Source organism: Streptomyces eurocidicus (genome assembly GCF_002891295.1).
Classification (GTDB): domain Bacteria; phylum Actinomycetota; class Actinomycetes; order Streptomycetales; family Streptomycetaceae; genus Streptomyces; species Streptomyces eurocidicus.
Window position 1 is genome coordinate 1,021,962 of the sequence record NZ_LGUI01000001.1, and the last position, 57,671, is coordinate 1,079,632.

Sequence of the window (57,671 nt, forward strand, 5' to 3'; positions counted from 1 at the left end):
GGCGGGCGTCGGCCAGCCGGCCGGTCCAGCCGGGCTTGCCCTTGGTGGCCGACTGGTGTGAGGACTGCACCCAGTGATCACCCACGCTGTGCCCGACGAACAGGGCGACGAACACGGCGGCGAACATAGCGGCGTCCATCAGGACTCCTCCGCAGGTCAGAGAGACAGAGGAAGACGGGGCTGGGAGGGGTCAGCGGGTGCGGACACGACCGCTGAGGCTGTGGGCGCTGACCCGCAGGCCATCGCTCCCGCTCAGCCGGATGTCGCCGGAGACGGAGGTGGCGCGGAAGGGGCCGGAGGCCCGGCCAGTGGCGCGGGCCACCACGTCGCCGGAGGTGGTCTTCGCCGTGGCGCCGGAGCCGCTGTAGGACTCGACGCGGATGTCACCGGAGACCGACCGGGCGGACATGCCCTCGGCCAGGTGCCCGATGAGGATGTCGCCGGACGTGGTCACCGCGCTCAGGCTGCGGGCGCCGTCGAGATCCAGGTCGGCGGAGACGGAACGGAACTCCGCTCGCTCCAGCGTGCCGGCAACGGTGGTGTGGGCGGAGGTGGTGACCACAGCGAGGGAAGAGCCGGCCGGGAGCACCACCCGGACTTCGATCGGGCTGACGGTCTCCAGCGTGCCGGTCCCGCCACCATGGATGATCCGGCCGTTGACGATCGTCATGCCCGTGACGGACCCGGTCACGGTGCCCACGCTCTGGATGACCCGGCCGCCGTGAATGCTCTGCGTCATCACGTTGCCGGGGATCTCGGGGATCTCCACCGACAAGGCCTGGCCGATCTGGTTCATGCGGGCCCGGTCCACCGCGTCGGCGGCCGGGCCGGAGGGGTCGTCCGTCCGCACGACCACATGGGCGGTCGCGACGCCGGCCAGGACCTGGACGTGGATGCTGCCCACCGGCAGATCCAGCCCCAGGACGACCGGACCGGAGGACTTCGAGATGAACGCGCGCTCAGTCATCGGATCTCCTGATCCATGAAGGGACGCGCAGAGCGGCGAGACATCCTGTCCCATCTGGGAGTACCCCGCCGCCCCTGCGCTAAGAGCCCCACCGCGACGCGGTGGGCGAGCGCCCCGGCCGGGAGTCGAACCCGGCCTACGACCATCGAGGCGATAACGCCTTGCGGGTCAGCTCGCGCGCTTGCTCTCGCGGCCCCGGCCGTGAACGGCGTCCAGCTCCGCAACGACGTCCTTGCACTTGCCGGCCACGATGCGGTCGTAGACCCTCTGGCCCCGGTCAACCGCCTCGGGCGTGGTCAGGTCCTCGGTCTCACGCTGCGACTTCTTGCCGAACATGCGAACTCCAGACGTAGGTGGAAGGTGCGGAACCCGGCGAATAGCTCCGGCTCCCCTCGACCCCGCCCGTACAGCGCCAAAGGCGCCGGACGGGCGGGGGAGGCAACCGGCGCAGCGCTAGCGGCGCTGCGGTGGCAAGCACTGGCTTCGCTGGGCTGCCGTTGCCACGGCGGACCAGTCCCGAGCCAGGGAATCGGGCGCGTCATCGTCACTGCTCTGACGCCAGCAGGACAGCGCATATCAGGTGGCAGCCAAGGGGTTGCCCTCCAGCAATGAAGGGATGATCCCCAGGGCTGTTCCCCAGAGCTGATACGCGGGCAGGACACGTTCGCCTGCCACAAAGTGGCTGCCGGCGGCCATCACCCGGGCCGCTGCGGGGACGGGGACTCTCACCCCGTCGACTCGACACACTGTTCAGTTCTCAAGCAACGGCTGTGCGGTGGAACAGGTCGAACGGTGCGAAGCGAAGCGACCTAGGTCGCTTGCCGTTGACGAGAAAGCTACCTAGGTCGCTTGCGAGTCGTCAAGTGCCCGTGCGCCCTAATTTCGAGCGACCTAGGTCAAGTACGCTTCCGGGGTGGACTCACAGCAGACGAGGAAGCCCAACGCCCGCGAAATCGCCGCCAGGATCAGAGACGAGATCGCCGCAGGGACGTTCGGCCCTGGGGACCGCCTCCCCGGCGGTCGGGCCTACGCCAAGAAGCTTGGCGTCTCCCTGATGACCGTGCAGAACGCATACACGCAGCTCCGGGAAGAGGGGCTGGTGGAAGGCGTCTCGGGGAGCGGCACCTACGTTCGCGACACCGCTCCTGGCGAGCCGACGCCCCGCGAGGCGGCCCAGCGTCTGACCGACCTGCAGGCCGAGGTCGCGCGCATCTCGACCGTACTGGCCGGCCTCGCCGATCGCGTCCAACAGCTTGAGGCGGCTGCCGGCCCCACCGAGGGGAAGACCGACACCTAGTGCCTCTCGCGGTGCGCTTGTCGTCATGCAGCTAGCGTGACCCGGCCGGCGCGCCATGAGTACGCACTCCCGCCGCCGCCGCACCGAACTAATCCGAACTTTGGCGCGTGATGGAGTGTTGGCGCGACCTGACCGGCTGCAAGACTGACCGCATGGCCGAACTCAACGGAAATCCCGTCACCCTCAAGGACCTTGAGAGCCTCGCCCTCACGAACTACGGGCACTTCACATCAATGCGGCTGGAGGACGGCACTGTCCGGGGCCTGTCGCTCCATCTGGACCGGTTGGCGCGCGACTGCCGCGCCGTCTTCGGTGTCGAGTTGGACCGAGAGCGGACGCTGAACTACATCCGGAAGGCAGCCGACGGCCTCATTGGGGTCGCCGGACTCCGCGTTACCGTCTTCGACCCCGCGATCGACATGGGGCGCCCTAGCGGCGCCAAGGATCCCCACATCCTGGTCAACCTGCGGCCCGGGAGCGCCATGCCGCCGCCGCCCCTCACGGCCAAGACCTTCACCTTCACCCGCGACAACGCTCAGGTAAAGCACATCGGTCTTTACCCCCAGCTCCGGATCCGCCGTGAGGCCCAGCTCGCCGGGTTCGACGACGCGGCATTTATCGAACCGGACGGCCGAGTCTCCGAGGGGGGCACGTGGAACCTCGGGTTCGTCGATCGAGACGGGACAGTCATTTGGCCTGACGCACCCGTACTACCCGGGACGACAATGTTGCTGCTCCAGAGCCTCAATACTCCAAAGCAGATCACTACCCCGGTGCAGCTCGCCGACATCCCGAATATGGCGGCCGCATTCGCAACGAACGTGACAATCGGCGTGCGGTCCGTCAGCAAGATCGATGAGGTGCAGTTCCCCCAGGATCACCCCGTCCTCGCCGCGCTGCGTGACGCCTACGCCGGCATCCCTGGCGAGCGTCTGTAGACGCGTGCCGCCGCCCTTCACCGGGGCGGCGACTCACGACAGAGGTAGGCCCATGCCACTCGTTACGAAATGGACCGGACGTGAGGTCAAGGCCCTGCGCGAAGCCGTGCGCATGAGCCTTATGGAGTTTGCCGAGAAACTCGGGGTGTCCGACCGCATCGTCTCCCGGTGGGAGGCCGACGGCGAACGAGCCGCCCTCCGCATGGTGAACCAAGCCGCCTTAGACACCCTGCTTGCCAAGTCCGACAAAGACGCCCAAGGTCGATTCGTCGGCATCTTAGCGATGGATGACGCGCCTGCTCACACCATCATCGAGCCTGATCACGATCAGGTGAGCAGCGGCGACTATGTGAAGCATCCCGGCGACGGAAAGCTTATGGCGCACGTCCCGGAAGGGATATTCCTTTCGGGCGCGAACGATGACCCCGTGTGGGTGGACGATTTCCACATCGACACGTTTCCGACGACCAACGCCGACTACGCGCGGTTTTGCGCGGCCACCCGACACCCGGTGCCCAAGCACTGGGAGAACGGCCGGTGTCCCCGCGACCTGTACGACCACCCCGTCGTGGAGGTGACTTGGCAAGATGCGCACGCGTACGCGACATGGGCGGGAAAGTCCTTGCCGACAGCCGAGCAATGGGAGAAAGCGGCGCGCGGCGTCTCCGGGCGTACTTTCCCTTGGGGGAACCAGAAGACCGCTGCCAAGTGCAATGTGAGGGAGACCGGCGTGGAGCGTACGACGTCCGTCTCTCGATACCACAGCGGCGTCTCGCCGTACGGGGTCTACGACATGGTGGGCAACGTGTGGGAGTGGCTCGCAACAGCGACCAAGCCCGGTCGTTACGAACTTCGTGGCAGTGCCTTCACGAGCCCTCTGTTCAAGGGAATGCCAGCCGTCTCCAACGATGCCGACGACACGATGCAGGACGATGACACCGGGTTCCGCTGCGCGGCGACACCGGAGCAGATGGAGCCCGGCCAGCCCTGACAAGGAGCGTCGGCGCCGTCCCGGCGCCCTCTGGGGCATGGCGCCATGCCCCAGAGGGCGAGGCAACGCGCGTCTCAGTTTCCGTCTCATTCATCGCCGTACGCAGCCGTCCGGAGCCGTTCACTCTGACCGACCGGACACGGCGTCCGTACGGGATTGAACGCCCCTGAACGCGCACGAATCGCGCCCTGACCAGCACGGACAAACCTGCAAAGCGAGTTACGCCGGTTCGATTCCGGTCACGGCCTCCGGCACCTTGATCAGGAAGAACCCGCGAAAAGAGGCTCTGGCTTGTAGACAGAGCCTCTTGTGCGTCCGCCGATATCGCGTACACGGGATCGCCGTGCGGGTTACCCAGTCGGCCCGGAGGATGGTGGGCGACTAAGTGCGGCTACATATCTGCCGCCAAGTCAGGACTGCCCCCGGATATATCGCAGGATCGCGAAAATCAAGCCGGGCAGCGCGATCGCCGCCACAGCCCCGGTGCTGAGAGCTCCGTAGTACGAAGCGTGATCCATCGTCCGTCGGACGACGCCCGCGAAGCCTCCACCGATGATCCCCATCAGGATGATGATCACGGCTTCGAACTTCCGGATCTTCTTGTCCTCGTTGCCACCGTTGCCGCTGCCCGGACCGAACCCCGGGGCCTCCGGGCCGTTCTGTGTATCCGCCATGCTCGCTCTGCCTTCGTCAGCCGCCTATGAAGGGTGACCTGTCGGGTTCGGACCTGCGAAGTTGTCCGGCCGCTGCTGCGGCTTCACCCCAAGGGCCGCTCGACCCGGCCAGGACCTGGCCGTTCCGGCGACCCGTCGCGCCTGGGCCCTCCACTCCTGCCGCTCCATGGACACGACGGTGTCGTCCGGACGCCGGCAGGACTCGGCTTACGACCGGACGGCCCCACCACCTGTGACGGGGACTTGTCGTGGAATGGATAGTGGCCTAAGCCCCACGGAAGTCCCAATTCAAAAGCGCGTTTGTGGCGTTAGTCACGACATCGAATGCAGGCCCAACAACTGTACTAATAACCGTGAATCGAACGAGATTTGACGGCTAGTCAAACACTTGGGTTGAGAGCCCCAGGTGGATGCGCGTAGAAACATCCGACAAGGGCATTCGTGGCAGCCCTCAGGGACAACCCCTTCGCACAAGTCCACCTGCGCGGGATTCGGGCGGCTCCCGGGGCACCCGGCTCTCAAGGCTCTCGGTCCGGCCCGGGCAACGCCCTGGGCACCACGAAGCTCACCCCACACGTACGCACGCGCTCACGACGGCCGTCACCTGCCCGCCCCGCATGAGCCACAGCCTGCGACGCGGATGCCCGGCGCCCCGGTGGGTACGTCGCCCGTCCCGGACAGCAGGCCGCTAGCCCGCCGAACAGAGGCCGTCGTCCGGGCAGAACATCGCCCACGTGTAGTTGTAACCGCTGTGTACGGTCACGGGATTCGGCGCGGGGTAGAAGTTGACGTAGGACCCCGCGTCGGGTGTGGCGGTGAAGGTGACCGTCGTGCCGATCGTGAAGCTCGCGGTACAGGTGCCCTGCGGGTTCACCAGCGGGTCCCCGGGACCGTAGGGGTCGAACGCCGTCGTGTGGCAGTTGATCCCGGCGGGCTGACTGGTGACGGTTCCGCCACCCCAGCCGTCGGTGATCCAGGCGGACAGCTCGGCGGTGGTCCGGGCCTGGACCGGGGCGGCGGGCTGGGCCTGGACCGGGGCGACGGAGGCGATGGCGGCGGCCGTGACGAGTGCGGTGACGGCTCCCGTCGCGCGCCAGGCGCGGTTTCTGTACTTCCTCATGGGAGGCTCCTCGGATCGAGCCGTTTTCGACCCCCGAGACCAGCCTATGAGCCCCATGGGGGATCTGCTACGGGAGCGCGGGCCGCGCGGCGGCGCGCGAGCACGACGGGCACGGCGACGGCGACAGCGACGACCAACAGGAGGGCGCCTCCGGCGCCGAGGGCGAGCCAGGTGGCGGGGGTGCCGTCGCTTTTCCCGGAGGCGGACTGTTTCTTGGGCAGGTCACTCGCTGCGGCCTTGGAGTCGTCGGTACCGGACGACTCCGGGGAAGACGAAGCGGCCGGGCCGGGCAGCGGGTTCACGTCGGCGGGGCCGGGGTCGCCGGGGTCCTTGAGGGCGATGCGCGGACGCACGGCGCCGTAGCCGACGTAGTCGTCGCGCTTCCCCTCGCTGGACGTGCCGCCGGCCGTGTTGATGAGGACCCGCGTGACCTGGTTGGCGGTCCAGTCCGGGTGGACGGACCAGATGAGCGCGGCGGAGGCGGCGGCGAGAGCGGAGGCGCCGCTGGTGCCGTTGCCCCGGCAGACCCCGGTGCCACCGGGGCAGGCCGAGACCATGTCCGCTCCTGGTGCCGAGAGGTCGACCTGAGGCCCGTACTGGGACCATTTGGCGGCCGCACCGTCTTGGTCGAGACCAGCCACACCGATGACTCCCGGGTACGCGGCGGGGTATTCGACCGCGTTCCGCTTGTCACCCGAGTTGCCTGCCGACGCGAAGACCATTTTTCCCTTGCTCAGGGCGTAGGCGACGGCCCGCTCCTCGAGTTCGCTGTACCCCGGGCTGCCGAGCGAGATGTTGATGACCTTCGCGTCGGAATCCGCCGCGAAGCGGAGGGCGGCGGCCGTCCGTGTCGCACCGTCGTCGAAATTCTTCCCTCCCACGCGAAGAGGGAGGATCTTCACCCCAGGGGCGAGGCCGTAGGACCCGGTGTCACTACCCCGCTTTCCCGTTCCGGCGATGAGGGCGGCCATGCTGCTGCCGTGGCCGTCGGTGTCGGTCTGCGCACTGCCCGGGTACTCCGAGAAATTCCTGCCGTCGAGCACTTGCCCCCGCAGATCGGGCAGGCTCTCGTCCACACCGGAGTCGATGACCGCCACCGTGACCCCGGCGCCGGTGCTCTTCTCCCACATCTCCTCCGCGTGCATGGCGTCCAGGTGCCACTGCCGGGAGCGGATGGTGTCGGCGTGCGCGGGCGTGGCCGAGGCCACGACCAGCGAGGCGAGAACGGCGACGGTCGTTCCCGCCCATGTCCCGCGTACGGCACGGGCACTGCGCATATGGAAGTCCTCTACTCGATGACCGGAGGCACGACGGGCTTGCTCTGCGCCCAGGTCTCCCCCTACGGCAAGGGCCTGCGGCGCCGGGCGATCAGGATCGGAGCGGCTACGGCGACACCGACCGCTGCCACCGCTCCGGCGCCGATGGCGATCCGCTTGGAGGGATTACCGGAATCGCCACCCGAGTCCGTGGCCTCCGTGCCCGACGGCTTGGGCGTCCTCCCGGCAACGGAATCCGAGTCCGATGCCGGGGAAGGCTTCGGGCCCGGCAGGGGGTTCACATCGGCCGGGCCCGGGTCGCCGGGGTCCTTGAGGGCGATGCGCGGACGCACGGCGCCGTAGCCGACGTAGTCGTCGCGTTTGGCGCTGCTCGTGGTGCCACCGGCCGTGTTGACGAGAACGCGGGCGACCTGGTTGGCGGTCCAGGTCGGGTGGACGGACCAGATGAGCGCGGCGGAGGCCGAGGCGAGGGCGGAGGCGTCGCTGGTGCCGTTGCTTCGGCACACGCCGGTACGCCCTGTGCAGGCGGCAACGACGCCCACGCCCGGCGCGGCGAGATCGACCTGCGGGCCGTACTGCGACCACTTCGCGGAGCTGCCCTCCTCGTCGTATGCGGCCACGCCGATGACGCCGGGATAGGCCGCCGGATACTCCACCATGTTGCTCTTGTCACCGGAGTTACCGACGGACGCGAAGACCATCTTGCCCTTGCCCAGGGCGTAGGCGACGGCCTTCTCCTCTTCCTCGTTACGCCCCGGGCTGCCTCGGGAAATGTTGATGATCTTTGCGTCCGAGTCTGCCGCGTAGCGAATCGCCTCGGCCGTGATCCGGGCGCCTTGCTGGAAGTTCTTGCCTCCCACACGGAGAGGGAGGATCTTCGCTCCTGGAGCGAGGCCGAAGGCGCCGGTGTCACTTCCCGCCTTACCCGTCCCCGCGATCAAGGCCGCCATGCCCGTGCCGTGACCGTCGGCGTCCGTGCGGGCGTCACCCGGCTCGTCCGTGAAGTTCTTGCCGTCGAGTACCTGGCCCCGCAGGTCGGGCAGGTCCGCGTCCACCCCGGAGTCGATCACGGCCACCGTGACCCCGGCCCCGGTGCTGGTCTCCCACATCTCCTCGGCGTGCATCGCGTCCAGTTGCCACTGTCGGGAGCGGACCGTCCCGGCGTGGGCCGACGGAGCCGAGATCGCGAGGAGCGCGGCGAGAACGACGGTCGTCGTCCCCGCCCACGCCCCCCGCGCGGCACGGGCACTGCGCATGTGGATGTCCTCTACTCGATGACCGGGGGCACGACGGGCTTGCTCTGCGCCCAGGTCTCCTCGTCCTCGACCAGATAGTCGGGGCGACGACCGCCGCCGCCCCGCCGCTCCGGTGAGGCGCCGCCCAGACCCGCGCCCGGCATCATTCCGGCCGGCATCCCGTTCCTGGCCGCGGTGCCGGTGCCTTCGCCCGCGCCACGGACCAGGCCCGTGCCGCCCGGGGTGAAGGGCGTACCCCCACCACCGGGGCGCTGGCCCGGGCGGCCTCCGACGACCCCGCCGGGGTCGGTGGCCATGTGCCGGCCCGCGCCGGTGCCCGGACGCCCGCCCGAGGGGCCGGACACGCCGGGGAATCCCCCGCCCGCGCCGACGGGCCCCATGGGTGCCCGGGACTGTCCCTGCCGCTGTGCCGGTTCCGCGCCGAAGACGTTGCTCCGGCCGGGGTTCTGCGTGGGCCCGGGCGTGCCGCCACGGGGCGCGGGCTGCCCGCCGACGATCCCGTCGGACGGCGGGTTCGACAGCCGGGAGCCCGGCCGGGGCACGGGGCCGGTATTGGGGCCGGGCAGGCGGGTGTCCGGGCGCTGAACGGAGCCGGGGCCCGGGAGGCCGGGACCCGGGATCCTCGGCGCCGGGCGCCGCCCCTGGTCGGGGAGCCTGTCTCCCGGCCGCGGGACCGGATCGTGACGGCGGTTGGGACCAGGCCAGTTGGGCAGGGGCGCGGGCGGCCCGGGTACGTGCGGCCTGCTCGCGTCCGGAGGGGTGACCGGGGGCAGGTCCGGCCTCGGGGTCCGTGGCCGAGGAGGCGTGTCAACCACACCGGAGAGATCCAGATCCGGTCGGCTGTGCGGACGGTCATGGGATCCGGACGGCCCGGAGATCCCGGGGCCACCGCCGGACGAGGCTCCCGGGCCGTAGCCCGACGGGCCGGCTCCTGCCCCGCCTCCGGAGGACGGCCCACCGCTGCCACCCGATACGTCGACGTCTTCCAGCCCACCTCGCCGCGCGCCTTCCTCCGGCATGAGGGCATCCGGCATGGGCGGGAAGTTCGGTCGTTTCGCCGCGTACATCTGAAGACTCGACGACTGATACGACTCCGCCAGCTTCTTCATGCGCGACGCGGCGTCGTGGTGGTCGTCCGCGATCCTCTTCTGCGCGTCGTAGGCGTCCTTCTGGTTCGTCCCGCCCTGGTTGAGCACCTTGTCCACGAGTTTGATCATGGGGTTGGGTACCCCGCCGAAGACATAGGGGTGCTCCTTGACCCAGGAGTCGACGAGAGCCTTGTCGGCCGCCGAGGGCTTGGGCATGTTGGTGGCGTGGTTCAGGTCCGTGGCCGCGTGGGCCATCCACGTGCCGGCCGTACTCGCGTACTCGCCGAGGCGCTTCGTCTCCAGGGCCAGCTTCTGGCCCCAGATGCGGAAGGATTCACCGGCCTGGCCCGACCACTTGACCTCGTCCATATGACCCTGCAGGTCTTCGCCGAGCTGCTTGATGGCCTTGGCGGCCCCATGAAGCTTGCTGGAGACCGCGTTGACCTTGCTGACGTCGGCGTGCTCGATCATCGTATGGAGCTTCTCGTGCGGGATCACGTAGAAGTCCTGAGTGATGAAGGCGAAGTTGAACATACGACGAGGATCCGCGGCGCTCTTGTCCGGGGTCTGGTCGGCCATGAGTACTGTGCGTCCTTCCCTCGCCTAGGAGCGGGTTTTCCCGCGCGAACCGCCGTCCGCCTGCGAACCGTTGTTTCCTTGCGCTCCGCCGGCACCGCCCAGGTCGGTGCGCGGACCCGTCCGCGATGTGTGCGGCGGCGGGCGCTCGGGATCCAGCCGCGCGTCGTACTCGTGCTGCATCCGCTTGTGGATGGCCCACAGCCGATCGCGCTCCGCGGCGTCCGTGTCGGCGTAACCGCCATGGGCGTCCAGTACCGCCGATCCCATTGCGGCGACCTGGTCGTTGATGAGCTTCGCGAGCGTCGCCAGATCGCTCTGGACGTCGTGGTAGACGTCGTAGATCGACTTGGCCGCCTGGAACCCCTGGCCCAGATGCGCTTGGGTCAGCTTGGTCTCGGCGACCTTCGTCGGCGCCCCGTCGGACTCGTCGAGGGTCGTCAGGAGGTCATTGACCCGCCCTTGGAACTTCTTGAGCGAATCCAGCTCCAGCTCGAGGGCGGACTTCTTTCCCCCCGGGCCCCCCGCGGGAGTTGCTTGGTCGGTCACGTACGCCTCTTCACTGCTTTCCCCCATTCACCCGCCGTCGCAGGTGACTTCACGCTACACACTAATGCCGGGCAGTGACACGCACATAAGCACGGCTACTCAGCCGGCCGTCACCACGGCGGCCTGCGGGCGGATCGGGAGGCGGTTGACCGGGCGGCCCGTTGCCGCGCGTACGGCCGAGGCCACCGCCGCCGGGGACGTGACGACCGGGACCGCGCTGATGGCCTTCGCGCCGAAGGGGGCCACCACGTCGCGTTCCTCGACCAGCCTGACGATGCGGATGTCGGGGGTGTCCAGCGCCGTCGGCAGGGCGTAGCCGGTGAGGTCCGGGCGGCGGACCTGGCCGGCGGAGGTGCGGAGGTTCTCGGTGAGGGCCGCGCCGACGCCTTGGGTGATGCCCGCCTCGATGCGGGCCCGCGCCTGCGCCGGGTTGAGGACCCGGCCCACGTCCTGGGCGACGGCCATCTCCACCACGCGCACCGAGCCCAGCTCCACGTCGACGTCGACGACCGCGCGGACGGCGCAGAACGCGAGGCCGACGAAGGCGTCGCCCTGGCCGGTCTCGTCCAGGGGCTCGGTCGGGTGCGGGCGGCACTGGGCCGTGGCCCAGAGTTCCTTGCCGTCCAGGGCCTCGCCCACCGTCGTGCTCAGCACCCCGTCGTACGAGGTGATCTTGCCGTCCGCGATGGTCAGCAGTTCCGTGGACATGCCGAACTGGGCCGCCAGGGGCTGGAGCAGCTGGGTGCGCACCATGCGGGCCGCCCGCTCCACCGCGCCGCCGGAGACCCAGGTGTGCCGGCTGCGCGCGCCGGGGCCGGACGGGGGCTGGTCGGTGTCGACCGGGGCGACGTGGACCTCTTCGAGGCCGAGGACGTCCTGGACGATCTGCCGGGCGAGGGTGGTGAAGCCCTGGCCCGTCTCGACGGCCGCGCAGATGACCGTGGCGACCGAGCCCGTGACCTTGACCGTGGCCGTGGACACCTCGTCCGCGCCCTCCGCGCCCAGCATGTGGATCATGCCGAGGCCGTAGCCGACGCCGCGCCGCACCGCGCCCGGCTCGCCGGCGCCGTCCGGGCCGCCGGGCAGCAGCCAGTCCTGGTCCGGGTCGTCCTGCGGCAGCGCGGGCAGCGGCTCGTCCCGTACGGCGCGGAGGAGTTCGGCCACCGGGGCCGGGCAGGTCACCGTCTGGCCGGTGGGCAGCAGGTCGCCCGTCGCCATGACGTTGCGCAGCCGCAGCTCGGCGGGGTCCATCCCGAGCCGGGCGGCGAGCTTGTCCATCTGACCCTCGTAGGCGGCGCACACCTGCATGGCGCCCTCGCCGCGGACATGGCCGGAGGGCGGGTTGTTCGTACGGACCGCCCAGCCCTCGACGAACGCGTGCGGGACCACGTACGGGCCGCAGGCGAAGGAGACGGCGGCGGCCAGGGCCTCGGCCGACGAGTCGGCGTAGGCGCCCGCGTCCAGCAGGATCTGCGCCTCGACCTTCACCAGCTTGCCCTCGGCGTCCGCGTGGTGGCGGTAGCGGAGCAGCGTGGGGTGGCGGTGCGGGTGGCTGAGGAAGGACTCCTCGCGGGTCGCGGCGAGCTTGACCGGGTGGCCGGTGCGCAGGGCCAGCAGGCCGAGCGGCAGCTGCATGCCCGGGTCCTCGCGGTCGCCCATCGCGCCCGGGACACCCGTGACGACGACCTTCACCCGCTCCGGGGCCAGGCCGAAGCACGCGGCGGCCAGGTCGCGGTCGGCGTGCGGGTCGGTCGAGGCGGTGTAGATCTCCACACCGCCGTCCGGGCGCGGCACCGCGAGGCCCGCCTCGGCGCCGATGGGCGCGGGGTCCTGGCGGCCGATGCGGTAGAGGCCCTCCACCACGACCTCGCCGGTCGCCTCGGGGTCGCCGAAGCGCAGCGGGATGTGGCGGATCAGATTGCCGTCGGGGTGCAGCGGTTCGGCTGCGAACGCCTGCTCCGGGTCGGTGACCGGCTCCAGCACCTCGTACTCGACGGCGATGGCCGCGGCGGCGAGCCGGGCCGTGTCGGGGTGGTCGGCGGCGACGGCGGCGATCGGCTCGCCGTGGTGGCGCACGATCTCGGAGGCGAACACGGGCCGGTCGGCGATCCGGCGCCCGTGCGCGGTGTCGCCGGGGACGTCGGCGTGGGTGACGACGGCCCGGACGCCCGGCATCCGGGCGGCCTCGGTGGTGTCGATCGACAGAATGCGCGCGTGGGGGTGCGGCGAGCGCAGCACCGCCGCCCACAGCAGGCCCTCGGCCCACAGGTCCGCCGCGTAGGGGTAGATGCCCTGGGTCTTGGCGGCCGCGTCGGCGGCGGGGAGGGAGACGCCGAGCCCGTGCGGCGGCGGCTCGGCGTGGCCGGCGAGGGCCGAGGTGACGGGGGCCGTGGTGACGGCGCCGTCGGCCGTGCCCGCCGCGCCCGCCGTTCCCGTCATGCCGCCCATGCCACCCGTTCCCGTCATTCCATTGCCCTTCCGCTTCCGCCGCCGTGCGGGCCCGCCTGGTGCGGGATGCGTGCCTGGTCCGCGTCCGGCTGCGAGTCTTCCTGTGCCGCCGCCGTCTCCGCGCGCTCCTCGACGACCTGGCGCACCGCGTCGAGCACGCCCCGGTAGCCGGAGCAGCGGCACAGGTTGCCGCAGATGGCCTGGCGGGTCTCCAGATCCGTCGGGGCGTGGTTGCCCTCGAGCAGGTCGTGCATGGTCATGGCCATGCCCGGCACACAGAATCCGCACTGCACGGCCCCGCAGTCGGCGAGCGCCCGCTGTACGTCCGAGGGCCGGCCGCCCGTGGCGAGGCCCTCGACCGTGCGCACCTCGGCACCCGCCGCGGTCGCCGCGGGCACCAGGCAGGAGGCGACGAGCCGGCCGTCCACCTGGACGGAGCAGGCGCCGCACTCACCCTGCGAGCAGCCGTCCTTCGCCCCGGCCAGGCCGAGGCGCTCGCGCAGGACGTAGAGCAGCGACTCGCCGATCCAGGCGTCGGTCACGGGCCGGTCGGTGCCGTTGACCCGCAGGACGTACGAGGCGCAGGGGTGCTCGGTGTGCGGGACCGGGAGGTCGGGGGCGGGGTCCGCCTGGACGGGGTCCGCCGGGGAGGGGTCCGCCTGGACGGGGTCCGGGTCCGGAGCCGGGGCCGCTTCGTAGGCGGCGGCCTCGGGGGCGGCGGCTTCGGCGGCCGCCCCCGGCGCCACGGTCCCGGGCGCGGCTCCGGGGTCCGCCTCCGGGCCCGCGTCGGGGCTCTCGGCGCCCTGCGCCGTGGTGTCCCCGGCCGCCTCCGGCTCCGGCTTCGGCTCCTCGGCCACCGGTTCCGGCACCGGGCCCGACGACGTCCACACGTTGGTCTGATGATCGCCCGTACCAGTGACACCGGTCGCGTGCGCGGAGTCGTCCGGAACCGGTTCGGCGGCCGGTTCGACGGGCGGAACGGCAGCGGAGGGGAAGGCTGCGGCCATGGCTGCGGGCGGGCCCGGGACCGGCCCGGGGACCGCATCCGCAAAGGCGTCCAGGGCGTACTCCCCCGACTCCTCCGGCGTGTCGCCGGACGCGACGGGGATCGTCCACTGCCCGCTCGCATGGGCGTCCGCGTGGGTGTTCGCGTGGCCGCCCGTACCGGTGTCCCCGCCCGGCACGGCCCCCAGGGGGCCGCCCACGGACCCGGTCACGGCCGCCGCCCGCTGCTCCCAGGTACCGGGGGCGCCGCCGGGCACCGGCTCGGCCTCCGGGGCGGGTACCGCCCAGTGCGTGCCGTGCCCGTCGGTCCCGTGCGGGTCCGTGTGAAGGTGCGGGTCCGGGTGAGCGGGCTGGTGAGCGGGCTGGTCACCGTGCGCGTGGGCGTCACCGTGGAGGTGCGCGTCACCACGTACGAAGGCGTCACCACGTGCGAGTGCGTCGTCGTGCACGAGGGCGTCACCACGTACGAGGGCGTCGCCGTGTACGAGAGCGTCACCACGTACGAGGGCATCGCCGTGCACACGTGCGTCGCCGTGCGCCTGCGGCTGCGGCGCCGTGCGGCCGTGCAGCAGGTACTCGCCCGACTCGTCCACGGGGTCGTCCCCGGCGGCCGGCACGGTCCAGTGCGCGTGGCCCGGTGCCTGCCCGTAGTCGTGCGCCGGTGCCTGCTGCTCGAAGGCCCGGCCGAGGCCGTGCCCCAGGTCGTGACCCGTGTCCTGGCCGAGGCCGTGCCCCAGGTCCTGGCCCGGCCTCTGGCCCATGCCCTGGTCCGGTCCCTGGCCCTGGCCCGGCCCCTGACCCTGGCTCAGCCCCTGGTCGGGCGTGTGCCGCCCGTCCGTGCCGGCGCCGGTGGCGAAGGGCATCGCCCACTCCGCCGTGGCGTGCGGGTCCGCGCCCGGGGCCTCCGTGGCGGGGGCGGGGTGCGGGTGCTCGTAGGGCGCGGGAGCCGGTGCGCCCCACTCCCCCGCCCACTGCTGACCGGGCGTCCGGGCGGGCTCAGGGGCGCTCTGCGGCTCCGGCGGTTCCCCGCCGGGCCGCTGGGCCTCCGGCCGCTCCGGGTGCTGCTGGACGGGCGCCTGGGGCTGCTGCCAGGGCTCGCCGACGGGTGGGGTGTAGCCGCCTCCGCCGGTGGCCGCGAGCGGGTCCCAGCCGCCACCGCCGGACAGGCCCGCGCCGGGGTGGGCGAGGAGCTCCGGCGGCAGTTGCAGGAACGTGGTGCCCTCGTCGAACTCCCCGCCGCGCGGGATCGGCTGCCAGCCGCCCGGTCCGGCGGCCTGGGCGTGTCGCTGCTGTTCGTCACTCACGCGAGTGCCCTCCCCAGTGCTCGGCGGGCCAGAGTCGCCACCGTACGCCGCAGGTGCAGCGCCGCGGGCGGCAGGGTGCCCGGCTCGCCGCCGTCGAGGGCGGGCGCGGGGTCGGGAATGCAGGCGGCGGCGACGTAGTCGCCGAAGGCGGCGCACGCCTCGGGCGCCAGGGTCCGCTCGCCGTCCCAGTCGATGAGCGAGGCGACCCAGCGCTCGGCGTCGAGCGGGCGCAGCGGCATGGGCGCGACCGCGCCCACCGCGCACCGGACGTTGCGCCGGGCCGGGTCGAGGACGACGGCCACCGAGGCGACGGCGCGCCCCGGGCCCGTACGGCCGGTGGCCTTGAGGAAGGTCTGCGGGGCGTGCAGCAGCGGCACCCGGACGTAGCCGATCAGCTCGCCGGGGCGCAGCATGTCGAAGCCGGTCAGCAGGTGGCCGACGGGGATCTCGCGGCGGCTGCCGCCGGGGCCCGCGATGACCAGGGTGGCCTCCAGGGCGGCCAGCACGGGCAGCGCGTCGCCGGTGGGGGCGGCGGAGGCGATGTTGCCGCCGAGGGTGCCGGCGTTGCGGATCTGGGGCGGCCCGGCCGTGCGGGCGGCGGCGGCGAGCGCCGGGATGAGCGCGGCGAAGTCCGGCCGGCCCATCCGGGCATGGGTGAGTCCGGCGCCGAGCAGGGCGTGGCCGTCCTGGTACTGCCAGCCGCGGATCTCGTTGATGCGGCCGAGGCCGACGAGGGCGGCGGGCCGGAGGAGCCCCGAGTTGACGGCGGCCATCAGATCGGTGCCACCCGCGACGGGCACGGCGGCGGGCATGGCGGAGAGTGCCGCCACGGCCTCGTCGAGCGAGCCCGGCAACGTCACCGTGTGCGCCGCCTGCGGTGCGTGCGTGGTCAACCCAGCTGCCCCTTCCCCGGTGGTCCCGACTGTTCCGCCTGATCCCGCCGTACGGTACGTGCTGTCGGCCCGGACGTGGCAACTCTGGCACATCTTCCGAGCCCGCCGTCGCGAGGGTCCGCGAACCGCCGGTCCGTCCCCGACCTGGCGAATGGTCCGCTTTTCAGCACTGTCGGCAGTGTGTACCGATTGCCATGATTAGGGGACTATCAGGGGCCCTTATACGACTTACGGCGTGTGTGGAGGAACCACCGTGCCAGGGGGCCGGCACGGGGGCGGCGCGGTTCGGGGCGGCTCACACGATCGGGGGCCGGCCGTCGAGCGGGCGTCCGAGGAGACCGGGGCGGCGCTGCCAGGGCCGGGGGCCGCCGGGTGGCCGGTAGTCGACGCCGAGGGCGTCAAGGCGGGCGTAGTGGGCGGTCATTCGGCGCTCGAAGCCGGCGTAGTCGCGGTCGGCGGGCGCGGGCAGCGCGGACCAAACGGCCTCGGCGAAGGCGGCCAGGCGCGGGAACGCCTGGTAGTCGACGCGCTGCTGGGTCTCCGTCACCTCGGTCCAGAGGTTGGCCTGGGCGCCGATGACGCGCGCGGCCGCCTCCCCGGTGAGCTCCGGCGGCACGGGCTCGAAGAGGTAGACGTCCTCCAGGGTGCGGACGTAGCCGATCGGCACGGGTTCGTCGGGCCCGGCGGCCTGCCGGTGGTCGAGGTAGACCCACTGCTCGGGGCACATCACCACGTCGTGCCCGGCCTCGGCCGCGGCGATGCCGCCCGCGTAGCCGCGCCACGAGGAGACGGTGGCGCCGGGCGCCAGGCCCCATTTCGTCGCCCCGCCTCCAGGCGCTCCGGCTCCAGGCGCCCCACCTCCAGGCGCTCCGCCTCCAGGCGCCCCGGCCCCCTGCCGGCGCTCCTCGTCGCGCGGCGGCTCTCCCCCGGGCTCCGGCTCCGACTCCGCCCGGGAGGCGCCCCCGCTCGCCCCCTCCGCCTCGTCGCTTGCGGCAGGGGCACCCTCCAGGATCTCGTCCCAGCCGACGAGCCGCCGGCCGCGCGCGGCGAGCCAGCGGTCGAAGTGGCGGATGAACCAGCTCTGCAGCCCGTCCTCGTCGCCCAGCCCCTCCGCCTCGATGCGGGCGCGGGCGGCGGGGGACGCCTTCCACTGCTCCTTGGGGCACTCGTCGCCGCCGAGGTGGACGAAGACCGAGGGGAAGAGTTCGAGGACTTCGGTGAGGACGTTCTCGTAGAAGGCGAGGGTGTGGTCGGTGGGGGCGAGGACGTTAGGGCTGATGCCCCAGGTGTCCCAGACGGACAGGGCGGCGGTGTCGACGACGTCGGTGTTGCCCAGTTCTGGGTAGGCGGCGATGGCGGCCTGCGAGTGGCCGGGGACGTCGATCTCGGGGACGACGGTGATGTGCCGTTCGGCGGCGTACGCGACGATCTCGCGGATGTCGTCCTTCGTGTAGAAGCCGCCGTGCGGCCGCTCGTCCCACAGCGGGGACGCCCGGTGGCCGAGCTTGGTGCGCGCCCGCCAGGCGCCGACCTCGGTCAGCCTCGGGTAGCGCTCGATCTCCAGGCGCCAGCCCTGGTCGTCCGTCAGATGGAGGTGGAGGACGTTGAGCTTGTGCGCGGCGAGCAGGTCGAGGAAGCGCAGCACCCCGTCCTTGGGCGTGAAGTGGCGGGCGACGTCGAGGAGGACGCCGCGCCAGCGGAAGCGGGGCGCGTCCTCGACGGCGGTCATCGGCACCGGCCACTCCCGCCGGCCGGTCACCGGCGCCCGCCGGAACGCCTCGGGGCCCAGCAGCTGACGCAGGGTCTGCGCGCCCAGGAAGACCCCGGCCGCGCCGCCGCCGTCGATGGCGATTCCGTCACCCTCGACACGGAGCCGGTATCCCTCCGGGCCGAGCTCGCGCGCCACGTCCGGGGACACGCGCAGGACGATGCTGTCGTGGTGCTCGCCGGCGTCGTCCCCCGCCTCGGGCAGGGGCAGGCCGGTGGCCGCGCCGACCGTGGCGCGCAGCCAGCGCGCGACGCCCTCCGTGCCGGGCCCGGCGCCGACGGCGGTGTGCTCGTCGAGGACGAAGACGCCGTGGGGCGGGATCCCGGTGACGTGGCGGGGCAGCGGGACCAGGCCGGGCCCGTGGCCGGGTTCCCGCTCCGTCCCGCGGCCGGACCGGTGGTCGCTTCCGTGATCGGTCATGACATCAATCCTTCACCGCTCCGCCCAGGCCCGACACGAGCCTGCGCTGCACGAGTACGAAGAAGACCAGCACCGGCACGGTCATGACGGTGGACGCCGCCATGATGCCGCCCCAGTCGTTGCCCTCGTCCTTGAAGAAGACGAGGAGCGCCATCGGCAGAGTGGAGTTCTCGGTGGCGCTGATGATGAAGGACTTCGCGAAGAGGAAGTCGTTCCAGGTCGAGATGAAGGAGAAGACGCTCGTCGCCATCAGGCCGGGCAGTACGAGCGGGAAGAGGATCCGCCACAGGAAGCGGGCGCGGCTCGCGCCGTCCAGGTAGGCGGCCTCCTCCAGTGCCTCGGGGACGGCCCGGACGAAGCCGCGCAGCATCCAGACGGCGAAGGGCAGGGAGAACGCGAGGTGCGGCAGGATCAGCGAGCCGAGCGTGTTGAGCCCGATGCCGGGCACCGTGCCGCCCGCGTCCCGCAGCAGGAAGAACAGCGGGATGGTCAGCGCCTCGACCGGCACCATCTGGGCCACCAGGAACATCACCAGCAGCGTCGTCCGGAAGCGGAACCGGAAGCGGGTCACGGCGGTGGCGGCGAGGAAGGCGACGAGCCCGGAGGCGACGACCACGGTCCCCGCGACGAGCAGGCTGTTGAGGAAGTAGCGGCCGAAGTCCTGCTGGTCGAAGACGCGCCGGAAGGCGTCCAGCGAGGGCCGCAGCGTCCAGGGGCGCGGCGCGGCCGACTGGACCTCGGCCGCGGGCTTGAAGGCCGCGAGGACCATCCAGTACAGCGGGAAGGCCACCACGGCGGCGACGAGCAGGGCCGCCGCCTCGGCGGCGAGCCGCCAGGGGCGGCGGATCCGGAGGGCGTTCATATCTCCTCCCCCTGACGGCGCAGCAGCCGCAGGTAGCCGAGGGTGACGGCCAGCAGGATCAGCAGCATGACCACGCCGATCGCCGAGCCGAGGCTGTACTGCGAGGACGCGAACGCCTTCTGGTAGGCGTAGACGTTGAGGGTGAGGTTCTGTCCGGCGACGCCGCCGCCGTTGGTCATCACATAGATCTGGGTGAAGATTTTGAAGTCCCAGATGACGGACTGGACGGTGACGACGACGAGGATCGGCCGGAGCATCGGGGCCGTGACCCCGCGCCAGATCCGCCACTGCGAGGCGCCGTCGAGGGCCGCCGCCTCCAGCACCTCGGCGGGGATGGCGCGGAGACCGGCGTAGACGGTCACCATCACGAAGGGGAACGAGCACCAGACGACTTCGAGGAGGACGAGCCCGAAGGCGCTGTAGCGGTCGTACGTCCAGGAGTGGCCCTCGAAGCCGGAGAGGCCGAGCGCGCTCAGGGCGGAGTCGACGGGGCCGAGGTCCGGGTCGAAGAGGAAGAGCCAGACCGTGGAGCCGGTGACGGCCGGGGTGGCCCAGGCGCCGAGCGCGGCGAGCATCAGCGCGAGGCGCGGCAGGGCCCGTACCCGGGTGAGCAGGACGGCCAGCGCGCAGCCGACGGCGAGCGTGGCGAGGACGCAGGCCGCGGCGAAGACGACCGTCGCGAGGAGGACCTGGCGGAACTGGGCGTCCCGGAAGAGCTCGGTGTAGTTGCCGAGCCCCTGGAAGGACGTGGGTTCGCCCCCGCTCACCTGGGCCTGGGTGTATTCGAGGAAGGAGATGAGGCCGAGCTGGTAGAGGGGGTAGACCAGCAGGCCGCCGATGAGGACGAGCGCGGGGGCGAGGTAGAGCCAGGGCGTCCAGGCGCCGGGGCGGCGGGCGCGGGACGGACGGGACGCGCGGGACGTGTCGGTGGCCGTCATTTCCGGAACGCCTCGTTCATCTTCTTGGCGGCGCCCGCCGCGGCCGCGTCCAGGCTCCGCCGGCCGCTGACGATCTCCTGGAACATGACCGGCAGCACCTGCGCGGCGTCGACGGCGGCCCAGCCGGGCGTCACCGGGACCGTCCGGGCGCCCGCGTCGAGCGTGGCCACGAAGGGCCGGACGAAGGGCTGCCGGCGGGCCGCCGCGGCCCGGACGTCGGTGTAGGTGGGCAGGAAGCCCATGGCGTCGAAGAGGTCGGCCTGGGCGCGCTTTCCGGCCAGGGTCCTCATCAGCTCCACGGCGAGCGTGCGGTGGGAACTGCTCTTGAGGACGCCGAGGTTGTTCCCTCCGGCGAACGCCGGGGCGATGGTGCCCTCCGCCGCACCGGGCAGCGGTACGACCGCGTAGGCGCCCTTGACCTTGCTGTTCTCCATGGCGCGATGGCTGAAGTCACCCCCGATGGCCATGGCCGCCTTGCCGGACGCGAACGACTCGACCGTGGCGTTGCCGCCCCTCTGCGCACAGCTGCTCGGCGGGCAGTTGTCGTCGCCGAAGAGGGCCGTCCAGGCGGCGATGCCCTTCTTGGTCCGCTCGTCCGTGAGCGTGGAGATGTAGCCGCGGCCCTTCTTCTCCGCGACCCCGCCGCCGTGCGCCCACAGGAACGGCAGCGCGCCGTAGGTGTACGCCCCGCCGACGGCGAGCCCGTGGAGCGCGGGCCGCTCCCGGTGGACGCGGCGGGCGGTGGCGGCCAGTTCGTCCAGGGTGCGCGGCGGGCGCAGGCCGAGCTCCGCGAAGACGTCGGTGCGGTAGTACAGCGCCCGGACGCCCACGAACAGGGGCGCCCCGTAGACCTTGCCGGCCACGGTCACCGACCGGCGGGCCGCGGGGTCGGTGTCCTTCGCCTCGGCCCAGGCGGCGACATCGGCCGTGACGTCGGCCAGCCCGCCGTCCCGCACATAGCCGGCGGTGTCGGTGTTGCCGTACTCGATGAGGTCGGGGGCGCTGCGCGGGTCGTTGAAGGCGGCCTTGACGCGCTGGGCGCGGGTCTCGACGGGGATGTAGGCGACGTCGACCCGCACCCCCGGGCGGTCCTTGGCGAACGCGGCGACGGCCCGGTCGACGACGGCCGCCTTGGGGGCGTTGTCGACCTCCCGGAAGAGCCAGATCCGCAGGGTGCCGGTGTTCTTGTCGCCCCGGCCGCCGGGGACGGCGGTCGAGGGGGCGCAGCCGGCAGCGGCGGTGAGCGCCGCGACGGCGAGGCCGAGCGCCCGTAAGCCCCGGGGCGTACGGGCGGTACGGGGCGTACGGGCCCTGCGAGCGGTCCGCCGGCCGGGTCCCGGGGCGGGCGGTGGTGGTGACAGCGACGCCATGGGCTCCCCTCCCATGTCGAGGCGTTGCAACATACGCAACGCACGTTTCACGGTGCACAACTGAGAGGAGGCTAGGGGCGCCCGGCCCGCCGGACAAGAGCAAAACGGCCCCTGGAGCGCGATCACGCGCTCCAGGGGCCGTGGGAACCCTGGGAAAAGCCCGGAGGAGAACTCCGGTTACTTCTTGTCGCCGCCCTTGCCGCCCTTGTCCTTGTCCCCGCCGGCGCCCATGCCGTCGAAGATCTCCTTGCACATGGGGCAGACCGGGTACTTCTTCGGGTCGCGTCCGGGGACCCAGACCTTGCCGCACAGCGCCACCACCGGCGATCCGGAGAGGGCGCTCTCCATGATCTTGTCCTTCTGAACGTAGTGGGCGTAGCGCTCGTGGTCGCCGTCGCCGTGCGACACCTGCGGCGTCGGCTCTACGAGGGTGCCGGTCCCTGCCCCGCGCTCGGGCTCAAGAGTGCTCATGGTTTCCAAGAGTACTGGGGGCCGGGGCCGACAGGCCGTTCGCCGGGCACGCCTGTCACCGCCCGGCACCGGAGCCGCCGCCGGCCGGGCCGCCGGGGCGCGGAGGGCGGCGCGCGCGGCGCGCCCGGGCGGTCAGTTCAGACTCGGGTCGTCCGGGTAGGTGGCGACCATCGCCAGTTCGTTGCGCTGGCGCCGCAGCACCGCCCGCCACAGCTGCCCCGGCTCGGGCGAGGAGACGTCGCCCGGCTCGGACTCCACCACGTACCAGGCGCCCTCGACCAGCTCCTCCTCCAGCTGGCCGGGCCCCCAGCCCGCGTACCCGGCGAAGATCCGCAGCGAGCCCAGGGCCGCTGCCAGCAGCTCCGGCGGGGCCTCCAGGTCGACGAGGCCGATGGCGCCGTGCACCCGGCGCCAGCCGAGCGGGCCGTCACCGGTGCCAGCGCCCTTCGCACCCTTCTCATGGGCCTCTCCCGGCACCACGCCCACCCCGAGCGCGGAGTCCAGCGAGACCGGGCCGCCCTGGAAGACCACGCCCGGCTCGCCGGTGAGGGACGCCCACGACTCCAGGATGTCGGCCACCCCGACCGGGGTCGGGCGGTTGAGGATCACGCCGAGGGAGCCCTCCTCGTCGTGGTCGAGAAGCAGCACCACCGCACGGTCGAAATTCGGGTCAGCGAGCGCCGGTGTCGCGACAAGCAGCCGTCCTGTGAGCGAGGACACCTCGGACATGGGCACATGATCCCGCATTTCGGGCCGTTGCGAAGGGTGGACGGCCACTCCGGAGGGACATGGAGCGCCGGAATCCGGGCAGGGAGCGCCGGGAAGGGGAAAAGCGCGGCCACGGAGATAACCGGTAGCGACCATTCCATTAACGCAGCGTGTTGTTGCGAAGCCATGACATACCCGGAGGCCCCTTACACACACAGGAGCGCCCTCCGGTCGCATTACCCTTTCTTCTTGCCCCCCTGCCCAACTCCAGGAACGCGAGATCCATGACCGGCCCTGACGATGTACTGCTTGTCCACGGCGGCACCCCGCTCGAGGGTGAGATCCGTGTCCGCGGCGCGAAGAACCTCGTGCCGAAGGCCATGGTCGCCGCGCTGCTCGGCAGCGGACCGAGCCGGCTGCGCAATGTCCCCGACATCCGCGACGTGCGGGTGGTCCGCGGTCTGCTGCAGCTGCACGGTGTGACGGTCCGCCCGGGCGACGAGCCCGGCGAGCTGATCATGGACCCCTCCCATGTGGAGAGCGCCAACGTCGCCGACATCGACGCCCACGCCGGCTCCTCGCGCATCCCGATCCTGTTCTGCGGCCCGCTGCTGCACCGGCTGGGCCACGCGTTCATCCCGGGCCTGGGCGGCTGCGACATCGGCGGCCGGCCGATCGACTTCCACTTCGAGGTGCTCCGCCAGTTCGGCGCGACCATCGAGAAGCGCGAGGGCGGCCAGTACCTGGAGGCCCCGCAGCGGCTGCGCGGCTGCAAGATCCGGCTGCCCTACCCCTCGGTCGGCTCGACCGAGCAGGTGCTGCTGACCGCCGTTCTGGCGGAGGGCGTCACGGAGCTGTCCAACGCGGCCGTCGAGCCGGAGATCGAGGACCTCATCTGCGTACTGCAGAAGATGGGCGCGATCATCTCCATGGACACCGACCGCACCATCCGGATCACCGGTGTGGACTCGCTCACGGGCTACAACCACCGCGCCCTGCCGGACCGCCTGGAGGCGGCCTCCTGGGCGTCCGCGGCGCTGGCCACCGAGGGCAACATCTACGTCCGCGGTGCGCAGCAGCGGTCGATGATGACCTTCCTCAACACCTACCGCAAGGTCGGCGGCGCGTTCGAGGTCGACGACGAGGGCATCCGCTTCTGGCACCCGGGCGGCTCGCTCAACGCCATCGCGCTGGAGACCGACGTCCACCCCGGCTTCCAGACGGACTGGCAGCAGCCGCTGGTCGTGGCCCTGACGCAGGCGTCGGGCCTGTCGATCGTCCACGAGACGGTGTACGAGTCCCGGCTCGGCTTCACCTCCGCGCTCAACCAGATGGGCGCGCACATCCAGCTCTACCGCGAGTGCCTGGGCGGCTCGGCCTGCCGCTTCGGCCAGCGCAACTTCCTGCACTCGGCGGTCGTCTCCGGCCCGACCAAGCTGCAGGGCGCCGACCTGGTCATCCCCGACCTGCGCGGCGGCTTCTCGTACCTGATCGCGGCGCTGGCCGCCCAGGGCACGTCCCGGGTGCACGGCATCGACCTGATCAACCGCGGCTACGAGAACTTCATGGAGAAGCTGAAGGAGCTGGGCGCGAACGTCGAGCTGCCGGGCGGCGCGGACGCCTGACGGCCACCACCCCCCACCGGGCCTCGCGCCCGGCCGGGGATCCGGGGGTCGCCCCCGGGTGAGCACAGCGAGCTCCCCGCGGCACGGACGCCTGACGGCCCCCCACCAGGCCCCGCGCCCGGCCGGGGATCCGGGCCCCCGGCTGACACAGCCGGCGACGGCTCTGAGCTGCGAAGCTCTGGCGCGGCCCTGACGGCCCGTAAGCGCCTGTACCGACCACGGAGGTCGGTGCGGGCGCTTTCGCGCGTCTACGGGCCCTTACAGGCCCTTACGGGACCCGGCACGGTCCCCGCAAGGCCCCGGCAAGCCAAAAGGGCGGCCACCCCCGTGGGGTGGCCGCCCTTCGCGCTGAGGGACTTACTTGCCCTTGGCGGCTTCCTTGAGCTTGGAGCCCGCGGAGACCTTCACGCTGTAACCGGCGGCGATCTGGATCGGCTCGCCCGTCTGCGGGTTACGAGCGGTGCGAGCGGCACGGTGGGTGCGCTCGAAGGTCAGGAAGCCGGGGATGGTGACCTTCTCGTCGCCCTTGGCGACGATCTCGCCGACGGTCTCGGCGAGCGCGGCCAGGACGGCGTCGGCGTCCTTGCGGGTCACCTCGGCGCGGTCGGCCAGCGCGGCCACCAGCTCACTGCGGTTCATGTTGTACTCCCGTGTTCTTCTTGCCAATGAGGCGTGAGATCGAAGCCGATGCTGCCAGGGCCCTCGGACAGTCCCCGGACCCGGGTCTGTTGCCAGACCCTCGCGCCCGGTTACGCATCCTGCCCCCACCAGTGGCGGGAAAGCCAATCCGGCACCCTGGAGAGTCACACGGAAAGCGGCACAGCCTCGGATACAGCCGCATTTCCGCGGCCTGATTTCTGCCCGTCACCTTATGGGCAGGTCGCGGGCCCGGAGGCCCGCGACGCGCCGTCGTCAGACGGTCGTGGTGCCCGTCACAGCCGTGCCGGCGGCCTTCGCGGCCTCCCGGACGGCGCCCGCGACGGCACCCGCGACCTTGTCGTTGAAGACGCTGGGGATGATGTAGTTCGCGTTGAGTTCGTCCTCGGCGACGACGTTGGCGAGGGCGCCGGCTGCGGCGAGCATCATGTCGGTGTTGACGGTGCGGGACTGGGCGTCGAGGAGGCCGCGGAAGACGCCGGGGAAGACCAGGACGTTGTTGATCTGGTTGGGGAAGTCGGAGCGGCCGGTGGCGACGACGGCGGCGCTCTGGCGGGCGATGCCGGGGTCGACCTCGGGGTCGGGGTTGGCGAGCGCGAAGACGATCGCGCCGTCGGCCATCGCGGCGACGTCCTCGCCGTTCAGGACGTTGGGGGCCGAGACGCCGATGAAGACGTCGGCGCCGCGGACGGCTTCCTTGAGGGTGCCGGTGATGCCCTCGGGGTTGGTGTTGTCCGCGATCCAGCGCAGGGCCGTGGCGGGGCCGGCGTCGACGAGGTCGGCGCGGCCGGCGTGGACGACGCCGTGGATGTCGGCGACGACGGCGTGCTTGACCCCGGCGGCGATCAGGAGCTTGAGGATGGCGGTGCCGGCGGCGCCCGCGCCGGACATGACGACCCGTACGTCGCCGATGGACTTCTCCACCACGCGCAGGGCGTTGGTCAGGGCGGCGAGGACGACGATGGCGGTGCCGTGCTGGTCGTCGTGGAAGACGGGGATGTCCAGGGCTTCGCGCAGGCGGGCTTCGATCTCGAAGCAGCGGGGGGCGGAGATGTCTTCGAGGTTGATGCCGGCGAAGCCGGGGGCGATGGCCTTGACGATCTCGACGATGGCGTCGGAGTCCTGGGTGTCCAGGCAGATCGGCCAGGCGTCGATGCCGGCGAAGCGTTTGAAGAGGGCGGCTTTGCCTTCCATGACGGGGAGGGCGGCCATGGGGCCGATGTTGCCCAGGCCCAGGACGGCGGAGCCGTCGGTGACGACGGCGACGCTGTTGCGCTTGATGGTCAGGCGGCGGGCGTCCTCGGGGTTCTCGGCGATGGCCATGCAGACGCGGGCGACGCCGGGGGTGTAGATCATGGAGAGGTCGTCGCGGTTGCGGATGGGGTGCTTGGACGCCATCTCGATCTTGCCGCCGAGGTGCATCAGGAAGGTGCGGTCCGAGACCTTGCCGAGGTGTACGCCTTCGATGCCGCGGAGTTTTTCCACGATCTCGTCGGCGTGGGCGGTGGAGGTCGCGGCGACGGTGACGTCGATCCGCAGCTTCTCGTGGCCGGAGGCGGTCACGTCCAGACCGGTCACCGATCCGCCGGAGGACTCCACGGCCGTGGTGAGCTGGCTGACCGCGGTCCCGCTCGCGGGAACCTCCAGCCGGACCGTCATCGAGTACGAGACGCTTGGCGCCGTTGCCATGGCCGACTTCCTCTGCTTTCCCTTGTTTCACTTCGTACGCCCGCTCGGGGTTCACCCAGGGCGAGAGCAACGATGGTCGCACCTACCAGCCGGTAGGGGGTAACCAGCCCCGGATTCCGGAAGGAATATTCCAGCAACCGGGAAGGGGAGGGACGGTCGGGACGGATGTGGTTCCGGTGACTTCTCATGGATCCAAAACCACCCCGGAACCGCCCTGGAACCACTCCGGAACCACCCTGGAACCACTCCCAATCGACCACGGAAACGCTCCGGAGAGCGCCCCCTGATACACCGACGGGCGCCCTTCCCCAGGAGGAAGGACGCCCGTCGACGGTCGTTCAGGTGACACCGGCCCGCCATGCTCGCCTCGCGGCAAGTGGTCGCTCGAAGCGACTAAGGTTGGGCCCGGGGGCTTGGATCGAGCCGGTGCCACACCCAGGCTAACAAACCGTTCCGGGAAGTCATTCCAGGAGCGGAAGTTCGGCCCCGAGAACGTCGGATCCCGTCCGGGGCGGGCCCCTTCGGACCCTCCCCGGACGGCCCCGCAGCCGGCCCCGCCGGTCAGTCCCGGAGCAGGTCCGGCACCCCGTCCGCGTCCGGGTCGTCCCGCTCGCCGGAGAGCACCGTCAGCCGCTGGGTGGCCCGGGTCAGCGCCACGTACAGCACCCGCAGCCCGGCCGGCGACTCGTCCGCGATCTCGGCGGGCGTGACCACGACCGTCGCGTCGTACTCCAGCCCCTTCGCCTCCAGGCTGCCCAGCACCACGACCCGGTCGCCCAGCCCGGCCAGCCAGCCCCGCGCCTGCGCGCGGCGCCCCATCGGCACGACCACGCCGACCGTGCCGTCGACGTCGCCCAGCAGGTGCACCGCCTCGGCCCGTACGGCGGCGGCCAGGTCGTCGCCCGCCACCGCGAACCGCGGCACGACGCCCGTGGACCGCACGGCCGCCGGCGACTCCATGCCCGGCATGGCCAGCGCCAGGACCCTGGCGGCCAGTTCGGCGATCTCCGCCGGGTTGCGGTAGTTCACGGTGAGCCGGAACCGGGTGCGCCGGCGGGCGCCCAGCGCCTCGTCGCGGGCGGCGGCGGCCTCGTCCGGGTCGGACCAGGAGGACTGCGCCGGGTCGCCGACGATCGTCCAGGTGGCGGTGCGGCCCCTGCGGCCCACCATCCGCCACTGCATGGGCGTCAGGTCCTGCGCCTCGTCGACGATGACGTGCGCGTAGTCCCGGCGCTCCTCCGCCAGCCGCTCGGCGCGCTCCCGGCGTGACTCCGAGCGCTGCGGCATCAGCTCCTCCAGCCCCGTCAGATGGGCCAGCGGGTCCGCCTCGCGCGGCTGCCGGGGCCGGGCCGGGGCGCCGAGCAGCGTCTCCAGCTCGTCCAGCAGCGCCACGTCGTGCACCGACAGCGGGCCGCGGCCCGCCGCGTCCAGCCGCTTGAGCGAGCGGGCCAGCAGCCGCACCTCGCGCGGGTTGAGCACCCGGCGCGACCAGCGGGAGAGCCGGCGCTCGTCGGCCATCGCGGCGAGCACCCCGCGCGGGGTGAGCTCGGGCCACCAGGCGGCGAGGAAGCCCAGGAAGTCGTCCTCGGTCGAGACGTCCTCGTCGAAGGCGCGCCGGGCCTCGGCGGCGAGCTCGGGGTCGGTGTAGCGCTTGGGGCCGCCGGCCCGCGACCACAGGGCGTCGAGGACGAGCCGGCGGGCGCGCGGGCGCAGCAGGTTCACGGGCGCGGTGCCCCCGAGGGCGGCGTTGCGGATCCGCTTGAGCTCCTCCGCGCCCAGTTCGAGCCGGGCGCCGAAGGCGACGACGCGCAGCCGGTCCGGCGGGCCCTGGGGTCCGCCCGTGGATCCGTCCGGGTCGTCCAGCGGCAGTTGGCCGTCACGGTCCTTGGCCCGCCCGGCCGGCGCGCCCGTTCCCTCCAGTACCCCTCGCACCGCCTTGCGCAGCACTTTGAGCATCCGCGACGAGCCCTTGACGCGGGCGACGGCGGGCTCGTCGTACGTATCGGCCTCGGCGCCGTCGACCAGGGAGCCGACGGCGCGGATCGCCACCTGCCCCTCCTCGCCCAGCGAGGGCAGCACGCCCTCGGTGTAGGCGACGAGCAGCGGGGTCGGCGAGACCACGAGGATGCCGCCCGCGTAGCGCCGGCGGTCCTGGTAGAGGAGGTAGGCGGCGCGGTGCAGGGCCACGGCGGTCTTGCCGGTGCCGGGGCCGCCCTCGACCTCGGTCACCGACGCGGCGGGCGCGCGGATGACCATGTCCTGCTCGGCCTGGATGGAGGAGACGATGTCCCGCATGGTGTGGCTGCGGGCCTGGCCCAGCGCGGCCATCAGCGCGCCGTCGCCGACGACCGGCAGCGCGGCGCCCGCCAGGGTGGCGGTGAGCTCCGGGCGCAGCAGGTCGTCCTCGACGCCGAGGACCTTGCGGCCCTTGGAGCGGATGACGCGGCGGCGGACGACCCGGCCGGGCGCGACGGGCGTGGCGCGGTAGAAAGGCGCCGCGGCGGGCGCCCGCCAGTCGATGACGAGCGGGGAGTAGTCGGAGTCCAGGACGCCGATGCGGCCGATGTGCAGCGTCTCGGCGATCTCGGCCCGGTCGTCGCTGACGGCGTCGTCCGCGGGCTCGACGGAGGTGTAGGCGCCGTCCGGCCCCTTCTTCCCGTCCTTGCCGAGGAGCAGGTCGACGCGGCCGAAGAGGAAGTCCTCGAACTCGCTGTTGAGCCGGTTGAGGTGCACCCCGGCGCGGAACACCTGGGCGTCCCGCTCGGCGAGCGCGCCGGGCGTGCCGACCTGTCCGCGTTTGGCGGCGTCGTCCATGAGGAACTCGGCCTCGTGGATCTTCTCCTCCAGGCGTCGGTACACCCGGTCGAGATGCTGTTGTTCGGTACCGATCTCCCGGTCACGGACCCCGTCGGGCTCCGTCTCCGGTCCGGTCGCCACGTGTGCGTGCGTGGCGTTCTGCGCGGCCACCCAAGCCCCCTTCTGCTGTGCCTAGGGCAGCCGTCAACCGTACGCGAACAGGGGTACTGAGCGCACCTGTCAGGACATGACGGAATTAGCCGGTTTCGGGACCGGTTCGCGGAAGGGGTGCCGAACAGGACCGGTCAGGGCCAGGCAGTGCTGGACAGGGCCGGACAAGGCCGGTCAGCACGGGACAAGGCCGGTCAGAGCCTGACCGTCGCCAGCAGCGTGCCGTCGAGCGTACGGACCTCGAAGCGCGAGATGTCCTGCCGGTTCAGCGCGGCGCCCCCGTGGGTGTACAGCGGCTCCCGGCCCCACTTCCCGCCCTCGTCCCCCTTCGTCCCCTCGCCGCTCCCGTCCAGGCCGTAGCCCCCGGGCGGCACCGCCCAGGTGGTGACCGTCTGCCGCTCGCCGTTCTTCCCCACGGCGACGAGGTCGCAGGTCCGCGGCCCCGTGACATGGCCGAGCCGGAGGGCCACATGGGTGCCCCAGGGCTTCGGCTGGAGCGAGACCGTCGCCTCGACCTCGGTCTCCGGGTCGACGGTGCCGATCTTCTCGCCCTCCTCGTACATCTGCTTGGCCGCGCTCACCGAGCCGTGGTCCGGCGCGTCCCGCTGGACGAGGGCCGCGCCGGCCAGCGGGCCCGCGACGATCAGGGCGGCGGCCGCCGCGGCGAGGCACAGCCGGCGGGTGCGGCGGGCCCGCCGGACGGTGGCGACCTCGCCGAGCAGCCCGTCGAGGAGCCCGGGGCCGGGCCGTGCGGTGAGCGCCCCGGGATCCGGCGTGGCCTCCTTGAGTTCGGCGAGGAGCGGGGTCAGCCCCATGAGGCCGTCCAGCTCGTCGGCGCACCGGTCACAGTCCGCGAGGTGCTCCTCGAAACGGCCGGCGTCCGCCTCGTCGAGCACGCCGAGCGCGTAGGCGCCCACGTCCGTGTGCCGGGCCGGCCCGGTCATGCCGTCACCCCCCGTTCCTCCAGCGAGAGCTTCATGGAGCGCAGGGCGTAGAAGACCCGGGACCGCACGGTCCCGGCCGGTATGCCCAGCGCCTCGGCGGCCTCGCTCACCGTGCGTCCCTTGAAATAGGTCTCTATCAACGCCTCCCGGTGCGCCTCGGAGAGGTCGCCCAGCGCGTCCGAGATGGTCATCAGGCGCAGCGCCCGGTCTATCTCGTCGGCCGCCGGGATCAGCTCCAGCGGTGCGGGGTCGACCTCCGGGGGCCGGGCCCGCCGGCTGCGGTGGCCGTCGATGACGATGCGCCGGGCGACGGTCACCAGCCAGGGCCGTACGGTGCCGGGGGCGCCGCGCAGCCGGTCGGCGTTGCGCCAGGCGCGCACCAGGGTCTCCTGGACGACGTCCTCCGCCCGCTGGCGGTCGCCGGCCACCTGACGCAGTACGAACGCGAGGAGCGGACCGGCGTGCTCCGCGTAGAGCGCCCGCATGAGTTCCTCGTCGGGACTCGTCCTGTCGGCCACGACGGCATCCTTGCGCACGGCGTTCCCCCGGGTCGATAGCGCGAGTCGGTCACCGCTGCCCTCTTCTACGTAGGGCACCGGCGCACGGTTCAGCGCCGGGCGGAGAATCCGGAAGCGGCCGCGCGAGCCCCCGCGCGTACGGGCCGGACGAACGGCGCCTGCACGAGGAGGGGACCGCGGGCGCGAGCCCCCCGCGCGTACGTACCGGACCCGCGCCGCGTTCAGCCCGGCCCGCGTGACACGGCCGACAGTCCGCGGCTGAACCGGACCCGGCCGCGAGCCGTACGAGAGGCGGGGCGGGCAGGGTGCCGGCGCCCCGCGCGAGGAGGTCGCCGATGAGCCGGAGCACCGTCGCACCGACCACCGGCGCGGCGCGCCCGTACGCGGCGCCGCTCCGGGAGTGAGCCCGCGGCGGGGCCGCGTCCCACACCCCGGCCCCGCCGCTGCCCGGCCCGCCACCGGTGTCCCCCGGCGGCAACCCCGCGGTCACCCCCGGCCGTTGACCAGCCGCCGCCGGTGGCGGGCCACCCGCTCGCGATTGCCGCACACCTCGCTGGAGCACCAGCGGCGCCGGTGCCCCCGCGAGGTGTCCAGGTAGACCAGCGAGCACGTCTCGCCCTCGCACTGCCGCAGCCGGCCGCGCGCCGCCGGGTCGGTGAGCAGCTCCACCGCGTCCCGGGCGACCCGGCCGACCAGCTCCTCGCAGTCGGGCTCGCCGGCCACCGCGCGGACCAGGGTGCCGTCGGCGGCGCGCACGGCCCGGGGCGCGGGCGGGGCGGTCGCGGCGAGGGCGTTGACGCGCTCCAGGTCCGGGTCGGCGGCCCGGCCGCCCACCTCGGCGTGGACGACGCGGTGCAGCAGGTCGCGGGCCGCGCGGAAGCGCGCGAGCCAGGCCGAGTCCACCCCGTCGAGCGGGGTGCCGGCCGGCACCACCCCCGCGCCGACGAGCCAGGCCCTCAGCCGCGCGGGGCTGTCGAGCCGCTCGACCGGTTCCTCGCTGAACCGGCCGCCGACCGTGGCCACCAGGTCCAGGCAGAGCCGCCCGGCGTCGAATCGCAGGTCATAGGGGGCCGTCGCCACCATGCGCCTGTCACCTTTTCCCTGTCTGCCCGTCCGCCGTGGCCCGCCGTGACGCGCCACGACGCGCCTTCGTGCGTCGTACGTCCTCGCATGTCCGCGTATCCGTCGGGTATCCCGCCGGGATCCGCTCCGCCCCCCGGGCGCGCGTGTTCCCCGGGCGCCCGGTGCGAGCCGGTACCCGGTCCTCCCCTCTCCAGGGTGCCCCTCGGGGCACGCCCCTGTAACCCCCCTGCCCCGCGCCCGGGCGCCCCGCCCCTCACCGTCCCGCCATCACCGCCGCGTCCTCCGCCGGCAGCCACGCCCCCGCGGGGCGGGTCAACCAACCATGCCGCGCGGCCAGTTCGCGGACGGCGGCGCGCAGCGCGTCGAGGCCCGGGTGCCGCAGGCCGCGCCGCCAGACCATCGAGACGGGCGACAGCGGCACCGGGTCGGTCAGCGGGCGCAGCACCATGCCCGGCACGTCCAGGAACTCGACGCTCGCCAGCACCGACCAGCCGCGCTTGCGGACGACGCGGACGAACTCCCCGTCGCCCTCGATCTCCGGGAAGGGCGCGGCGACGCCGATGCCCCGCCCCTCGAAGAGCCGCTCCGCGAGATCCGTCCACTCCGCCGTGGCCTCGTTTCCCGCCGCCGCGTAGAGGGTCTCGCCCGCCAGCGCCGCCAGCGGCACCTCGGGCAGGGCGGCGAGCCGGTGGCCCTCCGGCAGCAGGACGGCCATGGGCTCGTACCGTACGGGGACGTGGTCGAGGCGGGCCCGGACGGCCGGGTCGAGGCCGGCGAGCCGCCCGAACGAGACGTCCAGCCGGCCGGCCAGGATCTCCCGGGCCGCGCCGGTGAGACCGCTGTGGAAGCGGGCCACCAGCTCGTGGTCCGGGACCGCGAGGCGGGCCGCCGCCAGCACCCGGCCCGTGACGCCGACCGTCGCGCTGTCCACGATCAGGGGCCGCTCCCCGCGCGCGAACGCGGCGGCCAGCTCGTCGTGGGCGGCGAGCACCCGGCGGGCGTACGGGAGCAGCCGGGCGCCCTCAGCGGTGAGGGTGACCTGACGGGTCGTACGGACGAACAGTTCGGCGCCCAGGCGCTGTTCGAGGCGGCGGACGTCCCGGCTGAGGGCCTGCTGAGCGACGAACAGCCGGGCGGCTGCCCGGGTGAAGTGGAGCTCTTCGGCGGTGGCGGCGAAGGCGCGCAGCAGGCGCGGCTCGATGTCGTGGGGCACCCGCGGCAGTTAACAACAGATGTGCGTGAACGGCCACCGATCAGGTGTTGGACCGTGCCCCCGGCGCGCGGCGAGGGTGGACGCATGCCCCCGCGCCCCTCCCCCGCTCCGCTGCTCGCCGTCGCCGGCGGCACCCTCGTCGCCGCGCCCCGGCGCCCTCCGGGGCCCGTACGGCCCGCGCCGCGCGGCCCGTACGGCAGGCTCCTCGCCGTCCCCGGCGCCCGCGCGTTCACCGTCTGGAACCTGCTCGCCCGGCTGCCCATGGGCATGTCCGGGGTGAGCGCCGTCCTGATGATCTCGGCCGAGCGCGGCTCGTACGCGCTGGCCGGCGCCGTCACCGCGACCGGGCTCGGCGCGACGGCGGTCGTCGGCCCGTGGACCGCGCGGCTGGTGGACCGGCACGGGCAGGCCCGGGTGGCCGTGCCCGCCGCCGCGGTCGCCGCCCTGGGCTCGCTGGCCCTGGTGCTGTGCGTGCGGTACGACGCGCCCGCGTGGACGCTGTTCGCCGCGTACGCCGCGACCGCCACGACGCCCAACACCGGCGGTATGTCGCGCGCCCGCTGGGCCCACCTGCTGCGGGGCGACCCGGCGGCCCTGCACACCGCGAACTCCTTCGAACAGGCCGTGGACGAGGCGTGCTTCATGCTCGGCCCGGTCGTCGCCACGCTGCTGTGCACGGCCGTCCCCGGCTTCCCCGAGCTGGGCAGCCTGGTCGCGGCCGGGCTCTTCCTGTCCGGCGTCACGCTCTTCGCCGCCCAGCGCCGCACCGAGCCGCCCGCCTCCGGGGCGGTGCGCTCCGGGCGGTCGCCGCTGCGCGGCAACCCGGCGCTCGCCGTGGTCCTGGCCACCTTCCTGTGCACCGGGGCGGTCTTCGGCTCGCTGGAGGTGGTGACCGTGGCGTTCGCCGACGGGCTGGGCCACCGCTCGGCGGCGGGCGCCGTGCTCGGCCTCCAGGCGGCCGGTTCCTGCGCGGCCGGGCTGCTGTACGGGCTGACCCGCCCGGCGGGCCCGGTGGACCGCCGCTTCCGGCGCCACCTCGCGGCGATGGCCGCGATGGCGCTGCTGCCCCTGCTCGCGGGGGCGCTCGGCAGCCTGCTCGCGCTGGCCGGGGCGCTGCTGGTCGCGGGCGCGGCGACGGCGCCGACCATGGTCACCGGCATGCGCCTGGTCCAGGGCCTGACGCCCGCGGGGCGGCTCAACGAGGGCATGACGCTGGCCGTGACCGGCCTGCTCGGCGGAATCGCGGCGGGCTCGGCGGCGGGCGGCTGGTGCGCCGAGCACCTGGGGGCGGCCGCCGGTTACGGGGTGCCCGCCCTCGCCGCCGCCCTGGCCCGGCTCACCGCGGCGGGCGGGCGGTCGCGCGGGCCGTCCGGCGGCGGAGCAGCACCGCGCCCGTGACCACCACCACGGCCGCCGCGCCCGCGCCGGCCAGGACGGCGGGCGACGGCGCGTCCACCGAAGCGGACGTACCGGATCCGGTGACTGTGAGCCGTCCGGTCCGCTTCACCCGGCCATGGTGGCTGACGACGGTGACGGGGTAGCGGCCCGGTTCCAGGTCCTCCCGCACCCGGGCGGGCCCGAGATAGCGCGGGTCCTGCCCGTCGGCGGCCTTGCTGTCGTCACGCCGGAGCCGCACCGGGTGGGCGAAGGCCGGCGAGGTGGCGCGCAGCCGCTCCTCCTCCCCCGCGTCGGGCGCCTCGTCCTGCCAGAGCACGTGGACGGTCCCGCCGGCCGCGACCGCGTGGCCGTAAACGCGGGCCGCGTCCGGCCCCGGGGCGGCCGGGCCGCCGAAGAGGGCGGGGCCGCGCGCCCGGCCCAGGTAGTCCCGGTCGCCGGGCCGGGCGGCGCGCACGGTCAGCGGCCGTTCGTCGATCGCGCGGCCGCCGGGGCCGGTCAGCACCACCCGGTACGTGCCGTCCTCGAGCGCGGGCGGCAGCTCGGCGCTCCCGGCGAACAGCCGGGGGTTGTTCCAGTCGGGGCCGCCGGGGTCGTGGGCCAGGGAGACGGACGCGCGGAACGCCGAGGAGCGTACGGAGAAGGCCGTGCCGGTCTCGCCGGGGTACAGGTCGTCGTAGGCCATCCACAGCCGCTGCCCCGGGCGCAGCGGCCCGCCGGGCGACGCCACCGTGAACCGCGGCCGCCGCGCCGGCCCCACCTCCACCCGGTCCTCGGCGACGACGCGGCCGCCGGCCTCGACGGTGAGCGGATGGCTGCCGGGCCGGGCGGTCGCCGAGACGGCCGGGCGCGCGTGGTGGCCGCGTCCCTCGCCGGGCGTACGGGGCGCGTAGGGGGTCAGCTCGACGGGCCGGTCGAAGGCGGGGGAGACGACCCGGACGGCGACCCGCTCGGCCACGCCCCGCACATCGATGTCGATCAGCTCGCCGGGGCGGCTGTCGAAGGCGCCGTTGAGCAGCAGCTGCACCTCGCCGCCGCGACGGCCGTCGCCGGCATCCTGGCCCGCCGCCACGCCCACCGGCCACAGCACCCCGGCCACCGCCAGGGCCAGCACCTTCAGGATCCCCTTCACCGCACCCCCTCGTCGATCGCCACGGCCGCCCGGAGGCCGGGCGTCCGGGACCACCATGGAGTAACGACGCCGGGGAACGACAGAGGCCCCACCGCTGGTGCGGTGGGGCCTCTGCTCACATGGGATGAGGGGGTCCGGGGGGCATGCCCCCGGAGATACGGCGGGTGGACCGTGCTCGCGCTTCCTGCGAGCACGCTCCACCCGTTCACCCGTGGAGATGGCGGGAATCGAACCCGCGTCCAACGGTGCGGAATCAGGGCTTCTCCGTGTGCAGTCCACTGCGATTTTCTCGGCCCCGGAGATCACGTGGACAAGTCTCCGACGGGCTCAGTCACTGTTTGATTTCCCACTCGGTCCCGTGACCGGACCTAGTGGTTTAGTTCCCTAGCTGATGCCAGGATCCGGGTCGGGAACAGCCCCGGGCTGACACTTCGCAAGTCGCTACTTAGGCAGCGAGGGCGAAGGAATCGCGCTTGGTGTTGGCGATTATTGGTTGCGACATATGGTTTACGAGATCATTGCCGCTTCCTCGACACGCTTCCCCTGCTTCGACATCCGCTGTCGAAACCGATCATCCCCATGTTGTTTTTTCAAAGTGCGCCCCTCGCGGGGTGCGGTGCCCATCGTACGTGACCGGCGGACGGCAGTGCCAGCGTATTTACCCGGGCGGGCTACCCCTGGGCTACCCCTGGGCTACCCGTGGGCCGCCCGCTGTCGCTGCTGCCGTCGCTTGGCCGCCGCGATGGCGCGGTTCGACTCGCGGGTGTCCTGCTTCTCGCGCAGGGTCTGCCGCTTGTCGTACTCCTTCTTGCCCTTCGCGAGGGCGATCTCGACCTTGGCCCGGCCGTCCTTGAAGTACAGGGACAGCGGCACGATGGTGTGCCCGGTCTCCTGCGTCTTGGACGCCAGCTTGTCGATCTCCGCGCGGTGGAGCAGGAGCTTGCGCTTGCGGCGGGCGCTGTGGTTCGTCCACGTGCCCTGGTTGTACTCGGGGACGTGGACGTTGTGCAGCCACGCCTCCCCGCCGTCGATCTGGACGAAGCCGTCGGCCAGCGACGCCTTGCCCTGCCGCAGCGACTTGACCTCGGTGCCGGTCAGCACCAGGCCGCACTCGTAGGTGGTCAGAAGGTGGTAGTCATGTCGCGCCTTCTTGTTCTGCGCGACCAGTTTGCGACCCGTCTCTTTAGCCATAGCGCGGCCATTCTCGCACTACGACCCACCCCCGAGGCCACTCAATACTGTGCGGGCCCGCCGCTCGGCGTCACCGCGGACCACCAGGTCGGGCGCGATGCCCCGGCCGTCGACCGTCCGCCCGCCGGGCGTGCGGTAGTGGCCGACGGTCAGCTCGGCGACCGAGCCGTCCGCGAGCCGGGTGGGCATCTGCACCGAGCCCTTGCCGAAGGTCGGGGCGCCGACGACGACGGCCCGGCCGCGGTCCTGGAGGGCCCCGGTCAGCAGCTCGGCGGCGCTCATCGTGCCGCCGTCGACGAGCACGACGAGCGGGGGCCGGGTGGCACCACCGGGGCGGGCCTCCAGGGCACGCTGGCTGCCCCGGACGTCATAGGTGGCGACGAGACCGCCGTCGAGGAAGGCGGAGGCCGCGGTGACGGCCTCGGTCACCAGGCCGCCGCTGTTGCCCCGCAGGTCCAGCAGGATCCCCTCGGCGGGCCCGGCCGCGCGCACCGCCCGGCCGACCCGCTCGCCGGTGCCCCTGGTGAAGGACTCGACCTTGATACGGGTGGCGGGCGCGCCCGTGCCCTCGTCCCGGAGCCGCTCCACGGCCACGCTCTCGGTGGCCAGCCGCGCCCGGCGCAGCGTACGGTCCCAGGCCCGGGGGCCGCGCTGGAGCCCGACCGTCACCGGCGTACCGGGCACGCCCACGGCGGTGGACGGGGCGTACCCCTCGCCGCTCCCGCCCCACCGGTCGGGGCCGGCCGTGTCGCCGCGCAGCCGGGCGACGACCTCGGTGACGGGGAAGCCGTCGACCCCCTGCCCGTCGATGCTGCGGATCCGGTCGCCGGGCCGGAGGCCGGCCCGCGCGGCGGGGCTGCCGGGGCGGACGCTGTCGACCTCCGTCCGGCCGTCGGCGGACCGCCGGGCGGACAGGCCGACGCCGACGTAACCGCCGTCGAGGGAGCGCGCGAAGCCCTCGTACTCACGGGCGCTGTAGACGGCCGACCAGAGGTCGCCGCTGCGGGTGACGACCTCCGTGGCGGCCTCCGAGCCCGACTTGCCGTCCTGCGCGGCCCGCGCGGCGGCGGCCTCGACGGCGCGGTGGTCCACCGGGGGCCGCTCCCCCGGGGCGCCGGGCGCCGCGGCCGGGTGCGCGAAGGTGCGGATCTGCGCCCGCTTCCGGCCCTCCTGCGCGTCCGCGCTCCAGGAACCGGCCACGGCGCCCGTCGCCAGCACGCCCGCGAAGACCAGTGTCAGCGCGGCGGCGCGGCGGGCGCGGCGCTGCGGGACGAACATCGGCGGGCCGGGCATGCGCGTGAGTCTAGGACACGGAAGGGCGCCGTACGGGGAGTTGACCGCACGGCGCCCTCGGCACCCGTCAGACCTTGAGGTACTTCCGCAGGGCCGCGAACGCCGCCAGAGCGGGCATCAGCAGGCCCATCGCCAGCACCAGGGGCAGCTTGGCCAGCACCGCGTCCCAGCCGATGAAGGTGATGACGTCGATGTGGTTCACGAGCCAGTTGTTGACGAGGAAGTACTGGCCGCTGACCAGCAGCACGCAGGCCAGGCCCGCGCCCAGGAGACCGGCGAAGGCCGCCTCCATGACGAAGGGGATCTGGATGTAGAAGCTGGACGCGCCGACCAGACGCATGATGCCGGTCTCCCGCCGGCGGCTGAACGCGGACACCCGGACGGTGTTGACGATCAGCATCAGCGCGACGACGAGCATCAGGCACATCACGCCGAGCGCCGCGAAGTTCATGCCGTTGAGGAGGTTGAACAGATCGGACAGGACGTCCTTCTGGTCCTGCACCATCTGCACGCCGGGGCGTTCCGAGAAGGCGGTGGAGATGACCTGGAACTTGGTGGGGTCCTTCAGCTTGATCCGGAAGGACTCCTGCATCTGGTCCGGGGTCACCGAGGCGGCGATCGGGGAGTTCTTCCCGAACTGCTCCTTGTAGTGCTTGTACGCCTCGTCGGACGTCTCGAACTGCACCTTCTGGACGACCGCCATCTTCTCCAGGTCGGCGCGGATCTCCTTCTTCTGGTCCTCGGTCGCGGCCCCCTTGGCGCAGGCCGGGAAGGACTGCGCGTCGGTCTTGTTGCAGAGGTAGATCGAGACGTTGACCTTGTCGTACCAGAAGCCCTTCATCGTGCTGACCTGCTCGCGCATGAGCAGCGACCCGCCGAAGAGCGCGAGCGACAGAGCCACGGAGACGATCACCGCGAAGGTCATCGTGAGATTGCGGCGGAGACCGACGCCGATCTCCGACAGGACGAACTGGGCGCGCATGGCGTCCTTTCAGTGCTGGTAGCCGTAGACGCCGCGCGACTGGTCGCGCACGAGACGGCCCTGTTCCAATTCGATGACGCGCTTGCGCATCTGGTCCACGATCTGCTGGTCGTGGGTCGCCATGATGACGGTGGTCCCGGTCCTGTTGATCCGGTCCAGCAGCTTCATGATGCCGACGGAGGTCTGCGGGTCGAGGTTGCCGGTCGGCTCGTCGGCGATCAGCAGCATCGGGCGGTTGACGAAGGCGCGGGCGATGGCCACGCGCTGCTGCTCGCCGCCGGAGAGCTCGCCGGGCATCCGGCTCTCCTTGCCGCCGAGGCCCACCAGCTCCAGGACCTGCGGGACGGCCTTGCGGATCTCGCCGCGGGGCTTGCCGATGACCTCCAGGGCGAAGGCCACGTTCTCGCTGACGGTCTTGCTGGGCAGCAGGCGGAAGTCCTGGAAGACCGTGCCCAGCTGGCGGCGCATCTGCGGCACCTTCCAGTTGGAGAGCCGGGCGAGGTCCTTCCCGAGCACGTGGACCTGGCCCGTGCTGGCCCGCTCCTCGCGCAGGAGCAGTCTCAGGAAGGTGGATTTGCCGGACCCCGAGGAACCGACCAGGAAGACGAACTCGCCTTTCTCGATCTCCAGCGACACATCGCGGAGCGCAGGGCGGTTCTGCTTGGGATAGGACTTGGAGACGTTGTCGAATCGGATCACGAGTGCACCAAGCGTCGACCTGGATAGGGGCACGGAACACCGCGCGACCGCGGCTCCCGTCGGTGTCCGTGACCATACGCGACCGACCGGTGCACGCGCAGTCGGCATCGGGTGATGGCGCGTTTGCGGGCGCCACCCCGGGGGACAAAATCAGGACAATGGGCACAGGCGCCCCGGCCGTGCCCCCCGCCTACGCCGACCGGCCGCGCCGAACGGCGGGGAAGCTGGCACAGTGGTAAGGGGAACCGCTCGGCTCTCCCACGCGTTGGACGTACCGGAGGAGGAGATCGCATGACATGCGACCGACTGGTGTGCGCCAACTGCGCTGCCCCCGTCAGCGAGGGCCGCTGTCCCGTCTGCCGGGCCAGCAGGGAGCGCCTGCAGCACCAGGAAGGCGTCTTCGCCGGGCTGACCCCGGCCACGCTGCTCGCGCTGCTGGTGGCGCTGATAGCCGTGGCGGTGGCCGTGCACGACTTCGCCGCGTAGCCGTCCGGCCACGCGGCGCGCCCCGAGGGGCGCGCGGAGCGTACGAAGGGCCCGGAGCGTGTGAGCGCTCCGGGCCCTTCGTGGTGTCCGCGCCGGGTGCCGCGGGTCCCCGGCCGGGCGGCCGGGGCGCGTGCGTCAGGCCGCGGCGGCGTTGCCGCGCGTCATCAGACGCGGCAGCAGGCGGAAGCCGATGCCGCCGGCGATCATCGTCGCGGCGCCGACGACCAGGAAGGTCGTCTGGCCGGCGCCGGTCTCGGCGAGCTGCTCCTTGGGCTTGGCCTGCTGGACGGGCGTGGTGCCCGAGCCGTCGGAGTCCGTGCCGGAGCCGCAGTTGCTGGCGGTGTCGACGGGGCAGGTGCGGCCTTCGCCGCCCTTGTCGCCCTTGTCGGTGCCGCCGCCGGTGGTCGCACCGGTGTGGTCGTCGCCGGTGGAACCGGTCGAACCGGTGGAGCCGCTGCCGGAGCCGTTCTCGTCACCGCCGGTGGAGGAACCGGTGGAACCGGTGGAACCGGTCGAACCGGTCGAGCCCGTGGAGCCGGTCGAGCCCGTGGAGCCGGACGTGCCGGAGGAACCGCCGGAGCCGGTGGAGGAACCGGTGGAGCCGGTCGAGCCCGTGCTTCCGGTGGAGCCGGTCGAACCGGTGGAGCCGGTGCTCCCGGTGGAACCGTTGGTGCCGGTGCCACCGGTCTCGTGACCGCCCGTACCCGTGCCACCGGTCTCGTTGCCACCGGTGCCCGTACCGCCGGTCTCATGACCGCCCGTACCCGTACCGCCGGTCTCATTGCCGCCGGTCCCGGTACCGCCGGTCTCGTGCCCGCCCGTGCCGGTGCCGCCGGTCTCATTGCCGCCCGTGCCCGTACCGCCGGTCTCGTTGCCACCGGTGCCGGTGCCGCCGGAGGACGGACCGCCCGTCTCGGACCCTCCGGTGCCGGTGCCGCCCGAGGACGGACCGCCCGTCTCGGATCCGCCGGTGGTCTCGTTGCCACCGGTGCCGGTGCCGCCCGAGGAGGGGCCGCCGGTCTCGGTGCCGCCCGTGCCGGTGCCGCCCGAGGACGGACCGCCCGTCTCGGTGCCACCCGTGCCCGTACCACCGGTCTCGGTGCCACCCGTGGTCGGCGGCTGCGGGATCTCGTTCGGGTCGCCGTCGACGGCGACGGAGCGGACCTTGACGTCCGCCTTCACGCCGACCCCGGCGACATGGACACCCGCGGCGGAGGCCGCACCGGCCGCCGTCAGCGAAGCGCCGGCGGCGACGACCGCGCCGGCGGCTATGCGCGCGACGCGCAGCCGCGTCTTCTTGGTCATATGCCTGCTACCCCCAGTAGCCGATCTCGTCATTGGAGCAGCTATGCACGGGGCGGTGGCGTCTGGGGGCCTCAGACAGGCGTAGCCGGCCAGTTCGGCCGGCCGCTCGCCCCCCGCCACACACGCCCCAGTGATACGCGTGCCACGCGCCAGCCTTCCCAGTTTTTGATGCAGCGTCAAGGAAGTTACGGGCGGGACTGTCCGGCTGTGCGGGGGTTTGGGGTTACTTCTCCTGCTGCTTCCGCCAGCGGATGCCGGCCTCGAGGAAGCCGTCGATGTCGCCGTCGAGGACGGAGGTGGGGTTGCCGACCTCGAACTCCGTACGGAGGTCCTTGACCATCTGGTACGGGTGCAGGACGTAGGAGCGCATCTGGTTGCCCCAGGAGCCGCTGCTGTCGCCCTTGAGCGCGTCCATCTTGGCCTGCTCCTCCTGGCGGCGGCGCTCAAGGAGCTTGGCCTGGAGGACGTTCATGGCGGTCGCCTTGTTCTGGATCTGCGAACGCTCGTTCTGGCAGGAGACGACGATGCCGGTCGGGAGGTGGGTCAGACGCACCGCGGAGTCGGTGGTGTTGACGCCCTGGCCGCCGGGGCCGGAGGAGCGGTACACGTCGACGCGCAGCTCGGACTCGTCGATCTCGACGTGGTCCGTCTGCTCGACGACCGGGAGCACCTCGACGCCCGCGAAGGAGGTCTGACGGCGGCCCTGGTTGTCGAAGGGCGAGATGCGGACGAGGCGGTGGGTGCCCTGCTCGACGGAGAGCGTGCCGTAGGCGTACGGGACCTGGACGGCGAAGGTGGTCGACTTGATGCCGGCCTCTTCGGCGTAGGAGGTTTCGTAGACCTCCGTCTTGTAGCCGTGGCGCTCGGCCCAGCGGAGGTACATGCGCTGGAGGCGCTCGGCGAAGTCGGAGGCGTCGACGCCGCCGGCCTCGGCGCGGATGTTGACCAGCGCCTCGCGGGAGTCGTACTCGCCGGAGAGGAGGGTGCGGACCTCCATCTCGTCCAGCGCCTTGCGGACGGCGGTGAGCTCGGTCTCGGCCTCGGCGAGCGCGTCGGCGTCGTCCTCGGCCTCGGCGAGCTCGAAGAGCACCGAGAGGTCGTCGATCCGGCCGCGCAGGGACTCCGCCTTGCGGAGCTCCGCCTGGAGGTGCGACAGCTGGCTGGTGATCTTCTGTGCCGCCTCCGGGTCGTCCCAGAGGGAGGGGGCGGCCGCCTGCTCCTCGAGCACGGCGATGTCAGCCCTCATCTTGTCGAGGTCCAGGACGGCCTCGATCGACCCCATGGTCGAGGAGAGGGACTTCAGCTCTTCGGATACATCAACGACTGCCACGCACCCAGCCTAACGGCTGCGCCGGGCTGCCTGGCCCGAAGAGGTGGTGACGGGGGTGGTGACGGGGCGTTTCGGGCCGCTGCGCGGGGCTTGTTCCCCACCCCGCCCCTTCCCGAACGGGGCTCCGCCCCGGACCCCGGTCCTCAAACGCCGGACGGGCTGATTTTCAGCCCGTCCGGCGCTTGAGGACATTCGGGAAGGGGCGGGGCTGGGGAAAAAGCCCGCCGCAGGCGCACCACCACACCCCGGCCCCGGCTACGGCACCCGCGGCTCCGGCACATCCGTCCGCTGCACCGTCGGAGACTTCCGCGGAGCGTCCTGGTCCGATGTCGCGAACCACGTCCCCACCCCCGCCGCCGCGGCCAGCGCCACCGCCGCCGCCCCCAGCTTGATGCGGCGGCGCCGCGTCTCCGCCGGGGAGCGGTGCCGGGCGGAGCCCGCCCGGCGCTGGCCGGGGCGCGGGGCGCGCGGGCCGTGCCGTGCGCCCCGCCCGCCAGCTCGGCGGGGGTCGGCACCCGCATGCTGGTGTGGGTGTCCCGGTTGGAGTCGGCGACGGCCCCGGGACGAGCGGCACCGCGCCGCGCGGCCGCTGAGCCGCGGCCGTGCCGGCCGTGCCCGCCTGGACGGCCGCGCCGTCCAGGGGCGTCCGCTCGGTGGCGACGCCGTCCGGCGTCTCCGGCTCGTCCTCGGGCTCGTCGATGTCGAGCGGCGGTATCCCGGCGAGGCCGGGCAGCAGCTCCCGCAGCCGTGCCGCCAGCTCCGGGGCGCGCAGCCGTGACGCGGGGCCCTTCGCGAGGCACTGGACGATCAGCTGCCACAGCTCGTCGGGGATGCCGGGCAGCGGCGCCACGGTCTCCGTGACGTGCCGCCGCAGGACCGCGCCGGGGTGGCCGCCGCCGAAGGGCGTGAAGCCGGCCAGCAGCTCGTACAGGACGGTGGCGAGGGCGTAGACGTCCACGGAGGCACGCGGCGGCAGGCCCTCGATGATCTCGGGGGCCAGATAGTCGGGCGTGCCGATGACGCTGCGGGGGCCGGGCCCCCGGCCCGGCGTGCCCTGACCGGGCGCGGCGGCGGGCCGCTCGCGGGCGGGGCGCGGGGAGTCCACGAGGCGGGCGATGCCGAAGTCGGTGAGCAGCGCGGGGTGCGCGCCGCCGGGGCCGAGCTCGCCCTGCATGTCGAGGAGGACGTTCTCGGGTTTGACGTCACGGTGCACGATCCCGGCCGCGTGCGCGGCGGCGAGGCCGTCGGCGACGTCGGCCACGATGGCGACGGCGGCCTCGGGCGCGAGGCGCCGCTCCCGGTCGAGCCGGGTGCGCAGGTCCGTGCCCCGGATGAGGTCCATGACCAGGGCGAGGTCGGCCCCGTCCACGACGAGGTCGCGGACGCCCACCACATGGGGGTGGTCCAGGCCGAGCAGGGCCGCGCGCTCCTGCACGAACCGGCCGACCAGCTCCTGGTCCGAGGCGAGGTCCTCACGCAGGAGCTTGATGGCGACCGGGCCCTCCGGCCCCTCGCCGAGCCACACCGTGCCCGCACTGCCGCGCCCCAGCACCTGGTGGGCGGTGTACCGGCTGCCGATCTTCCGTGCCAAGGCTGTTCCGGTTCCTTTCAGTCCTCCGACATCCGACGGAGACGCCGGCGACCACGGGGGCGCCGGCGACCAAGCTACGCGGCCGGGGAGGCGTCAGGGACCCCGATCCCGGAGCAACCGCCACTTCCGCGGCGGAAAACACCCGTCAGGTGTCGATAAATCCACACCGCTAGGCGCCCTTGGACGACCCGAGGCCGGAGATCCAGTCCTTCACATCCGTGATCCAGCCCCAGGTGGCGTCCCAGAAGCCCCGGCCGTCAGCGACCCAGTCCTTCAGCGGGGTGAACTCCCAGACGAGCCAGGACCCGATGAACAACAGGACAATCATGAAAAGGCAACCCTTGAGGCAGCCGAGCCCCGGGATCCGCATGGGGTTGGCGCTGCGCTGCCTCGGCGGCCGCGGCTCCCGGCGCGGCGCCGGGGGCTCCGGGGCGTACCGCTGCGGCTGGGGCTCCTGATACCGCTGCTGCGGCTCGGCGCCCCGGCGGCGGCGCTCCGGCGGGCGCTGCGGGGCGTACGGCTGCTGGGGCTGGGGCGGCCTGGGCGCGTACTGCTGCGGCTGGGGCTGCGGGGCGTACGCCTGCGGCGGCTGCTGCCCGTAGGCCCGCTGCGGCGGCCGCTGGGGCTGCTGCGGGTGCGGCTGCTGGGGCTGCTGCTGGGCGCGCCGCTGGGGGCGGCGGCGCAGCGGGTCCTCGCTCGGGTCGAGGTACTGCACCTGGGTCTGGTCGTTGCGGTCGCGGGCGGCGCGCATCTGCGTCTGCCACGGGTGCTCGGCGTCGCCGCCGGGCGGCCCCGGGGGTACGGGCGGCATGGCGCGCGTCGGGTCGGGCGCGCCGGCGCCGTTCGGGCCGGAGCCGGCCTGCATGACCCGGGTGGGGTCGGCGTCCCCGCCGGGCGCGGGCGGCGTCGTGGGCAGGAAGCTGGTCGCGGCGTCCGGATCGGCCCAGGGGGCGGGCGCGCCACCGGTCGGGGACAGCACCTGGGTGGGGTCGGCGTCGCCGCCCGGCACACCGCCCGGTCCCGTGCCCGGGACCGGCGCGGGCTCCGGATCGGGGGTGAGCAGCGCGGCGACGCCGAGCGCGGCCTCCGCCTGGGCCGGGGAGGCGTGCACGCCGACGCCGGCGGCGACGACGCGCAGCGCGCGGGCCAGGTTCTCGGCGCTCGGCCGCTGCTCGGGCCGCTTGCTCAGGCAGCGCTCGATGACCGTCCACAGGGGCTCGGGCACGGTGCTGGGGCGGCGCGGCTCCGCGCTGAGGTGCTGGTGCAGGACCTCCAGGGCGGTGGCCCCGGAGAACGGCGGGCGGCCGGTGACCAGCTCGTACAGCAGGATGCCGGCGCCGTAGATGTCGACGGCGGAGGTCTGCGGGCGGCCCTCGGCGGACTCGGGCGCGACGTAGGCGGGCGTGCCCACGAACTCGTGGGTGCGGGTCAGGCCCGGGGAGTCCGCGAGGCGCGCGATGCCGAAGTCGGTGAGCATCGGGTGCAGCGTCGGGCCGCCGGAGCCGGCCAGCAGGACGTTCGCCGGCTTGAGGTCGCGGTGCACGACGCCGTCGGCGTGGCTGGCGGCGAGGGCGTCGGCGATCTGGGCGGTGAGCAGGGCGGCGGCCACCGGGGTGAAGGGGCCGTTCTCGCGCAGGTAGCGGTGCAGGTCCGGGCCGTCGACGAGGTCCATGACGAGGGCGAGGAGATCGCCTTCGACGACGAGGTCGCGGGTGCGGACGATGTTGGGGTGGGTGAGCCGCAGCAGGACGGAGCGCTCGCGCAGGAAGCGCATCACGACGTCCGCGTCGTTGGCCAGCTCCTCCTTGAGCACCTTGATCGCGAGGGCCTCTCCGGGCTGCCCGGCCACCGCGGCCTCGGCGCCCGCCGCCTCCCGCTGGCGGGCTCGCCAGACGGTGCCCGTCGCGCCGCGTCCGAGCACCTCCTCGAGCAGGTACTTGCTACCTACCGGCCGCACGTCATGCGCTCCCTGATCGTGGTCCTTGCTTGCGATGGCCTCTGTCGTGCCCGGCCTTGCGCCCACTGTAGTGCCGTCGTACGGACCACCGGCTTGACGAAATCCGGGGGGCTTGCGGTAAAGACGCGCGTTCCGGACACTTGGTTGCCACCAGTGAGCGGTGTGGCGGTACGGGCGGCCTCGCGGGTCTCCTTACGGATCTCCTTACGGGCCTCCTTACGGGCCTCCTTCGGGCCTCCTTCGGGCCTCCTTCGGGCCACAGTGCGACGCGCAGGAGCGCACGAAAGAGCGCACGTCCGGGCCTCCGCAAAAACACGGCAAGAGACGTCAACGGACATCAATAAACAGGCACCCGGCGAACCGATCACACGGCTGCGGCGATCCCACTCGTTCACCAACGGCGTTTTTCGCACACTCCGATCGTCGTTCAAGATCACGAATTGACTCTCGCCGGGCGCGTCGTCGGTGGCAGGTGCGAGGATGCTCGCAAGCACGGATGCGGTGGGGAGGGAGCGGACTGCCCCGCGCGAACGTGGTGACCTGTACGTGCCGACGCGCCCGTGCACGGTGGGGGAGGGCCGCGCCCGGCCCCTGTCGCGCACCAGGGGCAGGAAGGGACCGTTGACGGCGATGCAGATCAGGCTGACCGTCCTCGGGCCGCTCAGCGGCCACACCACGCACACCACTCGGGCCTGCGATGTGCTCGTGACCGCCCCCGCGGGCACCGCCCTCGCCAGTGTGACCAGCGGGCTCGCCACCGCCGTCGCGGCCGCCGGCTGCGACCTCGGCAGCGGCACCCCCGTCGTCTACGCCGGGGCCGAACGGCTCGACGCCCAGCGCCGCGCCCTGGGCGAGCCCCCGCTGATCGACGGCGCCGTGCTGTCCCTGAACGCCCCGGCCGATCCGGAGCGGCACCCCGGGGCGCCGCTGCTGTCCGGCGACCCCGAGGCCGCCGTGCGGCTGCACGTGGTGTCCGGGCCGGACGCGGGCGGGGTCCATCTGCTGCACGGCGGCGAGGTCCACGTCGGCCGCTCCACGGCGGCGGACGTCCCCCTCGACGACCCCGACGTCTCCCGGCTGCACTGCGCGGTCACGCTCGCCGAGGACGGCACGGTCACCGTGCGGGACCTCGGCTCCACCAACGGCACGGCCCTCGCGGGCGAGGAGGTCGCCGGGGAGCCGGTCGTCCTCCCCTCCGGGGAGCTGCTGCGGGTGGGCGAGTCGGTGCTGAGCCTGCACGGCGCCCAGGACGCGAACCCGCCGGTGCTGCCCGCCGTCCCGGACGGCGAGGGCCATCTGCGGGTGGGCCCCGTCGTCACCCCGCCCACGGGCCCGCTGGCGCCCCCGGCGCGCGGCCCCTGGCTGGGCGCCCCGGCGCAGGCCCGGGAGCCCGGCCGGACCAGCAGCGCGGTCGGCACGGCGGGCTTCCCGGCATCGGACCCCCTGTACGGCGAGGACCCCGTGACCCACGGCGGGCGCGGGGTGCGGCTGAGCCCCGAGGAGCCGGCCGGGCGGCCCCCGGCGGCCCGAGCGCGCCCGCCGGGGAACCGGCCCGGCGGCGCAACCGGGGAATAGGCGCATGGGCGCGGCGGCTGACCGGCGGCCGGAGCGCGGCGGCCCGGCCGCCGGAGCCCGGCGAGTGGCCCGAGGACGGCGCGGCCCCGGCCGGGACGGCCCGCGCCGAGGCGGCGGCGCTGCGCGAGCGCTGGCCGGACCCGGCGAGCGTGCTGCTGACTGCGCTCGGGCCGGGCCCGCGCCTGTGGGAGCGCGGCCCGGACCACCCCGACCTGCTGACCGTCCGGCTGGGCACCGCCGACCGCTACGCCCCGGACGGCTCGGCCCAGGCCGCCGTGCCGGTGACGGTCGGGCTGCGGCAGGCCGGCTCGCTGGGGCTCGCGGGGCCCCGGGGGCGGCTGTCCGGGCTGGCCAGGTCGGTGCTCGCGCAGCTGGCGGCGCTGCACTCCCCCGCCGCCCTGGAGTTCGTCCTGATCAGCGCGGACCGCGGGCGCACCGCCGAGGAGCGGCTCGCGGAGTGGTCCTGGCTGGGCTGGCTGCCGCAGCTGCGCCCGGTGCGCGGCCAGGACTGCCGGCTGCTGACCGCCTACGACCGCGAGCAGGCCGTGGCCCGCACCTCCGAGCTCGTACGACGCCTGGAGGAGGGGCCGCTGGGCCCGCACTGGGCGGCCGCCACGGCGACCGCCGTCGCGCACGCCGCCGAGCGCCACACCGGCCCGCGCACCGTCCTGATCGTCGACGGCGACCCCGGCTCGGCCGATCTGCGCGAGACGGTCGCCCGGCTGGCGGTCGGCGGCCCGGCGGCGGGCATTCACCTGCTCTGTCTGGCCGAGGCCCCCGCCACGACGCCCGCCTCGCCGGTCTCCGCGACGCTGGCCACGGCCCGTGCCGCGGCCCCGGCGTTCCCGCACTGCGGCGCGGTGGCACTGCTGAGCGGTGACGTGGCCACGGTGGTGCAGATCCTCCACCGGGCACCGGCCGCGGGTGCGGCGGGCCCCGCGGGCATGCCCGGCGCGGGGCAGGCGTACGAGCACGGCGCGTACGGCCAGGAGGGGGCGTACGGCCAGGACGGCGCATCCACTGCTCCCGGCACGGGCCTCGACACGCGGTACGCGCGGCCCCCCGATCCGTACGGCCCGCCGACCGGCCTCGCGGAGGCCGGCGCCGGGACCCACGCCGACGACTCCGGCTCGGGCACGGCCGTGGTCGCGGCCGTGGACGCCGTGTCGGCGGCGTGGGCCGAGCGGTTCGCGCGGGCGCTGGCTCCCCTGCGGATGACGGACGCGGCGGCCGGCGGGCCGTCCTCCCGGGTGGCGGCGGCCCTGCCGCGCAGCGCCCGCCTGCTGGACGAGCTGGGGCTCGCCCGCGCCACCCCCGCCTCGCTGACGGCCCGCTGGGCGGCGGCCACGGACCGGGGCGCCCGGCCCGGCGGCCGCGCCGTCGCCGTGCTCGGGGCCGGGCCGCACGGCCCGCTCGCCGTGGACCTCGCGGCGGACGGTCCGCACCTGCTCGTGGAGGGCGGGACCGGCAGCGGCAAGTCCGAGCTGCTGCGCTCCCTCGCCGCCTCGCTGGCGGCGGCGGACCGGCCCGACCGGCTCTCGCTCGTCCTGGTCGACGGGGCCGGCGCCGAGCGGGGCGAGGGGCTGCGGCTGTGCACGGACCTGCCGCACGTCTCCACCTATCTGGCCGCCTCCGACCCGGTGCGGATGCGGGAGTTCGCCCAGGCCCTCAGCTCGGAGCTCAAGCGCCGCGCCGAGCTGCTCGGCCGGCTCGACTTCACCGCCTGGCACACCCAGCACGCCGCCGTCGCCGCCGCGCAGGTCGTGTCGCCCCGCCGTCCGATGGACGCCGCGGGCGACCTGGACAGCCTGCCGACGGGCACCCTGAAGCTGCGCACCCAGCGGGACGGCCCGTCGCTCACGGCGGAGACGGCCCTGCCCCGCCTCGTCGTCCTCGTCGACGACTTCGACGCGCTGGTCGCCCCGGCGCTGGGCAGTACGGGCCGGCCGGCGGCGGGTTCCGTGGTCCGCGCCCTGGAGGCGGTGGCCCGGGACGGCGAGCGGCTCGGGGTGCACCTGGTGGCGGCCTCCGGGCGGCCCGAGCGGACGGCCGACACCGCGGCCGTCGAGCGGGCCGGGCTGCGCGCGACGCTGGAGATCGCCCCGCCGTCGGCCGACGGCGGGGCGGCGGACGGCAGCGGCGCGGGCGAGCCCGCGCCGGGCCGCGGGCGCCTGATGCGCCCGGACGACGACGCGACGACGCCCTTCCAGGCCGGCCGGGTCACGGGCCGCATCCCCCGGACTGCGACGCTCCGCCCGACGGTGGTGACGCTGGACTGGCAGCGGATGGGCGATCCGCCCACCCGCCGGCCGGTGCGCGAGCTCGGCAACGGCCCGACCGACCTCGCGCTGCTCGCCAGCGCCCTTCAGCGGGCCGCGCAGTCGGCGGGGGCGGAGGCCGCGCCGCCGCTGCTCTGAGCACCGCCTCCCGCGTGGGCGCGGGAGGCGGGCGCGGGCCGGGGAGGCATCCGGCGCCGGGCGTGACAGCGCATCACAGCCCGGTCACGATAAGCGAGTTGTCCCCGTTGACGGTATTGCGGCGGCTCGCGGGCGGGCGTAGGACTGTCGCACGGGGAGGCGGGCCGCATGCCGGGCCGGTGCGCGCTACGGCCGCCCACCGGGGGCTCGTACGGGGAGGGGCGGCAATGCGTACATCGCTTCGCACGGTGCGGGGGGCGCGCGGCGCCCTGGCGCTCCTCGCGGCGGGGGTCCTGACCCTGACGGCCGCGGGGTGCAGCGACGACGGCGGGGGGAAGAGCACGGCGCCGGCGCCCGGCGGCACCTCGGACGCCGTCCCGCACACCGTCCGGCTCCCCAAGCTCAACGGGCGGAAGCTCAAGGTCACCGCGGTCTGGACGGGCGCCGAGCAGAAGGGCTTCACCAAGGTCCTGGACGAGTTCTCGCGGCGCACGGGCGCCGAGGTGGCATTCGTGCCCAGCGGCGACGACATGTCCTCCTTCGTCGGCTCGAAGGTGGCCGGCGGCGACCCCCCCGACGTGGCGATGCTCCAACAGCCGGGAGTGCTGCGGGAATTCGCCCGCAAGGGATGGCTCAAACCGCTCGGCGACGAGGCGCGGGCGGAGCTGGCGAAGAACTTCCCCAAAGGCTGGCAGGACCTCGGCTCGGACGAGGGCAAGCGCTACGGCGTCTACTTCAAGGTCAGCAACAAGTCGCTCGTCTGGTACAACACCAAGGTCTTCGGCGGGGCGGGCGCCAAGGAGCCGCGCACCTGGGCGGAGTTCCTGAGCACCGCGCAGCTGATCGCCGACTACGGCATCCCGCCGGTGTCGGTGGCGGGGGCGGACGGCTGGACGCTCACCGACTGGTTCGAGAACGTCTATCTGTCGCAGGCGGGCCCGGAGAAGTACGACCTCCTCGCCCGGCACGGGATCCCGTGGACGGACCCGTCGGTGAAGGACGCCCTGACCGCCCTGGGCAAGCTCTTCGGCGGCCCGGGGCTGCTGGCGGACGGCAACGACGGTGCGCTCCAGACGCAGTTCCCCACCTCCGTCACCCAGACCTTCAGCGGGGGCGAGGAGCCGAGGGCCGCCATGGTCTTCGAGGGCGACTTCGCGGCGGCCAACATCCTCGCCACCAGGGCGGCGATCGGCAAGGACGCCAAGGTCTTCCCCTTCCCCGCGGTGGGCGCGAAGCCCCCGGTGGTGACCGGCGGCGACGTGGGAGTGGCCCTGAAGGACGGCCCGGCGGCGCAGGCGCTACTGACCTTCCTCGCCTCGGCCGACGCCGCGCGGGTGTGGGCCGCGGAGGGCGGCTTCCTGTCCGCCAACAAGAACCTCGACCCGGCCGCCTACCCCGATGACGTGCTCCGCTCCATCGCCAAGGCCCTCGTCTCGGCCGGCGACGACTTCCGCTTCGACATGTCCGACCTGGCCCCCGCCTCCTTCGGCGGCAAGCCGGGCCAGGGCGAGTGGAAACATCTCCAGGATTTCCTGAAGAACCCCGGCGACGTGGCGGGCACCCAGCGGAAGCTGGAGTCCGACGCGGCCAAGGCGTTCAAGAGCTGACAGGAGCCCCGCACCATGTCGACCGCCTCCGCGGGCGGCGCTGCGGCCTCCGGGCCGCCCGTCCCGCCCCTCCCCCCGCCTCGTCCGCCGCCTCCCCGGCCGGGAAGAAGCCCAGGGGCGTGCTCGGGACCCGGCCCTGGGTCGCCGCGCTGTTCCTGCTCCCGGCGCTGGCGCTGCTCGGCGCCCTCGTCGTCTATCCCATCGGCTATTCCGTCTACCGCAGCTTCCTCGACGCCTCCGGCGACGGCTTCGCGGGCGTCGACAACTACCACGAGGTCTTCACCGACGAGCGGATCCGCACGGCCCTGAAGAACAACGTCATCTGGGTGATCGTCGCACCGTCGGTCGCCACGGCGCTGGGGCTGATCTTCGCGGTGCTCACCGAACGGGTGCGCTGGGGCACGGCGTTCAAGATCGTCGTCTTTATGCCGATGGCGATCTCGATGCTCGCCGCGGGCATCATCTTCCGGCTGGTGTACGAGCAGAACCCCGACCGCGGCGTCGCGAACGCCGTGTGGGTGGGCATCCACGACACCTTCAAGGCCCCCGCGCCCTTCCCCGGCGCGCATCCCAGGGACGACAAGCTGCTCACCGGGGCCGGCGGGGCGTTCACCACCCGGACGGTGGTGAAGGCCGGCACCCCGGCCGTCCTGCCGCTGGTGGGGGCGAAGCCCAAGGACCTGAAGGGCGCGAAGGACGCCGCCGCGCCCCGGGAGGCGGCCGGGAACGTCACCGGGACGGTGTGGCGGGACTTCACCCGGGGCGGCGGGGGCACGCCGGGGGTGATCGACCCGGGTGAGAAGGCACTGAAGGGCGTGACGGTGGAGGCGGTCAGGGACGGCCGGACCGTCGCCTCCGCGACCTCCGCCGCCGACGGCACCTTCACCCTCCCGAAGTCGGCGGACGGCGCCCTGCTGTCGCTGCCGGCCTCGAACTTCGCCGCGCCCTACAACGGCGTCGACTGGCTGGGCCCCTCGCTGGTCACCCCGGCGATCATCGGCGCGTACGTCTGGATGTGGGCGGGCTTCGCGATGGTCCTCATCGCGGCGGGCCTGGCGAGCGTGCCGCGCGAACTCCTGGAGGCCGCGCGGGTGGACGGCGCGAACGAGTGGCAGGTCTTCCGCCGGGTGACGGTGCCGCTGCTGGCTCCGGTCCTCGGGGTCGTCCTCGTCACGCTGATGATCAACGTGCTGAAGATCTTCGACCTCGTCTACATCATCGCGCCCGGCGCGAGCCTCGACAACGCCAATGTACTGGCGCTCCAGCTGTACCAGTCCTCCTTCGGTACGGACGTCAACCAGGGTGTCGGCAGCGCCATCGCCGTCTTCCTCCTGGTACTCGTGCTGCCGGTGATGCTGGTGAATCTCAGGCGGATCCGAAGGGAGCGGCAGCGATGACCACCCTGGACACGGCCGTACGGGCCAAGCGGTCGCTGCCGGCGCGGATCGCCGGGCGGCTCGGCGGTGGCGTGATGCGCCTCTTCCTGATCGTCGTCGGGCTGTTCTGGCTGACGCCGACCGTGGGGCTGCTGCTCTCCTCCTTCCGCGACAAGAGCGACATCGCGGCCTCGGGGTGGTGGAAGGTGCTGAGCCACCCGGCGCAGCTCACCACCGAGAGCTACAGCACCCTCTTCTCCAACGACACGGTGATGAAGTCCCTCCTCACCACGGCCCTGATCACCGTGCCGGCCACGGTGCTGGTGGTGCTCGTCGGCGCGCTGGCCGGCTACGCCTTCGCCTGGCTGGACTTCCCCGGCCGGGACTGGTGGTTCATGGCCGTCGTGGGCCTGCTGGTCGTGCCGGTGCAGGTCGCGCTGATCCCGGTCGCCAAGCTGTTCGACTCCCTGGGCATCTTCGAGTCGACGCCGGGCGTGGTGCTCTTCCACACCGCCTTCGGGCTGCCGTTCGCGGTCTTCCTGCTGCGGAACTTCTTCGCGGAGATCCCCCGCGAGCTGCTGGAGGCGGCCCGGCTGGACGGCGCGGGCGAACTCCGGCTGTTCCTGCGGGTGGTGCTCCCGCTGGGCGGCCCGGCGATCGCCTCGCTCGGCATCTTCCAGTTCCTGTGGGTGTGGAACGACATGCTGATCGCCCTGATCTTCGCCGACAGCGGGAACCCGCCGATCACGGTCGCGCTCCAGCAGCAGGTGCGGCAGTTCGGCGACAACATCGACATCCTCGCCTCGGGTGCCTTCCTCTCCATGGCCGTCCCCCTCGCGGTCTTCTTCGCCTTCCAGCGTCAGTTCGTCAGCGGAGTGATGGCGGGCGCGGTGAAGTGAGGCGGGGCACGCCGGGCCCGTCGGCGGGCCCGGTGGGGTGAGGCGGGGAACGCCGGACCTGCCGACGGGCCCGGTGGAATGAGGCGGGCCGCGCCGGGCCCGCCGGTGGAGCGCCTCCCTCAGCGGCGTACGCGGAGCGTGACCGCGCCCCCGCGCACGAACACCGAGGACCCCTCCTCGCAGAACCGGTCGAGCACGGTCGTCTTGGCGTACTCGGCGCGCTGGGCACGAAACCAGCGGGTGCCGACGGTCGCGGTGTCCTGGACCACCCAGACCCGGCTGCCCGGGGGGAGCCGGGCCAGGCGGTCGCGCAGCGCGCCGGTGGTGACCTCCTCGCCGAAGAGGGTGCCGGAGGCGGCGGGCGACCGGTCGAGGGTGAGGTCGCGCAGGCCCGTGAAGTCGCGGGGGTAGGCCAGGGAGACACGGCGTTCGTGCAGGGGGAGGAAGAGCACCGCGTCACCCGGCCCGGCCAGCCGCCCGACGAGGGCGGCGACCGGGGCCAGCTCGTCACCCCGGCTGACGGGCAGGCGCTCGCGCCGCTGCGCGGGGAGCTGGCAGGCGAAGGCCGCCACGACGGCCAGCGCACCGGCCGCGGCCACGGCCCGCCGCCACGCCCGGGTCCCGGGCGGCCGGAACGCCGCGACGAGGCGATCGGCGCCGGAGGCGGCGAGCAGCGGCACCCCGGCCAGGCAGAAGAGCAGATAGCGGTCGAGGAACAGCGGCTGGTACTGCGCGGCGCCGAAGAGGAGCACGGGCGGCACGACGGCGAGCGGCCACGCCACGGCGTTCAAGGAGACCGGGGCTCCGGGCCGGACGGGCCCGACGTCCCTGACGTGCCTGACGTCCCCGACGTGCTGGACGCGTCCGACGTGCCCGAACACCGCCCGGAACCGCGCGGCCCGGCCTCCCCCGGACACCCGGCCGAGCGACCAGCGGGCGGGGGGCGCCGGCCTCTCGGGGGCGGGATCCGGCCCGGCGGGCGTGCGGGGAGGCCGCGCCGAGCGTGCGAGGGGCACCGGGGGCCCGTCCCCGCCGCGCGGCCGGGCCGCCCGTCGGTACGGCGGGAACGGGCGGGCCGGAGCGAGGAGCCGCCACGCCCGGCCTGCCGAGGGCGCCAGCAGGGACACTCCCGCCAGCACCAGCGTGACCGTCAGGACCGGCTCGCCCGGCCCCGCGAACGCGTACAGCAGCGCCTCCGCCTCCCGCCGCCCCGGCGTCCTGATCCACGACACCTGCGCGCTCTGCGCCCGTGAGACGACCGCCAGCGGCAGCAGCGCCAGACAGCAACCGGCCACCGCGCACGCCCAGGCCCGCCAGGTCCGCCACGGCACCCGGGAGACCAGCAACGTCACCGCGTGCGCGGCCGCCAGCAGGATCGCGAACTCGTGGAGCAGCGCCGTCCCGGCGACCACCGCGCCGTAGCCCGCCCAGCGCCCCGGTGAGCCGCGCTCGACGGCGCGGACCAGCAGCCAGGTGGCGAGCGCCGCCCCGGCGGCGACCATGGCGTACGAACGGGCCTCCTGCGCGTAGTGGCTGACGAAGGGCGTGGTGGCGTAGAGCAGCCCGGCCCACAGGCCCACGCGCGGGCGGGCGAGGCGGCAGCCGAGGGCGGCGACGAGCGCGACCGTGGCGGCGGAGGCGGCGACGGACGGCAGCCGGAGGGCGATCTCGTCGTCCCGGACGGCCAGGACGGCATGCATCAGCAGGTAGTAGAGACCGTGGACGGCGTCGACGGTGCCGAGGGCGTGCCAGATCTCGGGCAGGGAGCGGCGGGCGATCTGGAAGGTGGCGCTCTCGTCCCGCCACATCGTGCCCCGGTCCAGCCCCCAGAGCCCGAGGACGAGCATGACGGCGACGGGGGTGACGACGGCGAGGACGGCGGCGCGGCGGGGCGGGCCGGCCGAGCGGGGTGGGGCAGACGGGCCGGACAGGTTAGACGGGTTGGACGGGTCGGATGAGTCGGACGGGCGGACGGGGTCGGGCGGACCGGGCACCGCCGCCCGCCGCCCGCCGCGTTCAGCCACGGGTCGCATGACTGCCTCGGCTTCCCCGACCGGCTCGGTCGGCTCGACTGGCTTGAGCACCTCTGGCACCTCTGGCACCTCTGGCACCTCCGATGCCTCTGATGCCGCTAATGCCTGCGAACACGGCATAAATATGTTTGTTTGGATAGAAATGTCTGTCATGGAGGCGTGGCGCAGCGGCACCCCGGACCCCGTCCCGGGCGTGCCCCCCGGGCAGGTCAGCGTGGTCGTCATCGGCTTCGACGACGCCGCGCACATCGCCGACGCCGTGCGCTCCGCCCTCGCCCAGGGGCCGGCCGTCGCCGAGGTCGTCGCCGTCGACGACGCCTCCACCGACCGCACGGGCCCGGTCCTGGACGGACTGGCCACCCGCGAACCGCGTCTGCGGGTGATCCACCGCGCCGTCAACAGCGGGGGCTGCGGCGCGCCGCGCAACGACGGCCTGCGGGCCGCCACCGCGCCGTACGTGATGTTCCTGGACAGCGACGACACCCTGCCCGAGGGCGCGGCGGCGGCCCTCCTGCGGGCCGCGCTGCGGTACGACGCGCCGGTGGCGGCCGGGCTGTGCGTCCGCCGCGAGCTGCCCCAGGGCCGCGACACCCGCTGGCAGCCCGGCCTCTACCGGCGGGCCGCCGTCCACCGCTCCCCCGAGCACCGGCCGGCGCTCCTCCACGACACGCTCTGCGTCAACAAGCTGTACGCGCACGCCTTCCTCGCCGAGCACGGCATCACCTTTCCCGAAGGTCCCTTCATCTACGAGGACTTCGTCTTCACGGCCCGGGTGCTGGCGGCCCTG

General features: G+C 73.4%; 47 protein-coding genes and 1 other RNA gene (2 of these 48 cut by a window edge). 12 read left to right on the top strand and 36 right to left on the bottom strand.

What is annotated here, in order from left to right; genetic code table 11:
- The 3 genes from AF335_RS04640 to AF335_RS34390 form a co-directional block, all read right to left on the bottom strand.
- A protein-coding gene (locus tag AF335_RS04640) for a transcriptional regulator (protein ID WP_102916903.1) crosses the window boundary here: on the bottom strand, window positions 1–139 show its 5' portion. It extends 332 nt beyond the left edge of the window; only the first 139 of its 471 coding nucleotides appear in the window; it begins with the start codon at window positions 137–139; the stop codon falls past the left edge of the window.
- A 51-nt stretch (window positions 140–190) separates the two neighbouring features.
- Complete coding sequence (locus AF335_RS04645) at window positions 191–967, bottom strand: DUF4097 family beta strand repeat-containing protein (protein WP_102916904.1); 777 nt, start codon at window positions 965–967, stop codon at window positions 191–193.
- A gap of 168 nt (window positions 968–1,135) precedes the next feature.
- Window positions 1,136–1,303, bottom strand: a complete 168-nt coding sequence (locus AF335_RS34390; protein WP_170127576.1) for a hypothetical protein — start codon at window positions 1,301–1,303, stop codon at window positions 1,136–1,138.
- A 577-nt stretch (window positions 1,304–1,880) separates the two neighbouring features.
- Between AF335_RS34390 and AF335_RS04650 the strand changes: the two genes are divergently transcribed.
- From AF335_RS04650 to AF335_RS04660, 3 genes are all read left to right on the top strand, one after another.
- Window positions 1,881–2,264, top strand: a complete 384-nt coding sequence (locus AF335_RS04650) for a GntR family transcriptional regulator (RefSeq protein WP_102916905.1) — start codon at window positions 1,881–1,883, stop codon at window positions 2,262–2,264.
- Window positions 2,265–2,416: 152 nt separating this feature from the next.
- Window positions 2,417–3,202: an aminotransferase class IV family protein gene (locus tag AF335_RS04655; RefSeq protein ID WP_102917055.1), complete on the top strand. Its 786-nt coding sequence runs from the start codon at window positions 2,417–2,419 to the stop codon at window positions 3,200–3,202.
- Between the two features lie 52 nt (window positions 3,203–3,254).
- Complete coding sequence (locus AF335_RS04660; RefSeq protein WP_228773521.1) at window positions 3,255–4,193, top strand: SUMF1/EgtB/PvdO family nonheme iron enzyme; 939 nt, start codon at window positions 3,255–3,257, stop codon at window positions 4,191–4,193.
- A gap of 410 nt (window positions 4,194–4,603) precedes the next feature.
- On the opposite strand, the gene AF335_RS04665 is transcribed toward AF335_RS04660, so the two are convergent.
- The 15 genes from AF335_RS04665 to AF335_RS04735 all read right to left on the bottom strand — a co-directional run bounded on the left by AF335_RS04665 (window position 4,604) and on the right by AF335_RS04735 (window position 22,941).
- Window positions 4,604–4,867 (bottom strand): hypothetical protein, encoded by a 264-nt coding sequence (locus tag AF335_RS04665; protein WP_102916906.1) that lies wholly within the window; start codon window positions 4,865–4,867, stop codon window positions 4,604–4,606.
- A gap of 688 nt (window positions 4,868–5,555) precedes the next feature.
- Window positions 5,556–5,987 carry a hypothetical protein gene (locus AF335_RS04670; RefSeq protein ID WP_102916907.1) on the bottom strand — a complete coding sequence of 144 codons (432 nt, stop codon included), beginning with the start codon at window positions 5,985–5,987 and terminating at the stop codon, window positions 5,556–5,558.
- A 44-nt stretch (window positions 5,988–6,031) separates the two neighbouring features.
- On the bottom strand, window positions 6,032–7,264 hold the full coding sequence (gene mycP, locus AF335_RS04675) for a type VII secretion-associated serine protease mycosin (RefSeq protein WP_102916908.1): 1,233 nt from the start codon (window positions 7,262–7,264) through the stop codon (window positions 6,032–6,034).
- A gap of 62 nt (window positions 7,265–7,326) precedes the next feature.
- Window positions 7,327–8,520: a type VII secretion-associated serine protease mycosin gene (mycP, locus tag AF335_RS04680; RefSeq protein ID WP_102916909.1), complete on the bottom strand. Its 1,194-nt coding sequence runs from the start codon at window positions 8,518–8,520 to the stop codon at window positions 7,327–7,329.
- 11 nt (window positions 8,521–8,531) lie between these two features.
- Window positions 8,532–10,187: a WXG100 family type VII secretion target gene (locus AF335_RS04685; protein WP_102916910.1), complete on the bottom strand. Its 1,656-nt coding sequence runs from the start codon at window positions 10,185–10,187 to the stop codon at window positions 8,532–8,534.
- A 24-nt stretch (window positions 10,188–10,211) separates the two neighbouring features.
- Complete coding sequence (locus AF335_RS04690) at window positions 10,212–10,733, bottom strand: hypothetical protein (protein WP_102916911.1); 522 nt, start codon at window positions 10,731–10,733, stop codon at window positions 10,212–10,214.
- A gap of 99 nt (window positions 10,734–10,832) precedes the next feature.
- Window positions 10,833–13,172 carry a xanthine dehydrogenase family protein molybdopterin-binding subunit gene (locus AF335_RS04695; RefSeq protein WP_102917057.1) on the bottom strand — a complete coding sequence of 780 codons (2,340 nt, stop codon included), beginning with the start codon at window positions 13,170–13,172 and terminating at the stop codon, window positions 10,833–10,835.
- Window positions 13,173–13,195: 23 nt separating this feature from the next.
- Window positions 13,196–15,490, bottom strand: coding sequence for a (2Fe-2S)-binding protein (locus AF335_RS36120; protein WP_280524615.1), 2,295 nt, complete (start codon window positions 15,488–15,490; stop codon window positions 13,196–13,198).
- Entirely contained in the window at window positions 15,487–16,383 is an 897-nt protein-coding gene (locus tag AF335_RS04705) for an FAD binding domain-containing protein (RefSeq protein WP_102916912.1), read from the bottom strand. Before AF335_RS04705 ends, AF335_RS36120 begins: the two co-directional genes overlap by 4 nt.
- Window positions 16,384–16,678: 295 nt before the next feature.
- Window positions 16,679–18,571: a beta-N-acetylhexosaminidase gene (locus AF335_RS04710; protein WP_102916913.1), complete on the bottom strand. Its 1,893-nt coding sequence runs from the start codon at window positions 18,569–18,571 to the stop codon at window positions 16,679–16,681.
- A gap of 4 nt (window positions 18,572–18,575) precedes the next feature.
- Window positions 18,576–19,433 (bottom strand): carbohydrate ABC transporter permease, encoded by an 858-nt coding sequence (locus tag AF335_RS04715; protein WP_102916914.1) that lies wholly within the window; start codon window positions 19,431–19,433, stop codon window positions 18,576–18,578.
- Complete coding sequence (locus AF335_RS04720) at window positions 19,430–20,371, bottom strand: carbohydrate ABC transporter permease (protein WP_102916915.1); 942 nt, start codon at window positions 20,369–20,371, stop codon at window positions 19,430–19,432. Before AF335_RS04720 ends, AF335_RS04715 begins: the two co-directional genes overlap by 4 nt.
- Window positions 20,368–21,741, bottom strand: a complete 1,374-nt coding sequence (locus tag AF335_RS04725; protein ID WP_102916916.1) for an extracellular solute-binding protein — start codon at window positions 21,739–21,741, stop codon at window positions 20,368–20,370. The genes AF335_RS04720 and AF335_RS04725 overlap by 4 nt, the downstream gene beginning before the upstream one ends.
- A 177-nt stretch (window positions 21,742–21,918) precedes the next feature.
- Window positions 21,919–22,212, bottom strand: coding sequence for a DUF3039 domain-containing protein (locus AF335_RS04730; RefSeq protein WP_078660579.1), 294 nt, complete (start codon window positions 22,210–22,212; stop codon window positions 21,919–21,921).
- A gap of 132 nt (window positions 22,213–22,344) precedes the next feature.
- Window positions 22,345–22,941: a YqgE/AlgH family protein gene (locus AF335_RS04735; protein ID WP_102916917.1), complete on the bottom strand. Its 597-nt coding sequence runs from the start codon at window positions 22,939–22,941 to the stop codon at window positions 22,345–22,347.
- 263 nt (window positions 22,942–23,204) lie between these two features.
- On the opposite strand from AF335_RS04735, the gene murA reads away from it, so the two are divergent.
- Window positions 23,205–24,545, top strand: coding sequence for a UDP-N-acetylglucosamine 1-carboxyvinyltransferase (gene murA / locus AF335_RS04740; RefSeq protein ID WP_102916918.1), 1,341 nt, complete (start codon window positions 23,205–23,207; stop codon window positions 24,543–24,545).
- Between the two features lie 357 nt (window positions 24,546–24,902).
- Here murA and AF335_RS04745 read toward each other — a convergent pair whose 3' ends face one another.
- The 7 genes from AF335_RS04745 to AF335_RS04780 form a co-directional block, all read right to left on the bottom strand.
- Window positions 24,903–25,184, bottom strand: coding sequence for an HU family DNA-binding protein (locus AF335_RS04745; RefSeq protein WP_071961969.1), 282 nt, complete (start codon window positions 25,182–25,184; stop codon window positions 24,903–24,905).
- A 273-nt stretch (window positions 25,185–25,457) separates the two neighbouring features.
- On the bottom strand, window positions 25,458–26,891 hold the full coding sequence (locus AF335_RS04755; protein WP_102916919.1) for an NAD-dependent malic enzyme: 1,434 nt from the start codon (window positions 26,889–26,891) through the stop codon (window positions 25,458–25,460).
- Between the two features lie 561 nt (window positions 26,892–27,452).
- Window positions 27,453–29,858 carry a HelD family protein gene (locus tag AF335_RS04760; protein ID WP_376697882.1) on the bottom strand — a complete coding sequence of 802 codons (2,406 nt, stop codon included), beginning with the start codon at window positions 29,856–29,858 and terminating at the stop codon, window positions 27,453–27,455.
- 194 nt (window positions 29,859–30,052) lie between these two features.
- Window positions 30,053–30,802: an anti-sigma factor family protein gene (locus AF335_RS04765; protein WP_102916920.1), complete on the bottom strand. Its 750-nt coding sequence runs from the start codon at window positions 30,800–30,802 to the stop codon at window positions 30,053–30,055.
- The gene (locus AF335_RS04770; RefSeq protein WP_221505798.1) at window positions 30,799–31,287 is read right to left on the bottom strand and encodes a sigma-70 family RNA polymerase sigma factor; all 489 of its coding nucleotides are present in this window, start codon (window positions 31,285–31,287) and stop codon (window positions 30,799–30,801) included. Before AF335_RS04770 ends, AF335_RS04765 begins: the two co-directional genes overlap by 4 nt.
- Window positions 31,288–31,806: 519 nt before the next feature.
- The gene (locus tag AF335_RS04775) at window positions 31,807–32,403 is read right to left on the bottom strand and encodes a CGNR zinc finger domain-containing protein (RefSeq protein WP_102916922.1); all 597 of its coding nucleotides are present in this window, start codon (window positions 32,401–32,403) and stop codon (window positions 31,807–31,809) included.
- A gap of 253 nt (window positions 32,404–32,656) precedes the next feature.
- A complete protein-coding gene (locus AF335_RS04780) occupies window positions 32,657–33,616 on the bottom strand; it encodes a LysR family transcriptional regulator (protein ID WP_102916923.1) in 960 nt (319 codons plus the stop codon).
- Between the two features lie 84 nt (window positions 33,617–33,700).
- Between AF335_RS04780 and AF335_RS04785 the strand changes: the two genes are divergently transcribed.
- On the top strand, window positions 33,701–35,014 hold the full coding sequence (locus AF335_RS04785; protein WP_102916924.1) for an MFS transporter: 1,314 nt from the start codon (window positions 33,701–33,703) through the stop codon (window positions 35,012–35,014).
- Here the strand turns inward: AF335_RS04785 and AF335_RS04790 are convergent.
- From AF335_RS04790 to ftsE, 6 genes are all read right to left on the bottom strand, one after another.
- Complete coding sequence (locus AF335_RS04790; RefSeq protein WP_102916925.1) at window positions 34,953–36,143, bottom strand: hypothetical protein; 1,191 nt, start codon at window positions 36,141–36,143, stop codon at window positions 34,953–34,955. The genes AF335_RS04785 and AF335_RS04790 overlap by 62 nt on opposite strands.
- Window positions 36,144–36,352: 209 nt before the next feature.
- Window positions 36,353–36,722: a transfer-messenger RNA gene (ssrA, locus tag AF335_RS04795) on the bottom strand.
- A 114-nt stretch (window positions 36,723–36,836) separates the two neighbouring features.
- Window positions 36,837–37,334 carry an SsrA-binding protein SmpB gene (gene smpB / locus AF335_RS04800; RefSeq protein WP_102916926.1) on the bottom strand — a complete coding sequence of 166 codons (498 nt, stop codon included), beginning with the start codon at window positions 37,332–37,334 and terminating at the stop codon, window positions 36,837–36,839.
- Between the two features lie 18 nt (window positions 37,335–37,352).
- The gene (locus AF335_RS04805; protein ID WP_102916927.1) at window positions 37,353–38,627 is read right to left on the bottom strand and encodes a S41 family peptidase; all 1,275 of its coding nucleotides are present in this window, start codon (window positions 38,625–38,627) and stop codon (window positions 37,353–37,355) included.
- Window positions 38,628–38,694: 67 nt separating this feature from the next.
- Window positions 38,695–39,609 (bottom strand): permease-like cell division protein FtsX, encoded by a 915-nt coding sequence (ftsX, locus tag AF335_RS04810; RefSeq protein ID WP_102916928.1) that lies wholly within the window; start codon window positions 39,607–39,609, stop codon window positions 38,695–38,697.
- Window positions 39,610–39,618: 9 nt separating this feature from the next.
- Entirely contained in the window at window positions 39,619–40,308 is a 690-nt protein-coding gene (gene ftsE, locus AF335_RS04815) for a cell division ATP-binding protein FtsE (RefSeq protein WP_102916929.1), read from the bottom strand.
- Between the two features lie 291 nt (window positions 40,309–40,599).
- Here ftsE and AF335_RS04820 point away from each other — a divergent pair, with 291 nt between their 5' ends.
- On the top strand, window positions 40,600–40,794 hold the full coding sequence (locus AF335_RS04820) for a hypothetical protein (RefSeq protein ID WP_102916930.1): 195 nt from the start codon (window positions 40,600–40,602) through the stop codon (window positions 40,792–40,794).
- Between the two features lie 135 nt (window positions 40,795–40,929).
- Here AF335_RS04820 and AF335_RS04825 read toward each other — a convergent pair whose 3' ends face one another.
- From AF335_RS04825 to AF335_RS04840, 4 genes are all read right to left on the bottom strand, one after another.
- Window positions 40,930–42,099: an LPXTG cell wall anchor domain-containing protein gene (locus tag AF335_RS04825; protein WP_102916931.1), complete on the bottom strand. Its 1,170-nt coding sequence runs from the start codon at window positions 42,097–42,099 to the stop codon at window positions 40,930–40,932.
- Between the two features lie 223 nt (window positions 42,100–42,322).
- The gene (gene prfB, locus AF335_RS04830; protein ID WP_102916932.1) at window positions 42,323–43,429 is read right to left on the bottom strand and encodes a peptide chain release factor 2; all 1,107 of its coding nucleotides are present in this window, start codon (window positions 43,427–43,429) and stop codon (window positions 42,323–42,325) included.
- A 166-nt stretch (window positions 43,430–43,595) separates the two neighbouring features.
- Window positions 43,596–45,020, bottom strand: a complete 1,425-nt coding sequence (locus AF335_RS04835) for a serine/threonine-protein kinase (RefSeq protein WP_425329108.1) — start codon at window positions 45,018–45,020, stop codon at window positions 43,596–43,598.
- A 169-nt stretch (window positions 45,021–45,189) separates the two neighbouring features.
- Window positions 45,190–46,977, bottom strand: a complete 1,788-nt coding sequence (locus AF335_RS04840) for a serine/threonine-protein kinase (protein WP_102916933.1) — start codon at window positions 46,975–46,977, stop codon at window positions 45,190–45,192.
- A gap of 630 nt (window positions 46,978–47,607) precedes the next feature.
- Here AF335_RS04840 and AF335_RS36790 point away from each other — a divergent pair.
- The 5 genes from AF335_RS36790 to AF335_RS04865 all read left to right on the top strand — a co-directional run bounded on the left by AF335_RS36790 (window position 47,608) and on the right by AF335_RS04865 (window position 54,851).
- A complete protein-coding gene (locus AF335_RS36790) occupies window positions 47,608–48,552 on the top strand; it encodes an FHA domain-containing protein (protein ID WP_483409766.1) in 945 nt (314 codons plus the stop codon).
- A gap of 149 nt (window positions 48,553–48,701) precedes the next feature.
- The gene (locus tag AF335_RS35375; RefSeq protein WP_483409767.1) at window positions 48,702–50,969 is read left to right on the top strand and encodes an FtsK/SpoIIIE domain-containing protein; all 2,268 of its coding nucleotides are present in this window, start codon (window positions 48,702–48,704) and stop codon (window positions 50,967–50,969) included.
- 227 nt (window positions 50,970–51,196) lie between these two features.
- Complete coding sequence (locus AF335_RS04855; protein ID WP_102916934.1) at window positions 51,197–52,576, top strand: ABC transporter substrate-binding protein; 1,380 nt, start codon at window positions 51,197–51,199, stop codon at window positions 52,574–52,576.
- 119 nt (window positions 52,577–52,695) lie between these two features.
- Entirely contained in the window at window positions 52,696–53,973 is a 1,278-nt protein-coding gene (locus AF335_RS04860; RefSeq protein ID WP_244926906.1) for a carbohydrate ABC transporter permease, read from the top strand.
- Window positions 53,970–54,851 (top strand): carbohydrate ABC transporter permease, encoded by an 882-nt coding sequence (locus AF335_RS04865; protein ID WP_102916935.1) that lies wholly within the window; start codon window positions 53,970–53,972, stop codon window positions 54,849–54,851. The genes AF335_RS04860 and AF335_RS04865 overlap by 4 nt, the downstream gene beginning before the upstream one ends.
- Window positions 54,852–54,970: 119 nt before the next feature.
- Here the strand turns inward: AF335_RS04865 and AF335_RS35380 are convergent, their stop codons facing one another.
- A complete protein-coding gene (locus tag AF335_RS35380) occupies window positions 54,971–56,875 on the bottom strand; it encodes a glycosyltransferase family 39 protein (protein ID WP_411158115.1) in 1,905 nt (634 codons plus the stop codon).
- 160 nt (window positions 56,876–57,035) lie between these two features.
- Between AF335_RS35380 and AF335_RS04875 the strand changes: the two genes are divergently transcribed.
- Window positions 57,036–57,671: the beginning of a glycosyltransferase family 2 protein gene (locus AF335_RS04875; protein ID WP_228773544.1), read on the top strand. 1,239 nt of this gene lie beyond the right edge of the window; the window shows 636 of its 1,875 coding nt (coding positions 1–636); it begins with the start codon at window positions 57,036–57,038; its stop codon lies beyond the right edge, outside the window.

What these genes read in the sequence shown, in the direction of transcription:
- AF335_RS04645 (WP_102916904.1), bottom strand. Translation starts at nt 967, where the DNA reads ATGACTGAGCGCGCGTTCATCTCGAAGTCCTCCGGTCCGGTCGTCCTG.
- AF335_RS34390 (WP_170127576.1), bottom strand. Translation starts at nt 1,303, where the DNA reads ATGTTCGGCAAGAAGTCGCAGCGTGAGACCGAGGACCTGACCACGCCC.
- AF335_RS04655 (WP_102917055.1), top strand. Translation starts at nt 2,417, where the DNA reads ATGGCCGAACTCAACGGAAATCCCGTCACCCTCAAGGACCTTGAGAGC.
- AF335_RS04660 (WP_228773521.1), top strand. Translation starts at nt 3,255, where the DNA reads ATGCCACTCGTTACGAAATGGACCGGACGTGAGGTCAAGGCCCTGCGC.
- AF335_RS04665 (WP_102916906.1), bottom strand. Translation starts at nt 4,867, where the DNA reads ATGGCGGATACACAGAACGGCCCGGAGGCCCCGGGGTTCGGTCCGGGC.
- AF335_RS04670 (WP_102916907.1), bottom strand. Translation starts at nt 5,987, where the DNA reads ATGAGGAAGTACAGAAACCGCGCCTGGCGCGCGACGGGAGCCGTCACC.
- mycP (WP_102916908.1), bottom strand. Translation starts at nt 7,264, where the DNA reads ATGCGCAGTGCCCGTGCCGTACGCGGGACATGGGCGGGAACGACCGTC.
- mycP (WP_102916909.1), bottom strand. Translation starts at nt 8,520, where the DNA reads ATGCGCAGTGCCCGTGCCGCGCGGGGGGCGTGGGCGGGGACGACGACC.
- AF335_RS04685 (WP_102916910.1), bottom strand. Translation starts at nt 10,187, where the DNA reads ATGGCCGACCAGACCCCGGACAAGAGCGCCGCGGATCCTCGTCGTATG.
- AF335_RS04695 (WP_102917057.1), bottom strand. Translation starts at nt 13,172, where the DNA reads ATGACGGGAACGGCGGGCGCGGCGGGCACGGCCGACGGCGCCGTCACC.
- AF335_RS04710 (WP_102916913.1), bottom strand. Translation starts at nt 18,571, where the DNA reads ATGACCGATCACGGAAGCGACCACCGGTCCGGCCGCGGGACGGAGCGG.
- AF335_RS04715 (WP_102916914.1), bottom strand. Translation starts at nt 19,433, where the DNA reads ATGAACGCCCTCCGGATCCGCCGCCCCTGGCGGCTCGCCGCCGAGGCG.
- AF335_RS04720 (WP_102916915.1), bottom strand. Translation starts at nt 20,371, where the DNA reads ATGACGGCCACCGACACGTCCCGCGCGTCCCGTCCGTCCCGCGCCCGC.
- AF335_RS04725 (WP_102916916.1), bottom strand. Translation starts at nt 21,741, where the DNA reads ATGGCGTCGCTGTCACCACCACCGCCCGCCCCGGGACCCGGCCGGCGG.
- AF335_RS04730 (WP_078660579.1), bottom strand. Translation starts at nt 22,212, where the DNA reads ATGAGCACTCTTGAGCCCGAGCGCGGGGCAGGGACCGGCACCCTCGTA.
- AF335_RS04735 (WP_102916917.1), bottom strand. Translation starts at nt 22,941, where the DNA reads ATGTCCGAGGTGTCCTCGCTCACAGGACGGCTGCTTGTCGCGACACCG.
- murA (WP_102916918.1), top strand. Translation starts at nt 23,205, where the DNA reads ATGACCGGCCCTGACGATGTACTGCTTGTCCACGGCGGCACCCCGCTC.
- AF335_RS04745 (WP_071961969.1), bottom strand. Translation starts at nt 25,184, where the DNA reads ATGAACCGCAGTGAGCTGGTGGCCGCGCTGGCCGACCGCGCCGAGGTG.
- AF335_RS04755 (WP_102916919.1), bottom strand. Translation starts at nt 26,891, where the DNA reads ATGGCAACGGCGCCAAGCGTCTCGTACTCGATGACGGTCCGGCTGGAG.
- AF335_RS04765 (WP_102916920.1), bottom strand. Translation starts at nt 30,802, where the DNA reads ATGACCGGGCCGGCCCGGCACACGGACGTGGGCGCCTACGCGCTCGGC.
- AF335_RS04770 (WP_221505798.1), bottom strand. Translation starts at nt 31,287, where the DNA reads ATGCGGGCGCTCTACGCGGAGCACGCCGGTCCGCTCCTCGCGTTCGTA.
- AF335_RS04775 (WP_102916922.1), bottom strand. Translation starts at nt 32,403, where the DNA reads ATGGTGGCGACGGCCCCCTATGACCTGCGATTCGACGCCGGGCGGCTC.
- AF335_RS04785 (WP_102916924.1), top strand. Translation starts at nt 33,701, where the DNA reads ATGCCCCCGCGCCCCTCCCCCGCTCCGCTGCTCGCCGTCGCCGGCGGC.
- smpB (WP_102916926.1), bottom strand. Translation starts at nt 37,334, where the DNA reads ATGGCTAAAGAGACGGGTCGCAAACTGGTCGCGCAGAACAAGAAGGCG.
- AF335_RS04805 (WP_102916927.1), bottom strand. Translation starts at nt 38,627, where the DNA reads ATGCCCGGCCCGCCGATGTTCGTCCCGCAGCGCCGCGCCCGCCGCGCC.
- ftsX (WP_102916928.1), bottom strand. Translation starts at nt 39,609, where the DNA reads ATGCGCGCCCAGTTCGTCCTGTCGGAGATCGGCGTCGGTCTCCGCCGC.
- AF335_RS04820 (WP_102916930.1), top strand. Translation starts at nt 40,600, where the DNA reads ATGACATGCGACCGACTGGTGTGCGCCAACTGCGCTGCCCCCGTCAGC.
- AF335_RS04825 (WP_102916931.1), bottom strand. Translation starts at nt 42,099, where the DNA reads ATGACCAAGAAGACGCGGCTGCGCGTCGCGCGCATAGCCGCCGGCGCG.
- AF335_RS36790 (WP_483409766.1), top strand. Translation starts at nt 47,608, where the DNA reads ATGCAGATCAGGCTGACCGTCCTCGGGCCGCTCAGCGGCCACACCACG.
- AF335_RS04855 (WP_102916934.1), top strand. Translation starts at nt 51,197, where the DNA reads ATGCGTACATCGCTTCGCACGGTGCGGGGGGCGCGCGGCGCCCTGGCG.
- AF335_RS04865 (WP_102916935.1), top strand. Translation starts at nt 53,970, where the DNA reads ATGACCACCCTGGACACGGCCGTACGGGCCAAGCGGTCGCTGCCGGCG.